Origin of the sequence: Marispirochaeta aestuarii (assembly GCF_002087085.1) — a bacterium.
GTDB lineage: Bacteria > Spirochaetota > Spirochaetia > JC444 > Marispirochaetaceae > Marispirochaeta > Marispirochaeta aestuarii.
Window position 1 is genome coordinate 57672 of the sequence record NZ_MWQY01000008.1, and the last position, 57671, is coordinate 115342.

Below are 57671 nucleotides of genomic sequence, written 5' to 3' on the forward strand. Positions count from 1 at the left end.
GTTCCTCTGCACATTCGTTGGGGAAGGGACCGTAACCGACGATGTCCCCCAGGCAGAGTATTCTGTCCCAGTCTCCCGCCGCATCTCCCAGTACCGCCTTAAGGGCCGGTAAATTTGCGTGAATGTCGGAGATAACCAGGTATCGCATGCTGTATATTACTATGGTGCGAAGGAAACAGAATGGCAAGAGATAAAGTTGACAGAATAGTAAATGGGCTCGCGGAGCATTTCGCCTCCGCCTGGCGGCTCCTCTCGGATACAACCATCTATCTGTCCTCCCTTCCATCGGGAAAGGTGTTCCAGCGTTATGAGAACACCCTTCGTAAATGGCGTCACAGCCTGGAAAACGGCCGCAGAAACCCGGAAGTGGTCAACGAGGTACGCTCGCAGATCATCGCCTTCCGGAAAACCCTGCGCAAAATGGGATACGACATCCGCCTGGGAGCCTACGAGATCAAATTCGAAGGTTTCCGGCACGACGATGCCATTGCAGAGGGTTTCCGGCGGATGGTTCTGTTCATCGCGAAGGACAGTCTCTATTATCTGACGGGGTCGGAAAACCATATCGAACTGGACAGGATTCTGGAGAGCCGCCTGAAAAATGCGCGAATCAGTGAATCCATGCGGCGGCACTATCTGTGGTACCGGTGGCGGCAGAATACACTGGTACTGTCCGGCGCGGATTCGGAAATGAAGGAGTCCTTTGAAAAGCTGCAGCAGCTTGTAAACGAAAATACCCTGTTTTTCATCAGGCAGCTGAAAAAACTGCCCTGATTCTCCGGGTACTCACCTTTATTTATGATTATCTTTGTTTTATATTTGTCTGAAGGAATCGACGATTCCCAATTTTCCCGCGTATGAACGGACGGTAGCAGCATGAGCATGAATTATTCCGTCTCCTCCACAGGAGAGACGCTGGCCCTTGTTCCGGAAGAGATAAACTCCCTGGTCGATAATATCAGGTCCGTAATCTTTATGGACAGAATAAAGCTCGAATACCTACTGGCAGCCAAGGTTGCCGGGGGCCACGTCATTCTCGCGGATTCCCACGGCGTAGGAAAAACCTCCCTGGCCCGGGCTCTGGCGGGATCGATAATCTGGAAGGCGGAAACCGTAGCCGCCGAAGAGATCGCCATGGACCCCTTCTCGCGGATCCAGTCCACCGTCGACCTTCTTCCCCAGGATATAATCGGCTACTCCCGGCTATCCGGTCCGGAAAACGAGGTTGTTTTCAACAAGGGACCCATTTTCGCCCATTTTGTGCTCTGTGACGAGATCAACCTGCTGACCCCCAAGACCCAGGGCTCTTTTTTCCAGGCCATGGAGGAGCAGATGGTCTCCATCGAAGGCAGAACCTATCCCCTGCCGGCGCCCTTCTTCATAATCGCCACCATGAACCTTAAAGGGGCCCATCTTTTTCCCCTCCCCGCACCGCAGCTTGACCGCTTCATGATCCAGTTGTCCCTGGGCTTCCCCAGTGAAGAGGACGAGGCCGCCATTATCCGTCAGCATGGCCGCACCGACGGCTGGGAACGTTTTAAACCCACCACGGCATCCACCGATCTTCTCCGCTGGCAGGCCATGGTGGACGAGGTGGCAATCCACGATGATGTCATCGACTATATAGTCGCCCTGGTCCGGGCCACCCGGAACCATCCGGAGGTCTCCATTCCCGCCTCTCCAAGAACCGGAGTAAAGCTCTCCCGTCTTGCCCGGGCCCTCTGTCTTATCCGGGGCCGGGACTATGCGACCCTGGATACCATCAAGGAGATCTTTATTCCCGCGGTGGCTCACCGCATCAGCCTTCACGATCCGGAGCGTCCCAGGGATGGTGTTCTGAAGGAGATACTGAACTCCGTACCCGTCGATCCGCGGCGAAGGAGACTGTAAGGATCTGTCCACCATGAAGAGGGCCTGGACCAGAGTGTACCGCTGCTTTCCTTTAACGATACTGGGCTTTCCCGCAGCCGCAGGACTGCTTGGAGTTCTGGGCAGGGCCTTTGCCGCAGCCAATGCCTATGCTTATTTCTTTTCCCTCACAGGCTTGAGTCTCATGGGGCTCCTGATGCTCCTCTCCTTTCTGCAGGCCAGAAAAATCGGAGAAGACGAGATTGTCTGGCACAGCAGACACCGGGTTTTCGCGGGAAAGGAACCGGCACCCCACGGACTCGAGCTGAAAAGCAGCCGCCTTCTGCCTTTTTTCCGGGTCCGTTTCCGCCTTGCAGGAGCTTTGAAGGTGGAGGGGAGGTACCTGGGATATCACTGTCAGAGCGGCCGTTTCAAACCTGCAGAGGATTTCATCGTCCCCATGCCCCTGGGACTCCCCCACTGCGGCAGTTTTCACGCCGAACTCGCCTTAAGCGTGGAGGACATCTTCGGGCTGACCCGCTTCTGCATCGGCACACCCGTAAGCAGGCTTATACCGGTACTCCCCGGGGTTCTCCACAGGCCGGTGCGTTACCGGATCGCCGAACGGGGAGCCGAGGAAAAGAGCCGGGTAAAGGAGAGCGAGGTGGAGCGCTATTACATGAGGGAGTATGTTCCCGGAGACCGCTTCCGGGACATTAACTGGAAGGCCTCCGGCAGGGGAGACAAACTCTTTACCCGGATATCCCCGGTGGCCCAGGACGAGAGTACCACGGTAACCCTGTGGGTCAGGTTTTACGCCAGGGACCGCCGCCCCTCACCGGCCCTCCTTGCCCTGGCGGAGTACCAGAAATCCTGGGTACTTACCTTCCTGCTTCGCATAAAAGAGGAACACCCGGACTTCATGTTCCAGGTATTCATGAACCGGGATGAATTTCTGCTGGAGAACGATGAAGACCTGGAAGCCTTCGCAACAGCCCTGGGGGGTAAATGGTTCAGTGCAGCCTCCGACGATCTTCCGCCTTTGCCTCAGGAGGGACGGGTCTACCTCTTCAGCAGCTCCGCGGATGAAAGCGCGGAACATATCAGGCAGCTTTATCCCCGGGTGGAGTTCAGCCTGCATCTTTCGCGGATCGCCCGCAGGGACGAAGAGAAAACAGGAATCAGGATTCCTCTTTTTCCAGCATACCGGGGGGAGGATCTGCCTTCGCCCGCTTTTCTGCCCGGTATGTTCAGGAAACGGGGCCGCCTTGTTCAGCGCATGCCCGGTACGGACGAAGAGGCCGTCCTTATTCCCCTGATCGGGAGCAGGGGGGAGCCCATACCATGACGATTCTCTTTATTCTCCGCTCCCTGCTATACCTCTTCGCCCTGGCAATACCCTTTGCCCACAGCGGGGTGGTTATAGATTACGATCTCTACGGTCTGGGACTCTATTTCCTGCTTATTCCGGGGCAGGCCGTCCTGGCCTTTTTCTTTTCTCCCCCGGCCAGACGACTGAAACACAGTCTTCTGGCGGCGGGACTTTTTCAGCTTGTTCTCAGCCTCCTTTTTGCAGGGGGTGTTTCGGGGATACTTCAGTATCTTCTCCTGGGGTCCTGGAGTTTTCTGTCCACCTGGCTGCTCTTCCGCTTTCGCTGGAGAATCGCTGCTGTACCGGAACTGATTTTTCTGGCAGCCGTGTATCTGCGGCTGGTCAATTTTACCCGGGGTCTCTCATCCTCCGCCGGAGTGCCTGACAGTCTGCCCCAGCTTCTGCTTTTTACCGGAATCGCCGCCCTCCTTATGCAGCTTCTGATTATCATGCTCATTCTGCGGCGCCGTTGGGAGGAACCCCGGGGAACCTGGGAATATACAAGCGTTCTGGCGGTAGCTGTACCACTTTTACTGGCCGCGGCCCTCCTGGTCCCCGGGGATTTCGTTCAGCATACAGTGGTCTTCAACCAGCTTTTTGAACCCCCGGAGCCGGAATACCGTCCCCTGGACGAGGAGGCGGAGGGACTTCCCGGGGGCAACCTTCAGGGACGTTCTCCCCTGGAGGGACGCCGCGGCAGAAACGGACAGCCCGGCCTCTACGGCCTGCCGGCGGACCGCTGGGGCGAAGGAAGACGACGGGGCGAGCGGGACGGGGAAGGAGAAGGCAGTGGCACGGGAGGCCGGCAATATGCCGTAATGGTGGTCGCATCACCCCAGGACCCCACCTACCTTGCGGACGGATACTACGACAGCTTCGATCCGGTACGGGGATTCGGTAAAGCCCTTGAAATGCCCCTGAACGAGATCGTCGGAAGGCGCCTTCTGGAAACCTGGTTCAATCCTCTGATACCCCGGGATCGCTCCCGCCTGAACACGGAGATCTTCACCCTCTCCACCAGGCCGGAACGGACCCTGGCCTACCTGCCCCTGCGGGCGGAACCGACCATATTCGACCCCTCGGTGCATCCCTTCACCTATTCATACCCCCACGTGGCGGCAATCTCCGTCAGCGATCCCTATGACTGGGTCACGTCCCGGGACTATAGCAGCCGGGAGAGGGAACAGTTGTCCGGGGAGCTGGAGATAGACATGGACCCCGCAGCGGAGGAACGCTTCCGGTCCTACCTCGAGCCTGTCCTGGCCGAAGCGGAGGGACCGGGGGAGAAGATCCTGGCTATTCTGAAGAGTTTTGAGGAGCTCCAGTACGAAATCGGTTTTGACGAGGATGTCTCCGTGGCGGCCATGGAGCATTTTCTCTTTACCAGCAAGAGCGGCGACTGTACCGAGTTCTCCAATACCGCCGCCATTCTGGGACGCCTCGCGGGAATCCCCTCCCGCGTGGTTACCGGCTACCTGGCTTCGGAGGGGCTGCAGACCATGTCACACCTTCAGGGACTCATGCTGCTGCGGGAGAGCATTCCCAGCCTGAAGGATCATCCGCTGGAAGAGCTCTACCTGGTCACCACCGCCCACCGTCACTCCTGGCCCCAGTTCTATCTGCCTGACTACGGATGGATCGACTTCGAGTCGACCCAGTATGCCATACCACCGCTTCCCGGGGGAGACCCGAACTCCCAGGACGTTGTGATTCCCCTTATCGAAAACCGGACTGTCGCCGGAAGAGATTTTCAGATCCCCTGGAATCTCCTCCGACAAGTGATGCTGAGCCTGTTTATTCTGCTCTTCGCGGCACTGTATGCCTACCGCTACGGACGGGAGATTCTTCTCAGGCACCTGGCATCCCGGCCGGGACGAAAGGGACTCCTTTCCGCGGAAAAACTGCTGCTGTCGCTGCTTGCCAACGAGGGCCTGCGCCTCAAGAAGAGATCCGAGACTCCCCGGGAATATGCAGAGGTGGTCCCTGAGCTGGGCCCCTTTGTCGGGATATACGAAAAACTCCGTTTCAAGCCGGGTATCAGCACGGAGGAGGAAAAGAAACTCCGAAAGGAGCTCCTGGATGAACTGCACAAAGCAGTCTCCTTACGACGGCGCCGTGGATTGAAGGGGGCTCTCTACAGGCTGCTGAATCTGAAAGGAGTCGTCTTCCCATGAGAAAGCTTGCACGTGCGGTATTCTGCCTGCTTCTTGCCATGTCGTCCATGATATCCTGCAGCAGGGAAGCCCACTGGGTAATGTTCCGGGGAGAACAGAGCAAGGGATATACATCCGAAAAGGTCTACCCTCCCCTGGCGGTAAAATGGAAGCTGAAGCTACAGGAAAGTCCCGGAGAGAAGCGCAGCTTCAATCCCCCCATTGTGGTGGACGATACCATTTATTTCGGATCCAACGACGGAAACTTCTACGCCCTGGATGTGGAATCCGGCTACATGCGCTGGGTTTTCAAGACCCTGAGCCCCATCAACTCCCTGCCCTACGCGGATGATGAGAAGGTCTACTTCGGCTCCTCCGACGGCTACCTCTACGCCGTGGACAGGGAAAGCGGAGAAAAGGTCTGGGACTTCAATACACGCTCACCGGTAAACTCCACGGTTATCGGCTACGAAGACGGAATCGTCTTCACCTCCGATGTGGGGGCCAGCTACTTTTTCAGCGCCGAGGGGGAACTGCAGCACCAGATCCCGAATCCCGTATGGCTCTCCCACAGCTTCCAGATCCAGGACCACATCATGTACTTCGCGCCGGGACCGGAAACAAACCCGCACAGCTTCGGAGCCTACGACATCCGGGCCAGGGACTACCTCTGGTTCATCGACACCTGGGACGATGCTCCCACCTGGTACTCCTTTCCGGCTAAAAAAGGGAAGATCCTCCACTACGCCACCAGCAGGCTCTACGTTGACGGCTGGCTCCTCTCCTATTACGGGATTAACGCCCGAAACGGAGAGATAGAGTGGCTCCGGGAAGAGCCCGCGGTGCTGCCGGTCTGGCAGGACATCGATCACTACACCCTCTTTGAAGACTCCCTGGAACTCCTGGATTATCTTGCCCCGGCCCTCTGGAGAGACCTGGTTATCTATTCCTCCGGCGACAATGTACTACGTGCTTTCAAGGGAAAAACGGGGACCAGCGCCTGGCGGCGGGAGTTTCTTCAGCCCGCCTCCTCATCTCCCATCGTCGCCGGCGACCGGGTGTATGTGGGCCTCCGGGGCTCCCTGGACGAGGAGACCCTGGAAAAGCCCTACCCGTCCCTGCTGGTCTGCCTCTCCGCAAGAACCGGCAAGGTGCTGTGGGAGTTCGAAACCGACGGGGATATCCTGTCGGCCCCGGTAATCGCCGGGGGCTGGATTATCTTCGGGACCGACAACAGCTATTTTTACGTACTGGAAGAGGTATTCTAGGGACGGCCGGTGTCGAAGGAGAACTGGATGCCCGTCCGGATCCTTGTGGAGGTATTGATCCAGTCCGGCGGTCCGATCAGGAGGTCCTGCTGGGCTTCGATTATCCACTGCATGAACTCATGGGTCCTGATCCGTATGCCGCCCTTGATAAAGGGCCCCACGTAGGTCCGGTTTTCGTCGGCAAAGAGAAACTGGGGTGTTACGCCGGCCCCCAGAAGATAGGAGACCTTTTCGTTCCCGGGAAAGAGAAAGTTGAGCCCCAGGTCCAGGGGAATATAGAACCTGGCGTCGTTCGAACCGGAACCCTCCTCGGGCCACAATCCGAAACCGGCCCCCAGACTGAGTTCGAGATCGCTGTGCAGCGGGACAATGTAGGCACCGCCGATATCGAGAAAGCCATCCTCATAGTTGAAGAAATCGCCCCCAAGGGTGGCAACAAAGGACGGGGCCGCCCAGGCCGACGCTGCCAGCAGCATCAGGATCAAGGCAAGATGTACACGCTTCATGAGTTGTCCTCCGAATGCATTTAAAATTGTGTTCTGACCTAGTTTCGGTCAGTTTTTCCGCAGCATATAGCTTCATTCCATAAAAATATCGCATGAGAGGCGGGAATACAGCAAAAGCGGCACCGAAGCGATGCCGCGTTCCTTCATTTCCTGGTTTTATATCAGAACCCGTAGGCAGCGCCGAAACTCAGATACATTATCGGAGCCCAGGTTATGTCTGCGTAATCATTGCCCCCTGTGGGCTGGCTCAGGAAACCGATATCGAGAAAGGGGATGACGGGGCTGTTCGCAAGGTGATACTGCCCCTCGATACTCAGGTTGACCGCAAGACCGTCAACATCATCCCCGTAATCACTGTCCGACGAGAGTGAACGGTATCCGATGTTCAGTCCCGGCTTGATGGATATCTCGGGACTTATAAAGAACCGCGGTTTTATGCCCATCCCGATTTCGGCGAAACTCCCGTCTACACCTTCAACTTCAGCCGGGCCATAATTTACATACGCCCCTACGGCGAATTTCGGTGTGACATACATGTCCGCAAAGGCCCGCAGCAGAAAGCTGCCGTCTTTGTCAAGGTCCGCTCCATCAGCATCAATAGTTCCCGATAGCCAGAAACCCGCCGACGCACCGACTTCGTAATTTGCGTCTTGAGGAGCTGCGGTTACGACTGAAGCGATTAATCCAAGGAGAAGAGCAACGAGAACACCTGTTGGAAATTTACATCTACTCATCCAAGTGCCTCCTAAGGACAGCGTTCCTGCCCTGTATTCAGTATAGCCGAGTTTCAGGGGACATGCAATTTTTTAGAAGTACCTGTGGTTCAGTTCTTTCCCGGGGTCTCCCCCTTGACCCGGCAACCGGGGGTGGCTACTCTGAATTAAACGCCCGGGCCTGTCAGACGCACCAGCGGCGAAGTATTCAGGGTCCCGCCCGTTATTCCAGTCGAGGAAGCGCCGATATGAAAAAAAGATTCCTTTCAATCCTGATTCTGATTTCTCTTTCCCCTTTTCTGTTTTCCCTGGATTATCCCGGTACGGCTATGGGGGATGATTTCCTGAGTCTCCGGGTCAACCCCGCTGCCATGGCCTTCGGCAACGCCGGCGGAATAGCCCTGATTCACCCTTTCCTTATCGATGAAGACGAAGGGGAGCGGCCGGACCTTTTTAACGAGTACTCCCTGCAGCTGGCCTTCACAAACCTGGGATATTACTTTGACAGGCAGGATACCGATTACACCCATAACCTGCTGGCTGCGTTTCCGCTGCTTCCCAATTTCTACCTTGGATGGCGGGGAGACTGGCAGAATGCGGACCTGGACGGTATGGACAGCACCCTGGGTGTTCTGGCGCGTCCGTCGGACTACCTCTCCCTGGCGGCAACGGGGGAGAAGCTTTTTACCGGAGAGGCCTCCGGTACTGTGGGATTCGGCCTGCGCCCCCTCTTTCTGACCGGTGACAATCCCTCCCTGCTGACTGTGGGACTCGATATTCCCTGGGACCGGGAGCTCCGGCGTCCGGTACTTCAGGCAAGCAGCGAACCCATCGATGCGCTGCCGGGCTTTGCCTTCAACCTGGCGTACAACATGGAGGACAAGCGTCTGACCGCAGGGCTCTCCTACAGCCTGGGGACCCTGCGGAGCGGGTTCCTGATGGACGACCGGACCAGGGGAGCCGCTTACGTGCATCTTGGAGTGCGGAAATACTCCTCCCCGGCCGTTCCCATGACGGATCCCTACGTGCGCTTTAATCCCGGTCCGGTTATCGCCGAGGAGTCGACCCCGGGATTCTTCTTTTTCGATCCCCCGGCCCCCAGTCTGTTCGAAGTTCTAGAAGCGCTTAAGGATCTTCAGGAGGACCCTGCTGTCAGTGGAATCGTGATCGAAAATCAGAACTTCCAGACCAGCTGGGCGGGATACCTCGAACTGATCAGCGCCCTGAACCGATTCAGGGAGGCCGGAAAAAAGGTGGTGTATTACTACGAGAACATAAGCCTCTGGAACTACATCCTGGCTTCCTCCACGGGGGACGCCATTTACCTGAATCGACTGGGGCGGGTCGATCTTACCGGGCTTGGAGGAACCCGGCTCTACTTTGGAGGACTTCTGAACTCCTTCGGTATCCGGGTGCATAATATCCGGTCCCACCCCTACAAGAACGGGGCGAATTTTGTTTCAGAACCGGGAATAACCCCGGAGGAACGGGAAATGCTCGAGGTATTCTACCGGGACATACTTGATGAAGTTATCAAACTGGTCCGTTCCGGACGGGGCGAAATACTCTCCGGAGACCTGGAAGAACTCATAGCCGCAGGCCCCTACCTTATCAGCGACGAGGCTCTGGAAGCAGGCCTCGTGGACGGGCTTATCTATCAGGATGAGCTTACTGACAAACTGAAGGAGTTCCATCAGCACCCGGTTATCAGCAACGGAGATTTCCGTGAACCCTTCCGCCGGGACTGGAGTGATCCCTTCGCGAACCAGATAGCCCTGATCTACGCCGTGGGAAACATAACTTCCGGAAAAGGGGTGCCGGGCTCAAGCATAGGCGCGGAAAGCCTGGGTGCCTCGATCCGTGCAGCCAGGGAGAACCCCTTCGTAAAGGCCATTCTCCTGCGCGTCGATTCCGGGGGAGGATCCTCCCTTGCATCCGACGTGATCGCCAGGGAAGTCCAGCTCTGCAGGGAGGCGAAAAAACCCTTTATTGTCTCCATGGGCGGGGCGGCCGCTTCGGGGGGCTACTATATTTCGGCTTACGCCGACAGAATTGTGGCTTCCCCTTTGAGTATTACCGGATCCATCGGGGTATTCATCGCAATGCCGGAGTTCGCCGGGCTTCTGGAAAAGTACGATGTAGGCAGCGCGGAGCTTGGGACATCGGAGAACGCCAGTTTCGGGAATCCCTTCAGGCGGCTCGACGCCGGGGAGCGGGAAAAACTCTCCGGGCTGGTTTCCCATACCTACGGACTTTTTATCGATACCGTGGCCCGGGGACGAGACATGGAAAAAGAGGCTGTTGATGCGGTTGCCCAGGGGCGGGTATGGACCGGACGCCAGGCTCTGGAACATGGACTGGTGGACAAGCTGGGAGGTTTTCAGGATGCCATAGATGCGGCGGCGGAAGCTGCGGGTATTCGGGGACAGTACATGCTGGTGGATTATTCCAACCGGGACATTCCCCTATCACTGCGCATGGCGGAGAGCTTCAAGTCTCCCCTGGAAGGACTGTTTCTGCCGGAACTGCTGCTGAAGGAGAAGGGGCCCCTTTATATGATGCCCTTCAATCCGGCGGACTGATCCCGGAGCGGCGGATCTTCCCGGCGGTAGATCTCCAGTACGAGATTCAGGTGCCTTCGCATACGGGTGGAGGCCTCTTCAGGCTTTCCCGTGACGATGGCATCGTAGATTTCCTTGTGCTGCTGGTACAGTTCCGCCGGGTTCTCCGCCCGTTCCAGCACCAGGCGGCGGCGGCCCTTGATGGAAACTTCAAGAAAGGTGGTTACAAACTCGGCGCTTTTCTGCAGAACAAAATGGTCGGCTATCTCGAAGATTCGCTCGTGAAACTCCATATCCGCCTTGGCGCTTAAAGCCGGATTCTCCTCCGATACGGCCCGCTTCATCCGCTCAATGGGCTCCATAAGATAAGAGGCTTTTACGGGGGTCATCTTGATGGCCGCCAGTTCAGCGGCCTTGAGTTCAAGAAGAAAGCGAAGGTCCAGGAGTTCAAAGGTAAGTCCCTGACGCTCCACGAAAAGGGGAGCCAGGGTAGAGAGAAAGGGAATAATATTCAGCCCCGTTATATAGGACCCCCCGCCCCGCCGGGTTTCGATCAGACCGAGAATCTCCATGACCCGCAGGGCCTCCCGCACCGAAGCCCGGGAAACACCGAACTTTTCAGCAAAGTCCCGTTCAGGAGGCAGCCGGTCTCCAGGGGCCAGATCCTGGTCGCGGACGGAGTTGATAATATCCGAAATAATCTCTTTATAAACCTTTTTCACACCTTTACGTCTACCTTGGATGGGTCTGTTTGAATATACGGAAAGATACGGCCTACCCAGAGTATTTTTCACAAAATCCCGCTGCGTTTCAAGCGCTATTTTCTGGTGCGGAAAAAACCGTAATTGCCATTAACCCCCGGTCCCGGTATAGTTAATTCATGAACACCTACACCATCGTACGTATGGAGCATCTGAACCACCATGGAAATCTCTTCGGCGGCCAGATGCTTAAATGGGTCGACGAAAATGCCTGGCTTGTGGCAGCCAAGGAGTATCCCGGCTGCATGCTGGTGACCCGGGCCATGGACGATATCTCCTTCAGGCATCCGGTTCCCGTGGGGTCTATCCTGCGCTTCGATGCCCGGGAAACCCATCATGGACAGACATCCCTGAGCTACAGCGTGGATGTATGGTCAGACGAACCGGGGGCTACAGAGGAAAAACTGGTTTTCTCCACCTCCGTGACCTTCGCCTGCGTCGACTGCGAAGGGAAGAAGGCTCCCATTCCTCCCAGGGGGGGTACAAAACCCGGAGCCTGCGGGGATTAAGTTCCGATACTGCCCCGCTGATCGTCCAGGGCGATCATCTCTTCCGTCAGCTTTCGTATTTTGGATCGCAGAACAAAGACGCAGTCCGTCTCCTTTCCCCTTCCCTGAACAATGTCTTCCGCCAGGGCCCTGCAGTTGGGGGCCCCGCAGGAGCCGCAGTCCAGGGCAGGGAGGTCCTCCGTGAGGGCTTCCAGGCGTTCGAGCTTTTCCAGGGCCCGGGCAGGATCGGCATCCAGGGCCATCACCCTGTTTTCCCTGGTCATGACCCTGGTCTCCAGCAAAAATTCCCGCTTTTCCGTCCGGGAGGCTTCACTGCTTTCCCTGCCCGCCTGTTCCGCCCTTGCCGCCAGCCGGGACCTGGCCATGAAGGGATTTTCCACCTGAAGTGCCCCGCCCACACAGCCTCCGGGACAGGCCATGGCCTCGATAAAGCTGATTCCTTCGCTGTTTCCCGAATCGATCTTCTCCAGCAGAAGAGAGACATTCCGTATTCCATCCACGGCGATCCCCTCCCCCGGAGCAACCGAGCGGCTTTCTCCGCCGCTTCGTCCCCAGAGGATCCCCGTCTTTCCCGCAGTGGAATCGACACGCCCCCTGCCCACGGCCTTTACAACAGCCGCGAAGAGATCCCGCACCGGCACGGCTGCAGCGACACTCGAGGCTGAGGCGAAGAGAGGATGTCTGGAATCGGTGATCTTGGCGGGACAGGGGGTTATGAACACCGGAGAAGCCGATTCACCGTAATGCCTCTTTATCAGCCGGGCGGCAACCTCCATGGGTGAGGGCAGAGGGACCAGACTGGACAGAAGCGCAGGAAAACGAACCTCCACCAGGCGCACCACGGCCGGACAGGACGAGGAGATTAGAGGACGGGGAGCATCTTCACCTTCCAGGATTCGGGCTGTAGCTTCCGTCACTATCTCCGCCCCCAGGGCCACCTCTTCCACACCGGCAAAGCCCAGGGACTTGAGGGCCCCCAGCAGGTCCTCCACGGGAATGGCGGATTTAAACTGTCCGTAAAAACTGGGGGCCACCATGGCCACAGGAGTCTCCAGGGCAAGGGCCGCCTCCAGGGCATCGGAGCGAACGCTCTTGGCATGATGGGGACACACCCGGATACATTCGCCGCAGTCGATACAACGCTCGGTTATGATAAAGGCCTTACCGCCCCTGACCCGGATAGCCTCGGTGGGACAGCGGGTAACACAGAGTGTACAGCCCTTGCAGCGCTCCTCCAGGAGCATCACTGAATGCCGTGTCATTGCGGTGCATCTCCGTTCAGAAAGACGGTAAAGGAGACGGTCGTTCCGGAACCCGGGGAGGATTCCAGGGTAAAGATGTCGGCGGAACGCTTCATGTTGGGAAGCCCCATACCGGCGCCGAAACCGAGCTCCCGGATATACTCATTGGCGGTGGAGTATCCCTCCTGCATGGCAAGATCCACATCCGCAATCCCCGGTCCCTGGTCCTTCAGGACCGCGCTGATTCTCTTCGGGCTTATATCGATCTCCGCAGTCCCGCCCCCGGCGTGTACCGCCATGTTGATCTCTCCCTCGTAGAGAGCCACGGAAAATCGACGTATCGCTTTCTGGGAGACCCCGAGCTGCAGCAGAAGCCGTTTCACCTTGGTAGAGACCTCTCCCGCGGCATGGAGAATATCGGGAGTAACAGTATAGAGCTTTTTCATTGCTTGAATCCACCGGGGTTTTTCACGCCGGAAGTATATCACGGGGTCGGGACAATTGAAACAAATATCACTTTTCTGCGAGTATTGCGGATAAGGAGGCCAGACGATGATTTCCGCCAGGGATGTTCTTTCTTTGCGAACAGGTATATTTGCCCATCGAGGCAATTCCGCCGCCTACCCCGAGAATACCCTGCCGGCCTTCCGCAGCGCCTTTCAGCTGGGCTGCCCCATGGTGGAGACGGACCTTCACCTGACGGCGGACGGAGAACTCGTCCTGTGGCATGATGAACGGACAGGAAGAAACACCGACCGGGACCTCGTTATCGAGGAATCGAGCCTGGCGGAGCTGCGGAGCCTTGATGCCGGCTTTACCCGTCCCGCCTTCAGGGGGATGGGAATCTACATGATGACCTTGAACGAACTCCTGGAGGAGTTTCCCGAGGGGGTCTTCAACATCGACCTGAAAAGCCCGGATCCCATGATCGCGGTCCGCTATGCCCAGGTTCTGGCGGCTCACCGTGCCTGGGAACGGGTTGTAACCGGGAGCTTTCACGGTAATGTTCTGCGCCGCTTCCGTCGTCTGGCTCCTGCCTGCCTGACCTCCATGAGCCCGGGGGAAGTCCGGGCGGCGGTAATCATCAACCGGCGGGGACTCAGGTGGCTGCGGCCCCTGGCGGCGATTCTTATCAAAGGCCGGATCTTCCAGGTACCCGAGGTTCACGGGAATATACGGGTGGTAAACAGGGGCCTGATTTCCTCCTGGGCAAAGTCCGGAGTCCCGGTACAGGTCTGGACCGTCAACGAACCGGAGGAGGCAAAACGTCTGTTCCGGTCAGGGGTCCGGGGAGTCTTTACGGACGCCCCGGAGACGATGCTTCAGGCCCTCAGGGGCTTTGACCCCGACGGGGAAAGTCCCCCGTATCGAGACTAGAGATTCCCGATGCTGGCGGCCATGACCGCTTTGATGGTGTGCATCCTGTTTTCCGCCTGATCAAAAACCACGGAATTCCGGCCTTCAAAGACCTCGTCGCTGACCTCCATGGCATCCAGGCCGAACTCCTGGTGAACGGCTCTTCCGGTTTCGGTGTTCAGGTCGTGAAACGAGGGCAGGCAGTGAAGAAAGAGCACATCCGGGTTGCCCGTCATTTCCAGCATCTCGGAGGTTACCTGGTAGTCCTTTAAGAGGGCGATACGCCGGGCAAACTGCTCCTCCTCACCCATGGAGACCCAGACATCGGTATAAATAGCATCCGCTCCGGCAACACCCCTGGGAATGTCTTCACTGAGCTCGATGACAGCGCCGCTTTGGGCAGCCACCTCCTGCATCTCCTCAAGCAGAGCTGGATCAGGGAAAAGCTCCCTGGGAGCAACGGCGGTAAAATCGATCCCCATCTTGGCGCAGCCGATGAGCAGGGAGTTTCCCATGTTGTTGCGGGCGTCCCCCACATAGGCGAGCTTCATATGGGAAAGGGGTTTCGGGACCATCTCCTCCAGGGTCATCAGGTCAGCCAGTACCTGGGTCGGGTGGTAGAGGTCGGTCAATCCGTTCCAGACGGGAACCCCGGCATGGGCAGCCAGTTCCTCCACGGTTTCCTGATGAAAACCCCGGAACTCAATGCCGTCGTACATCCTTCCCAGCACCCGGGCGGTATCTTTAATGGACTCTTTTTTACCCATCTGGCTGTTGGTCAGAAAGGTTACCCTGGCACCCTCGTCGAAGGCGGCGACCTCGAAGGCACAGCGGGTACGGGTGGAGGTCTTTTCAAAAAGAAGGACGATATTCCGCCCCTCCAGCAGGTTTCCCCGGATACCGGCGCGTTTTTTCCGCTTGAGGTCCAGAGAAAGATCAAGAAGATAGCGGATCTCCGCTGGGGAAAAATCCTTTAAGGTGATCAGACTGCGACCCTTTAGATTTACCGGCATACAGACCTCCGTCAATTCAGATTTCGAAAAAAGGAAAAAACCAGTATAATCAGAGAGCAACACCCAGGGCAAGAGTTTTTCTCTCCCAGGTCACGCCCTGAATCCTCCGCCTTTCCTGCGGAACTGCGCCGGCGTCATTCCGGTCTGTTCACGGAAACGGAAAAAAAACCGCTGCACCGACCCAAAGCCGGACTCCCCGGCAACGGCCTCCATTGTCTTGTCGGTACTTCGCAGGATTCGGCCGGCAACCCGAATCTTCTGGACAGTCAGTGCCTGATGCAGGGTCTGTCCGGTTTCCCGTTTAAAACGGGTTTCCAGACTCCTTCTTCCCGAGGCAAGTTCATCAACCAGATCGGCGACCTTCTTACGGTGCCCATCACTGCCGCGGATAATGCGAAGGGCGGAGACCACCAGGGGATCGCTGCTGGCATACGAGGAGGTGGATTCCCTTTCAATGATATCCCCGGGCGGGACCTCAACTGTATTCACCCCCGGGTCTGCCCTCTCCCCGGAATCCATGAGCTGATCAAGCTGTGCAGCAGCCAGGGCACCAATTCTTTCCAGGTTCAACGCTATGGAGGAGAGGGAGGGATTTGCCAGTTCACAGGGGATGTCCTCGTTATCGACACCCAGAATGGCTATCTGCCCAGGTACATCGAATCCTTCAGCGGCGCATACGCTGCTTACCCTGAGTCCGACCTTGTCGTTACAGGCAAAGAGTCCCACCGGGCCGGGAAGCCCTTCCAGAAAGGAAGCGAGCTCTTTACTGAAGTTTTCCAGGAGCCACCAGCGAAGGGGCCGCAAAAAAACCGGCAGATCCGGCTGCCCGGTCTCATGCATGAAACCCGACAGACGCTGCCGTGACCACTCTCCCGGCGAGGTTCCGCAGTAGGCAAAACTGGAAAAACCCTTCTCCATAAAATGCCGCCCCGCCAGCCTGCCGGTCTGATAGTCATCGTTGGAAACCCTGCGGACCCGGGGCATCACGAAGGCATTGGCAACATCCACCACCGGGCATGTGAGTCCCGACAGGCCGGATACCTGTTCCGCAAATTCCAGGCGGGTAATAACACCGTCGCCGTCCCATGCAGGAAGATCCTCCAGGGGAGAGAACATCCAGCCCTGCCCGTAGAGCCGCCAATCCGGTTTATTCCTGGCATATTTTACAATGCCCCGGGCAACGCCGTGATCATAATAGTCGGAAAGCCCCATCCCCAGGGCGATGCGTTTCATTTCATGAGTATAACAGGAAATCCGGTTTCTTGCGTTATTCGGTATGAGCTATGCGCATTTTGCGCATTGCCGGGAGGAGCCGGGGGATTCATAATTGCAGAATGAATACCAGAAAGCTGCACCACAGCCTTGGAAAAACCGGGATCCGCGTACCCGAACTGATCTTCGGTACCAGCGCCCTGGGAAACCTCTATCGTGAACTCGACGGCGAGTCCAAAGAGCAGATCGTTGAAGGCTGGTTCAAGGCGATCCCCTCCCCGGTCTGCATCGACAGCGCCGGAAAATACGGCGCCGGTCTGGCCCTGGAAGAGATCGGCAAAGCTCTCCGACGCCTGGGAAAACAGGCCCGGGATATCGTCATAAGCAACAAGCTCGGCTGGAAGCGGATTCCCCTCCGGGAGACGGAACCGACCTTTGAGCCCGGGGTCTGGAAGAACCTGCACCATGACGCGGTGCAATCCATCGGCTACGAAGGAATCCTGGAGTGCTGGGAGCAGGGGAACACCCTGCTGGGAGAGGGCTGCAGGGCAGAGCTGCTTTCGGTCCATGACCCTGACGAGTACCTGGCGGCCGCAGCATCAGAGACGGACAGGGCAGAACGATTTCGGGATATCCGGGAAGCCTACCGTGCCCTGGAAGATCTTAAACGCTCCGGTGATGCCGCCGCCATCGGAATCGGATCCAAGGACTGGAGGGTAATCCGGGAGGTCCTGGAAAAGGTTGAGGTCGACTGGATCATGCTGGCCGACAGTCTGACGATATATACCCATCCCGGGGAGCTTCTCAGCTTTATTGCGGAACTGGATAAGAACGGGGTCTATGTAATCAACTCCGCCCTCTTTAATTCCGGCTTTCTGGTGGGGGGAGCCTACTTTGACTACAGACCGGTTGATCCATCGGGATCTCCGGAGCTGTTTCGGTGGCGGGAGAAATTCAACCGGGTGTGCCGGCAGTATGCGGTAAGCCCCGCGGAGGCCTGCATCGAGTTCGGGCTGGCTCCAAAGGCGGTCAGGTCAGTCGCTCTGAATACGACACGACCTGAACGTATTGCAGAGAATGTGGCCAGCCTGGAGAGTCGGGCACCCCGGGAGTTCTGGGATACCCTTCTTGAACAGGGCCTGATCTCCGTAACGCCGGAGCAGCTCAGATGAGCAGGGTCATCGATTCCCACCACCATCTCTGGAACTTTTCCGAAGCGGAGTATGACTGGATACGCCGGGACATGAGCGTACTGAGACAGGATTTTACCCCCGAAATGCTCTATTCGGAGCTTGCCGCCTCGGGTATCGACGGATGCGTGGCGGTGCAGGCCCGGCAGAGCCTGGAAGAGACCGACCGGCTGCTGGCCCTGGCGAAGGACTCCCCCTTCATAAAGGGCGTTATCGGCTGGTTCCCCTTACAGAACGACAGCGTGGAAAAGGAGATAGCATCCAGAGTCGAAGGCGGACCCGACAGACACCTGGTGGGTGTTCGACACGTGGTAGAGGATGAGCCGGACCCCCGCTTCATCCTGGGGGAGAGTTTCAACCGCGGTGTAGGTCTTTTGGAGAATTACGGGCTGGTGTACGATATCCTCGTAAACGAGGGGCAGCTTCCGGAGGTCCTTGAGTTCGTGGACCGCCATCCCCGGCAAATCTTCGTTCTGGACCACCTTGCCAAACCGCGCATCGCCGCGGGAGAGCTCCACCCCTGGAAAAAAAACCTGAAGGCCCTTGCCGGGAGGGAGAACGTGTATTGTAAAATCTCCGGGCTGGTCACCGAGGCCGACTGGCACAGCTGGACCCCCGATGACCTCAAGCCCTACCTGGATACAGCCTTTGAAGCCTTTGGTGCCCGACGGCTCATGTTCGGCAGCGACTGGCCGGTCTGCCTGCTGGCCTCCAGCTACCGGAAATGGTACCGGACACTGGCCGTTTACTGCGCCGGGCTGAGTTCCGACGAGAAGGAAGCTGTATTCTCCGGGAACGCGGAGAAAATATACAGACTGGGGCTTTCATGAGAAGCATCCGGAATGCAGAAAGCCCGGGGACCGCAGCGGGCCCGGGGCGTATTTTTCTTGAGGCCACAGAAAAGCCGGGATATACTGCTTTCGATGTATAGACTGATTCTTGTGGATGACGAGGCAATAATTCGCGACGGCATCTCCTCCTGCCTGCCCTGGGAAACGAACGGTTTTATACTGGCGGGGATGTTCGAACACGGTGTTCAGGCCCTGGATTACCTGAAAAACAACCATGTGGACGTGGTAATCTCGGATATAAACATGCCGCGAATGGACGGTCTGGAGCTGAGCGGCCACATCTCCCGAACCTTTCCCGAAACCGAGGTGATTATACTTACCGGTTTCGATGATTTCGAATACGCCCAGGAAGCGGTAAAATACCATGTCCGGGACTTTCTGCTGAAGCCGATAACCGCCGCAGAGCTGGGAACGGCCCTGGAAAAGGTAAAAAAGGAGCTGGACGAAAAAAAAGCCGCCAGAGCTCTGCAGGAACAGATGAAGGAGAAACTCGAGCAGAGCTTTCCCCTGCTGCGGGAGCGTTTTCTCTACCGTCTTGCCTCGGGAAAGCTCGAAACGGAGATCATACAGAGGAGGAAGGAGTACTTCCAGTGGGAGGATCTTGGCTGCTTTTATCAGGTTCTGATGCTGGAGATCCCCGTATTCTGGAGTGAACTGGAGCGGATCGCCCTCTCCGAATCCGTCAGATCGGATATAGCCGAATATGATGAAGTTTTTACCGACCAGGAGGAGAACCTCGTCCTGCTTCTTCAGGAAAAGGATGAAGAAGCCATGACCTTCAAGACCCGAGAAATTGCCCAGGGTGCGTACAGGGAGGTATCACGGCTTCGGAAGGACCAGATCGCCGCAGGATGCGGTCGTATTGTCAGCTCCCTAGCGGATCTTCCGGGGGCCTTCGAAGGCGCCCGGAACGCCCTGGATTACTCCAGGGTACTCGGTCTTTCCCAGATAGTATTCATTGACGAGGTACGGAACAGAAAAACCATCTCCCCCGAAGGCTTCACCCTGTATTCCGGCAGAATCCTCGATCAGCTCAAGGCCGGGTGCGAGCGGCAGACACGGGAAGCGATGGATGAACTCTTCCACTATCTGGAAAACCACTATCTGACCATGAACGAGGCGGCATACTATTTTATCCGGCTCCACTCCATTCTGCTCTATTTTCTGCAGGAGATGGATCTTTCCCCGGAGGATCAGTCCCTCCTCTCCTATCAGCCGGACTGCTTCCATTCCCTGCGGGATGCCCAGGGCTTCTTCAATCGCATGATCGAGGAGATAGAACGCTGTATCCGAAAGCGGCGTCACGAGATGATGCTTTCCCGGGTGGAGAAGGCGAAGAAGATAATCGCCGAGGAGTATACCGATCCGGCTTTTTCCCTGAGCAGGATGTGTGATCAGCTCTACCTTTCCACCAGCCAGTTCAGCGTGCTCTTCAAGGAGGGGACGGGACAGACCTTTGTGGAATACCTGACCTCCTTCAGGATCAATGCCGCCAAACAGCTTCTCAAAACCACCGACCTGAAAAGTTACGAGATCGCCGAGCGAACAGGATATACCGACCCCCGGTATTTTTCCCTCCTGTTCAAGAAAAACACGAACATGACCCCCATGGAATACCGGAAGAGTCTTGAACAATGAGACGATTTATCAGCTTCGGTACCCTGGGTTCCCGCATATATATCACCTTTACGGTAATGATCTTCGCCACCATCTTTATCATGCAGCTGGTTGCCTTCCGCTTTACCCTGACCACAGTTCGTAACTCGACCCTGGAAACAAATCAGGCCATGCTGGGGCAGCTCACCCGGCAGATAGACTCTTACATCCAGGGGATGGAAAAGATCGCTTCGGCGGTTCTGGAGAATCCTGAACTTCAGCGTCTGCTGGAGGGAGATGGGATCGAAGGAGACCGCAGCGCAGTGGAGACAATGCTGGCTCATTATATACAGGCCCGGGACGACATCTCTGAAATACTCATTTTTCCCCCCGGGGGTTCCGTTATATCCAGCGATCCGGATATGGAGATAAACCCCTGGACTGACTATACCCTCCGCCCCTGGTATGTAAAGGCCCTTGCCGCCGAAGGAAAAACCGTTGTATCCGGTTCCTACGTCCAGAATCTGGTCAGGGGACAGTACTCCTGGGTGGTTTCCCTGAGCCGGCAGATCAATACCAGACACAGGGCAAGCACCCCCGGAATACTCCTTGTAGACCTCAAGTTCAACAGGATACAGGAGCTGTGCCAGTCCATGGTTATCGGCAAGAAAGGATACAACTTCGTTATAGACGAGCAGGGAAATTACGTCTTCCACCCGACCCAGCAGCTGGTCTACAGCGACCTGAAAAACGAACCCATCGACCGGATAATAAACCTGGTCGAAGACAGTGAACGCATAACCTACAGTGACGGGGAACGCTACTTCATGGTGGACACATCTCCCCTTACCGGCTGGCACATGGTGAGCGTCCTCAGATCCGACGACATCATCACCGAATGGCGGAACGTTCAGGCCGGTTACGCCATAATAGGACTTGTACTCTTTCTTATCGTAGGAATCGCCACCAACACCGTCACCCTGGGAATTACCAAGCCTATCAGGCAGCTGCAGGAAACCATGAAGAGCGTCGATACAGGAGATTTTCAGCTGGTCGGCCGTATCAGGGCAACGGATGAAATCCAGGAGCTTGCCCGGGAGTACGACATAATGGTAACAAGAATCCGGGAACTGATGCAGGAGAACATTCAGGAGCAGGAGCTCAAACGGAAGAGCGACCTGAAGGCCCTGCAGGCCCAGATAAATCCCCACTTTCTCTACAATACCCTGGATTCAATCATCTGGATGGGAGAAATGCAGCAGAATTCAGCGGTGGTTCTCATGACCTCCGCCCTGGCACGACTCTTCCGCATCAGCATCAGCAAGGGACGGGAGCTGATCTCCATAAAGGACGAAATAGACCATGTACAATCCTATCTGACCATCGAGGAGATGCGCTATCGGAACAAATTCGACTACGTGATCGATGTGGACCCCGGCCTCTACGAGTTCGAGATACTGAAGATAACCCTTCAGCCCCTGGTGGAAAACGCCATATACCACGGCATCAAGGAGATTGATGAAAAGGGCCGCATAAGCATCCGGGGCAGAAAGGAGGACGAGACAATCGTGTTTACCGTCCAGGATAACGGCAGAGGTATGGCACCGGAGCAGCTCCGGCTTCTGAACTCGGCCCTGCAGCACCCCTTCATGGAGCAGGGGCGTCATGCCCGGGGCGGCATGGGGGTGGGAATCCGGAATGTACACGCCCGGCTCAGGCTCTACTTCGGTGAGGATTTCGGTATCTCCTGCAGAAGCCGCCGCGGAGAGGGAACCACGATAACAATTGTTTTCCCGGCGAGAAAAGGAGAGTCCACGGTATGAAAAAATGGTTCGTTCCCCTCCTCAGCCTGATGGCGGCGCTTGTTCTGTTCATGACCTTTTCCCTCTTCTTCGACCAGAACATCCCGGAATTGCCGAAACTGGAAAAGCCCGTTCAGATAATCATGAAATCCCGGGAACGGAAACCCATGGACTTCTGGGAGGTCGCCACCCGGGGAATAGTCGAAGCCGCCCGGGAGTACGGCCTGGAATACGAAATAAGCGGACCCCACTTCGAAAAGGAGATAGACCTCCAGATCGAGATCGTCAATAAAATCATCGAACAGCGCCCTCCGCTTATCCTGCTGGCAGCCACTGATTACAAGCGCCTGGTCCCCTCCGTTGAGCGGGCCAGCGAGCTCGGTATACCCGTAATCACCTTCGACTCCGCTGTGGATTCCACCATCCCCGTCTCCTTTGTCGCCACCGACAACATCGAAGCGGGGGAAAAGGCCGGCAGGGAGATGAAAAGACTCATAGCTCCGCGGACCAGAAAGGAGATCGCCATCGTCAGCCATATCAAGGAGACCGCTACGGCCATTGACCGGGAAGCGGGGGTAAGAAATGCCCTGGAGGGGGAAACCATAATCGGAACCTGGTTTATCGATGTGGAGCAGGAAAAAGCCTACAGGACAACCCTGGAACTTCTGAAAAACAGCAAGCTGGGAGGCATCGTCGCCCTGAACGAAGCCGCGGCTCTGGGCGTCGGGGATGCGATCGCGGAGAAGGGAGCGCAGGACGAGGTACTGGTGGTGGGCTTTGACAATGCCACGCAGGAGCTTGCCTATCTTGAAGCGGGAGTCATTGACGCCCTGGTGGTCCAGAGACCCTACAATATGGGCTACATGTCGGTAAAAAGCGCGGCGGAATTCCTTCTTGGAAATCCGATTCCTTCCTTTATAGATACCGGATCCATCCTGATAACCAGGGAAAACATGTTCAGCAGGGAATACCAGGAGCTCCTCTTTCCCGTTCAGAACGCGGGGCATCCGGAATAACCGGAATATATTCAACATAGTCCGTAAAATTCTCGATTTCGCGATCCCGGAAACGCTGTGACAATTGTCATACGATTCCAAGGAGCGCGAGTTTTGAAAAAAGAACCAATCCTGTCAATGAAAAATATCGACAAGCGATTTGCAGGAGTCCATGCCCTCAAGGGGGTGGATTTTGACCTCTACGCGGGAGAGGTACACGCTCTTGTGGGTGAAAACGGAGCCGGAAAATCCACCATGATGAAGGTGCTTACGGGTATTCATCCGAAGGATTCCGGTGAGATTTTCTACATGGGGCAGCTCTTCAATCCTTCCGACCCGAAACACGCCCTGGAAATGGGAATCGGGATAATCCATCAGGAACTGAACATGATGGACCATCTTACGGTTGCCCAGAACATCTTTATAGGACGGGAATCCACAAAGGGCCGGGGATTGTTCCTGAGCGAGAAAGACCAGAACCGGCGCACCGAGGAGCTCTTCCGGCACCTGAACATGAAGATTGACCCCACCGAACGCCTGGGAAACCTGACCGTAGGCAAGCAGCAGATGGTGGAAATCGTCAGGGCAGTATCCCACGACCTGAAGGTCCTGATTCTCGACGAACCGACAGCGGCCCTCACCAACGCGGAAATCGACGAGCTCTTCAGCATTATGCGGGATCTGGCCTCCCGGGGGGTGGGAATGATCTACATTTCCCACCGCATGGACGAAATCGCCCGCATAACCGACCGGGTAACAGTACTCCGGGACGGTGAATACGTGGGCACCCGAAATACCACGGAGACCAGCAAGGAAGAGATCATCAACATGATGGTCGGACGGGTCATCTACGAGGAGCCGAAGCAGAAGAGCAACGTGCCGCAGGATGCCGAGGTTGTGCTCAGGGTACGGGACCTGAACTCCGGCAGGATGGTCAGGAACGTCAGCTTTGAGCTGCGCAGGGGAGAGATCCTCGGTTTCGCCGGACTCATGGGAGCAGGCAGGACTGAAACAGCCCGGGCCATCTTCGGTGCAGACAGCATCGACAGCGGTATTATCGAAGTCAAGGGGCGGCCGGTAACAATACGCTCCCCCATGGACGCGGTCTCCCACGGCATAGGCTACCTTTCGGAGGATCGTAAACGTTACGGCCTCGCCCTAGGTTTGAGCGTGAGCGAAAACGCCATACTCCCCACCTATGAATCCTTTGTCAAGAACCTTTTCGTACAGAGCGGCCGGATAGACAGAGTGGTTGGAGAGTACGTGGACAAATTGAACATAAAAACCCCCTCGTTGGAACAGCTGCTCAAGAACCTCTCCGGAGGGAATCAGCAGAAGGTGGTCATCGCGAAATGGCTTATACGAAACAGCGATATCCTCATCTTCGACGAACCGACCCGGGGTATCGATGTCGGGGCCAAGAGCGAAATCTACACCCTTATGAACGAACTGGTTAAGAGCGGGAAGTCCATCATCATGATCTCTTCGGAACTCCCGGAGATTCTGCGCATGAGCGACCGCATCCTGATCATGTGCGAAGGAAGAAAAACCGGCGAGCTCGATATAAGCGAAGCGAACCAGGAAGAGATTATGAAATACGCAACCATGCGTAACTGAAACAGGAGTCTTGTGCAATGAAAAAACTAGTCAGTGAAAAGAGTCTGCAAAAACTTATGGCCCCTGCAGCGCTGGTAATCCTTTATCTGTTTTTCGGATTCTTCGGGCGGAACTTCTTCTCCTATGCCACATTGGTAAATATCTTCGATGCCTCCTATTATATCGGGTTCATAGCCATAGGAGTAACCTTCGTAATAATAACAGGCGGCATAGACCTCTCCGTGGGAACCGTGATGATGTGCGCATCCATCATCGGCGGTACCGCCTACGTCACATGGGGCTGGCCCATGTGGGCTTCCCTTCTGCTGATCCTGCTGATCGGAACCCTCTTCGGCGTTTTCAACGGTATTATGGTCTCCCGGCTGAAGCTTCCCCCCTTTATTGCAACCCTCGGGACAATGATGATCTCCATGGGTATCGGTTCCATCGTATCCAACGTCAGAAGCGCGACCTTTCCTACCCGTGCCGGCGAAGACGGCTGGTTCAAGAACATATTCAAGATAATTACCGAGGACTATCAGTCGATTCCCACCGGAGCCGGGGTCCTTCTGCTCGTCGCATTGATTGCCTACATCATCCTGACAAAAACCAGAATGGGCCGCTACATCTTCGCCATCGGCAGCAACAAGGAAGCCGCCCGGCTTTCCGGGATAAACGTAAAGAAATGGGAGATGATGGCCTATGTTACCAGCGGGGTCTGTGCAGGCATAGGAGGGATCGCCTTCCCTGCGGTCTATACCACCGTCATGCCCGCCCAGGGCCAGGGATTCGAGCTCTACGCCATCGCCGCTGCGGTAATCGGCGGCACCTCCCTCTCCGGCGGGATCGGGTCGATCTTCGGAACCCTTATCGGTGTGTACATCATAAGCGTGCTCCGTTCCGGACTTCCGTCAATGGACCTGCAGGCCCATTACCAGACCTTCTTTACCGGGGTCGTTGTAATCGGCGCCGTTCTGCTGGATATCTACCGCAATAAAAAGGCCTCGGAAATCCGCATCCTCTCCGCAGCGGACAGGTATCGGGCAGACATGAACGAAAAAATAAAAGCCCTGAAGCAGCGTCTTTCCGCAGTCGCCGGGGACGAAGCGGAGGGAATCAAAAAAGAGATTTCCCGGCTGAAACATGAACGGAACCATGAATTCAGAAAAATGAAACGTGAACAGAAACATACCCAGACGCAGATAAAACGGGAAGAGCGTCTGGCTGAGGAAGAACTGAAGCGCCGGCTGGAAGAAGAGGCCGGAGAATAAGGTTGATACCCTGAACGTGTATTCAGGAAAAAATAACAGGAGGAATTTCATGAATCTATCCAAGAGAGCATGTATCGCAATCCTTGCACTGATCATGCTGACAGTCTTTTCCCTGGGCTCATTTGCCGCAGGACAGAAAGACAGCGGAACCCCCTACATCGCCGTTGTATCCAAGGGTGAACAGCACGACTTCTGGCAGCAGGTAAAGCTTGGAGCCACCGCCGCTGCTGCAGAATTGGGAGTAAGCATGACCTTTGAAGGTCCCGCTTCGGAAAGCGACGTGCAGGACCAGGTGGAGATGCTCAATGTCGCCCTGGCCAAGGCCCCCGCGGCCATAGCCCTGGCGGCCCTCGATACCAACTCGGTAATCGACCAGCTCATCGAGGCCAGAAACCGGAAGATTCCGGTAATCGGTTTCGACTCCGGCGTTCCCGAAGCCCCGGAAGGATCGATCTACGCCAACGCCTCAACCGACAACTACAATGCCGCCGGTGTGGCTGCGGAAAAGATGTTCGAGGTGATCGGTGACAAAATCAAAGGGGCAAGCGCCGCCAATCCCGTTAAAATTGTAGTCATGAACCAGGATGCCTCCGGCGAATCCCTGCTGAGCCGCGGACGCGGATTCCGGGACCGGATGGTGGAACTCGTTGTGTCCAAGGCCGGAATGGCAAAAAGCGATATCAAGGTTATGGGAAACCCCGCCTACATCGCCTCTGACAGCCCCACCTCGGGCAACAAGGTCATGATCGAGATGGTCGTGCCCGCATCCGCCTCGGCCAGCGACTCAATGGCCGCCTCCACCGCTGTTCTGAACAAGGTGAAGGAGCAGAACATTCTCGGAATCTTCTGTTCCAACGAAGCGACCGTTAAGGGCCTTCTGGCAGCCACCAACGACGGTTCCGCCCTTCCCCAGCAGTATCCGAACCTGGCGGTTGTGGGATACGACGCCGGCGCTGGACAGAAAAACGCCGTACGGAACGGCTACTTCCTCGGTTCCATAACCCAGGATCCCTACCAGATCGGGTATAAGGCAGTGGAACTGGCCGTCAAAGCATACAAGGGCGAGCCCGTATCCGATGTTGATACCGGCGCAAAATTCTACAATGCCGACAACATGGATGATGCCGACATCAAGGGTCTCCTGTACGATTGATCCGAAAGTACACGTGTAAAATGTTCATAAGCTAAAGATACAAGCAGGTTGCCGGATAATCCGGCAGCCTGTTTTTAGTATACGGAGGAAGAAAATGCAGCGTCATGGTCAGATTATTAAACTGAAGCCCGGCGTTCTGGAAAGTTATGCCAAGTATCACAGTGAAGTCTGGCCCGGAGTTCTCGCGACAATCCGGGAGTGCAATATACGCAACTACTCCATCTTTCACAAGGATGGTTTCCTGTTCGCCTATTTTGAATACGTGGGAAACGACTTTGATAAGGACATGCAGAAGATGGCGGATGATCCGCTGACCCGGGAGTGGTGGAAGATCATGGGGCCCATGCAGGAGCCCCTGAAGACCAGGAAAGAAGGAGAATGGTGGGCCGAGATGGACGAGGTCTTCCACCTCGAATAGGGTCCCCCGGGCAGGACTGTTCTATTCGGGGTAGAGCCTGCAGAAGCGGCGGAAATCATCGTCCCACCCGGTCCGTGTCCCGGGCTCGTAGCGTTCCGGTTTGACCGCCGAAGCCACCAGACGGCGTCCTGCGGCCAGATCGGAAATCAGGCCCTGCCCCGCTGCCTGAAGGATGATATTCCCCAGGGCGGTGGCCTCCGCAGGGCCTGCTACAACCGGACGTCCTGTCGCCTGGGCAGCCATACGGCAGAGAAGGCGATTCCTGACTCCCCCGCCGACAATGTGTATCACCGGATACTTCTTCCCCGTGAGTCCTTCGATTCCTTCCATGGTCCTGCGATACACCAGGGCAAGACTTTTGAAGATGCAGCAGGCTATCTGGCCCTCCTTCCGGGGAACCTCCTGCCGGGTCTCCGCCGCGGCAGCGCGTATTTCCTCCGGCATGTTTTCAGGCGCGGTAAAGCGCTGATCCATGGGATTTATCAGCGTCCCGAAGGACAATTCCGACTCCGCCATCTCGACCAGCCGGCTGTAATCGAAGACCCTCCCCTCCCGGTCCCAGATACGCTTGCATTCCTGGATGAGCCAGAGCCCCATAATATTGCTCAGGAGGCTGATTTTCCCTCCGGCACCGATCTCATTGGTAATCCTGAGTTCCGCCGCCCGGGTACTGAGGACCGGTTCATCGGTCTCGACCCCCATAAGACTCCAGGTACCCGAGGAGAGGTAGATAAAATCCTCTTTTTCCGCGGGAACAGCGGCTATCGCCGACTGGGTGTCGTGGGAGCACGTCGCGAATACCCTGGTACCCGACAGACCGGTAAAGGCCTCCACGTCGGCGCTGACGGGCCCCAGCTCTTCCCCGGGCTTAATTATGGGAGTAAAAAGTCCCTCCGGGTACCCGAGTTTCCTGATCAAGGGCCGGTTCCAGTCACGTTTCCGGGGATCCACCAGGGCGCTGGTGGAAGCGATGGAGAGTTCGCTCCGCAGTTTACCCGTCAGAAAATAATTCAGCAGATCCGGAGTCATGGCAAGCGCCCGGGCGGATTCGAAGAGTTCCCGGTTCTCCTCCCGCTCCGCAAAGAGCTGAAAAACCGTATTGATGCTCATCATCTGGATCCCCCCGGCGGCGTAGAGCTCGTTTTCCGGAACGAGGGCAAAGAGCTTTTCCGGTATCCCCTCGGTTCGGACGTCCCTGTAGTGACGGGGGTTCGACAGGAGCCTGCCGTCTTTCCCGATAAGCCCGTAGTCCACTCCCCAGGTATCCACTGCAAGGGAGAGAATTCCCCCGCCGAAATCCCGCCGGTGGATTATAAGAGCCTCCAGGATCTCCCGGTAGAGGGCCAGGATGTCCCAGTGGAACCGTCCGTTCAGCCTGACCGGACGGTTCTCGAAACGGTGAAGGGTTTCGACCTCCAGGGAATCCCCCTCCAGACGTCCTGCAATGCAACGTCCGGAGGAGGCTCCGAAGTCGAAGGCGAGAATGTCGCCTTTCGGTCTCATAATCAGACTCCATAGAGGGATCCGAAGTTGCCGCAGGCCCGATAGTCGGCGCCTTCCTTTTCCATACCGAAGGCGTTCCAGGAGCTCGGCCGGAATATCCTCTCTTCGTCCACATTATGCATGCAGACCGGAATCCGCAGCATGGATGCCAGGGTAATCAGATCGGCCCCGATATGGCCGTAGCTGATGGCTCCGTGGTTGGCGCCCCAGTTGGCCATTACCTGATAGACATCCCGGAAGGCACCCTGCCCGGTAAGACGGGGGGCAAACCAGGTGGTGGGCCAGGTCGGATTGGTGCGGTCGTCCAGGGTCCGGTGGACATCATCGCTCAAGCGTACGGTCTCGCCTTCGGCAATCTGGAGTACCGGGCCCAGCCCCTTGACGATGTTGATTCTGAACATGGTTACCGGCATCCCCCCCCGGGTAAGGAAGTCGGTGGAATATCCGCCTCCCCGGAAATACCCGGCATCGGCGGGACAGAACTCCGTGGCCGCAAGACAGGCCTGAACCTCATCTTCATCTATCTCCCAGAAGGGTTTGATCGCCGGCTTGCCGTCCTTCAGCTGCTCCCCCGTTCCGTCAAGGCAGGTTGAGCCGGAGTTTATCAGGTGGATAAGACCGCCGGCGGCGGCGCCGCTCATCTTCTGTCCGGTAACCCGCTCAATTGCCTCGGGACTCCAGTAGGTACGCACGTCGGAAAAGATCTGTGCCGTATTTGTCAGCAGATGCCCAAAGAGCATGGCTGCACCGTTGAGGCTGTCGTTCTCGGTGGCGACAATATAGGGCTGACGGGGACCGTTCCAGTCGAAGGAGGTGTTCAGTATCGTCTCCATGAAGTCACCGTTGGGAAAGTGATCGGTCCACTGGCGCTGTCCCTGGAAGCCGGCCACCAGCGCGTTATGACCCATGGCTTCCTCGCCGAAACCGAGTTCCGCCAGCCTGGGATTTCCGTTCATCAGGTCCTTTGCAATCAGGCACATCTTGACGACAAACTCCCAGTCCTGCTCCTTCTGCTCAGGGCTGCGCTGCTGGTCCGCAGGATTTGGATCCTGCCCTGTTTTGCAGAACTTCTTGGTCCAGGCCAGGGCCTTTTCGAACTCTTCCTTGTCGTAAATCTCCTCGTCGATCCGCCGGATAAACTCTGACATGTCGATGTATTCGTTTCGCATTCCCAGGTAGTCCTGGAAGAAACTGTCATTCACGATGGAACCGGCGATACCCATGGATACCGATCCCATGGAGAGGTAGCTTGTGCCGCGCATCATCGACACAGCAAGTCCTGCCCTGGCAAAGCTGAGGATCTTTGCCCGGACATCCGAAGGAACGGAGGTATCGTCAGCATCCTGAACCTCCCGACCGTAGATACCGAAAGCAGGCAGACCCTTCTGGGAATAGCCTGCCAGTACCGCCGCAAGATACACCGCCCCCGGACGCTCAGTCCCGTTGAAGCCCCAGACAGCCTTGGGAATAAAGGGGTCCATATCCATGGTCTCCGTGCCATAGCACCAGCAGGGGGTCACCGTCAGCGAGACGCCTACCCCCTGGTCGGCGAACTTCCGGGCGCACATGGCCGATTCGGCCACCCCGCCGATGGTCCTGTCGGCGATAACGCATTCCACGGGATCGCCGTTGGGATAACGCAGGTTTTCACTGATCAGTCTGGCCGCTGATTTGGCCATGTTCATGGTCTGCTCTTCCAGGGATTCCCGGACACCCCGCTGCCTGCCGTCTATGGTGGGCCTGATTCCTACTTTGGGAAATGCGTTAAATAGTCGTTTTTCTGCCATTTTTATCTCCTTGCTTCCTTCGGATTGATAGCTTTTATGGGCATGTAATCGATTACATGCATAAATAGTATGACAGAGCTTTCCCGATAACGCAACTACAAATTACGGGGAGATGCTTTGATGGGTAATAATGCCCGTTGGAAGACGCCGGATACGGGGGGGACCCTCGTATTGCCGGCGAATACGTCTGAGAAGGAGCTCCGCGGCGGTCTGCCCCATCTCCCGCATGGGCTGAGACAGGGTAAAGGCGGAAAAACCCAGCAGGGGCACAAGATCCATGCTGTCAAAACCGGCGGTCTGGATTCCCCGCACCGTACCTGTACCGCTCTGCAGAAGATAGCGGGTTGCCCCGACGTGCATGAAGTAGTTGGCAATAAAGAGATGCCTGGGAGGATCGGACAGGGCCATCATTCTTCCGGCCAGCTCGTAACCGGAATCAACGTGGAAATCGCCGAAACAGACCAGCTCCGGATCAATTTTAATATGATGGTCCTCATGAGCCCTCCGGAACCCCTCCCAGCGCTCCTGGGCGGTGGTCAGATCCTGGCGTCCCCCGATAAAGCCAATACGCCTCACCCCGGCCTCGAAAAAGCGCAGAGCTGCAGAATAACTGCCGCCGATGTTATCCACCAGCACCGCATCGCAGTCGAAGCCGCCGACCATCCGGTCAACGACTACTGCGGGAATGTCCCGTTCGCTCAGTGCGGCATAGTGTGCTCCGGTGTTGCCCGCGGGGATTATGATAACCCCGTCGACCCGCTGATCGCTTAAGAGGTCTATCCGCTTCTCCTCGATCTCCGCCTTTTCCGCGGTATTGCAGATGATCAGGCTATAGCCCTCCGCCTGCAGTCTCTCTTCCACCCCTTCGGCTATGTACATGAAAAAATCGTTGGCAATCTCCGGAGTCAGAAATCCCACAGCATGGCTGCGACTGGTTTTCAGGGACCGGGCAATTGTGTTGCGGCGGTACCCGGATGCGGCGATTACCTCGCTTACGGACTTGAAGGTCTCCGGCGCAATCCGGCGGTCATGGTTGAGAACGCGGGAAACGGTAGCGGTGGAGACCCCGGCAAGACGGGCAACATCCTTGATGGTAACTGCCATGGAAATATTCTGCTGTAAACGATTGCATTTGTCCAGTAAGACGCCAGCCTGCCTTGCATCCCCGGCCCCACCCCGGGTATGCTGACGATAAATATGGACACCGAAGAAAAACTCTACTTTACCTATCAGCACATACATCATACCGTAGCCGGCCTTGCGGACCAGGTCCGTGCTTCGGGATTCAAACCTGACCTGATTGTCGCCATCGGTACCGGGGGTTTTATACCCGCCCGTATCCTGAAGACCTATATGGACCTGCCCATCCTGACGGTAGGGTTGCGGCTCTACGGCCCGGACAACAAGCCGGCGGAGAGCCCCCAGAAGATCCAGTGGATCGACGAGGTTGAAAAAAAGCTCACCGGGCGCAATATCCTCCTCGTGGACGAGATCGACGATTCCCGGGTCACCCTGGAATACTGTCTTAAGGAACTGCTTTCCCACGATCCACAGGAGATAGCCGTGGCGGTACTTCACAACAAGCTCAAGGAAAAACGGGGAGAGTATCCGGCGGAGGTCACAAAGATCTTCTTCGGCGAGGAACTCGAGGACCTCTGGGTGGTGTACCCCTGGGACGCCGAAGATATAGACGCCCACGACCGGGCGGCCAAATAAAGGAGGTTTTATGCCGATTGTATTGCCCATTGCAGACAGCAGGGAGACGTACACTATTAATCCGGGAAAAATCATTGCTGTTGGACTCAACTATGTGGACCACGTAAAAGAGAGCAACATCTACGACACAAAGGAGCTGGACATTCCCAAGGAACCGGTCATCTTCGCAAAAACCCCGAACGTACTCATCGGACCGGGAGAGGAGATTGTAATCCCCGCTTTCCTGAAGGAGTACAACTTCCCTGAACTCAGGGTCGATTATGAAGCCGAACTGGCGGTGATAATCGGGAAGGGGGGTAAAAACATTCCCGAAGAGTCCGCCCTGGACCACGTTTTCGGCTTCTGCTGCTTCAACGACGTCTCCGCCAGGAACATCCAGAAAACCGACACCTCCGGCTGGTTCCGGGGAAAATCCCTGGACACCTTCGGCCCCATTGGCCCGGTGGTCGTGCCGCGGGAAAAGATCGCGGACATACAGAACCTCACTGTACAGTGCCGCCTGAACGGCAGGGTCGTACAGAAGGCATCGACTTCGCAGATGATCTTTCCCGTGGCCCGCCTGATACACTACATCAGCCGTAACATGAGCCTCAATGCGGGAGACATTATCGCCACGGGTACCCCCTCCGGCGTGGGACCCATCAGGCAGGGAGATACGGTGGAGATCGACATAGAAGGTATCGGCATCCTGAAAAATCCGGTTGTGGAGGAATAGTCCTCCCCCGCCAGGCTTGATCAAAGAGGCCCCGCCCTGTTAGACTGAATCAAGAAACTTGTTGGATAAGGAGGTGTTCCATGAAGAGGAACCGTTTCCGCCCCAACACAGCTAAGGCCGGCTGAGTGCCGGCATAAATATATAACGCCGGTGGCCTGCAAAGCGGGGGACCGGCATTTTTTTTATGGTCACCCTCAGGTATAGTCCCCTGTCCTGGTGTCCCTGTCGACGGCGTACTTTTTCGGGGCGTACAAAAAGCTGAAGGAGACCGCTCCCTCCCTGGTTGCCGTGGAATGGTGGGTCCGGTGGGCATTGATTATCCGCTTCATATAGGAGTTCTTCGGCCGGTACCGCAGCCGCTTGATTCGCCGATGGAACATGATGTCATGAAACAATACATATCCCGCACCGTACAGAGCGACACCGAATCCCGAAGCCGCCATAAGGTAGATCCCCTGCTTTAAACCATTATAGATCAGCAGAAACGAAATAAAGGCAAAAACCAGAGCATAAACGTCATTCTTCTGCAGCCTGTGCCGTGGGCGGTGGTGATCCTCATGGAGAAACCAGCCGAATCCATGCATAACGTATTTGTGCATGAACCAGGCCACGAATTCGAAAAATATCGCGGACGCAAGAAAAACCACGGCGTAGCCGAGCCATCGCAGTATCACAACATTACCTCCTTAATCCCCCGTCCCGCCGAGCCCCCAGAAGGCACTCAGGGTGGGAGACTGTATCGCAGCCTTTCTGACGCACATTCCGACGGAATAGGGCTTCAGGGGCGGTCGTACCTTCAGAATCCTGATCTTCCGCGCCACGGGGCTCTTCTCCACCACCAGACGGGGAACCACTCCGACCCCGCAGTTGAGAGATACCAGGGCCAGGATGGCCTCGTTTCCCGCCACCTCGGCGTAAACCTTCGGGGATTCCCCCCTCTCCCGAAACCAGCGGAGGACCCGCTTCCGCATGAGTCCCCGTTCGGGAAGAATCATGGGAATCTCCGACCAGGGTATGAACTCCTTCTCCAGGGTTTCAGTATACTGCCACTCCTGCCGGGGGGCGACAAAAACCAGGGGCGTAGTGGTCAGTTCCTGAAACAAAAGTCCCGGCATGGGGGTATCCGGTCTGGCTATAACCGCCAGATCCACATCCCCGGAACTGACGGTCTCCACAGCATCGGAGGCCGCCCCGGTATGCAGCTTGATGCTTATTCCCGGATAGGCCTCCCTGAAGCGGGACAGGATTGAGGGAAGAACGGAGTAACAGGCGGTAACGGAACAGTAAAGACGGATCTCCCCCGTCAGTTCCGCGGAATGAATGCTCCTCTTGAGCTCTTCCAGGCCTTCGATCGATCCCCTGGCATATTCGCGAAAGCGGCGGCCGGCATCCGTCAGCCGTACTCCTTTGCGATCCCTGACAAAGAGGGCCTCGCCGATCTCCTCTTCTATGCGCTGAATCCCCCTGCTCAAGGCCGAGGGGCTTATGTTGCATACCTGGCTGGCCCGGCCAAAGTGGAGGGTATCGGCGGCGGCCAGAAAAAAGCGCATCTCATATATATCCATAGTGAAAATCCTTATAACAAAATACCACGAGTTCAGGAGTCCCTTAAAAAAAGTTTTTTCCTTTACCTGCTTTTCTCCTGTGATATACTCTTATCCGGTAAGCACAATGGCTCTGGATATACGAAGAGTAATCGATTCTATCGAAAGATACGAACCCGTAGACCTGACCGCCTACAAGGTTCCAGCCTCATCCATTGCGGGAATCGGCAAGATCCTCGAATTATACCTGCGAAAGATCAAGCTGCAGAACTATTACTTTCAGTTCTTCTACGCCCTTCGGGAACTCATAGAAAACGCGAAGAAAGCAAACCTCAAAAGGGTGTATTTCAAACAGAACAATCTGGATCTGAACAATCCCGAACATTATGAGCAGGGAATGCAGAGCTTCAAGGGGGAAGTCTATTCCAGAATCGGTGAATACGAGAATCTCCTGAAGGAATCTGGACTCTATGTCCGGACTACCTTTGCAGTGGACGATACCCACTTTTACATTACCATAACCAACAACGTGCATATATCCCCGGCGGAGGAGGAGCGGATAAACGAACGACTTAACCGTTCCCAGGGCTTTTCCAGCGTCGAGGAGGCCTTCCAGACGGTCCTGGATTCCAGCGAAGGGGCAGGCCTAGGTATTGTCATGCTGGTGCTGATGCTGCGCAAAATCGGGCTTGACCGGAATGCCTTTTCAATTCAGGGTTTCAACGGCGCAACCGTGGCCAGGGTCAGTATTCCCCGGCACGACCTGGTGGTCCGGCATCTTTCCGATCTTACCGGGCGTATTCGTGAAGAGCTTCAGCAGATTCCCCAGTTTCCCGAACATATTCTTACCCTGCAGCGCCTTATTGAAGATCCTGAGGTAGCTTTCAACAGGATTGAACATACCATCAGTATGGACCCTGGCCTTGCGGCAGAACTTTTGCGAATGGTCAACTCCGCGGCCTTCGGTATTCATCGGAGGGTCAAAACCATATCGGAAGCAATTTCCCTGATGGGACTGAAGGGAATCCGCGACCTTATTACCGCTTACGGAACGGTAAAGATCATGGTGGAACGCTATGGCGAAATGGAAGAACTCTGGAACCACTGCTACAGGGTTGCAGTCTACGCCTCATCCATTGCACGCCGGTATTCCCTCCGGAAAATCTACGAGATAGTCTACTCATCAAGCCTGCTCCACGACCTGGGCAGGGTACTTGTGGATTTCCTGAGTCCCGAGTTCTTCAACAAACTGAGGAGATTCAGCACGGAGAAGAAAATACCCCCTGAAGAGTTCGAACGCTTTGCCATCGGTACCCATCATGCAGAGGTCGGCGCCCTGATGGCTGAAGGCTGGGAGTACCCCGAAGCAATCACCGAGACCATCCGGCACCATCATACTCCCGATGCATGCCCAAAAAAATACACGGATCTGGTTCAGACGGTTTATCTGGCGAACTTTCTCGACGATCTGGACCGGGGAAGGGCCTCCGCGGACCAGCTGTCTCCGGAGGTTATGAATCGATTCTCCCTGCACAGTACGGATTCACAGCAGGAACTGCTGCAGAAACTCAAGGAGGAGTTCGAAGGGCTGTCAAAAGTGCAGGACTGATCATACAGCATTGTCAGTCTGCCCTCTTACGGGTAGACTGACCTCATGGTACGTCTGGAGCTTGATCCCGGTATATGCGGTTTGAAAACACGAATAGAGGCTTCTTCTGAAGACGGACGCCTGGTACGCCTGGGCATAGAGTCCCAATGCCCGAGTATCCAGGCTCTGGGAGAATCCCTGGGAGAAGTCGACGCGTATCAGGTCTGTTTCGCCGGTTTTCGGGAATCCCCCGTCTACAGAGCCGCAGGAGAACACTTCAAACACGCAGCCTGCCCGGTTCCTTCGGCAATCATCAAAGCCGTGGAGGCAGCGGCGGGCCTGGCCCTGCCGAAGGACGTGCGTTTTACATTCGAGCACAACTGAAGCGAACAAACAGTCAGGCATTATGCCGGGTGGAACAGGTGGAATACGTAACAACTTTTCAGGTACTGCTTCTGGTTACCGGCGCATTCTTCGCCGGCTTTGTGGATTCCATCGCCGGGGGCGGCGGCATCATTACCCTGCCCCTCTTTCTTTCTGTCGGGATACCTCCCCACCTTGCTCTGGGAACCAACAAGCTCCAGGCCAGCTTCGGCAGCCTTACCGCCTCGCTCCGCTACCGTCACAGCGGCCTGATCTCCTTCCGCAAACTGAAGACGGGCATTGTCTTTACCCTTGCAGGTGCCGCCGCGGGAACGGCCGCCATACAGAGTATTCCGGCAGACTTTCTGAACATGGTTCTGCCGGTCCTGCTGCTGGGGGTTTTCCTCTATACCCTGTTCAGCCCCCGGATGGGGGAGCTGGATGTGGAAGCCCGAATACCTGTCTTCAGGTTTTACCTGCTCTTCGGCCTGGCCATCGGATTCTACGACGGCTTCTTTGGTCCCGGCACCGGGTCCTTCTGGACCATAGCCCTGGCCACCCTGCTGGGTATGAACCTGAAGCGGGCCACCGCGACCACCAAGGTAATGAATTTTACCAGCAATATCGTGAGCCTCACGGTCTTTATCCTGGGGGGCAAGGTGTTGTTCCTGCTGGGTATCCTGATGGGCATTGGACAGCTGAGCGGGGCATGGCTGGGCACCCACCTGGTGGTTAAGAACGGCACCCGTTTTGTCAGGACCATCTTTCTTATCGTTGTCGCCGCGACTATCGCTAACCTCGTGGTACGGCGCTTCCTTTAATCCGCTTCGATGTCCTCAGTGGAGAAGCTGTAGCGCCGGGAGGCTATAGTCCCCACAGGAATATCTCCGCCTCCCAGGTCCCGCACAATTCCTGCGGCGTGGTAATGACTGGTCCCGATAAAATCCTTGTAGCGCTGCCGTGCACCGGAAACCGCGGTGCCCGCAAGGTAGACCCCGGGAACCGCACTCTCCATGGTCTGAGGGTCATAGAGAGGGACCCCCTCCTCGTCCAGAGGAATTTCAAGATCTGTAAAAAGAGACAGATCCGCATGGTAGCCCGTGGCAAGAAGCACAAAGTCGGCGGGAACAAACAGGGTGCTGCCGTCGCTTCTGGAGAGTTCGACCCCCTCTTCAGTTATACGGGAAGGGAGGGTTTCCGGGTAGAAGGGAATTACCCCCTTCGCGGTCAGAATGGAAAGTTCGAGATACAGGCGCGAGTTTACCCGTTTTCTGTCAAAGCCGCTGCGGCGGTAACTCAAGGATACCGAGACCCCCGAGCGGAAACAGCGGAGGGCGGCCTCGAGGGCGGAGTTTTTGCCTCCCACAACAAGGAGCCGGTTACCGAAGTAGAGATGGGGATCCTCCAGCACGTGGGATACGTGGGGCAGGTCCTCCCCGGGGATTCCCAGTCGGTTGAACTCTCCCATATCTCCCGTTGCAAGGATCACATTTTCACAGTTTACCTTCAGTGAGTCCCGCAGAGTCTCGGCTCGAAGGGTAAAACTGCCCTTTTTTCCCCTGATTTCCGTTACCCTGTGGTAACTGAGGATCTTCAGGTCCAGGGTCTCCACTACGCCGCGGAGGTAGGCCAGATAGTCTTCCCGGGCAGGCTGCTCCTGGTGGGGCGAACTGAAGGGGATCCCCGCAATGGCCACCCTCTCGGGGGAACTGAAAAACCGGGCATGCCGCGGCCAGCGGTAGATAGTCGAGGCTATCGGGCCTTTTTCCAGCTGCAGATAATCGATACCCGCCCGTTTCAGACCCGCGGCCACCTCAATGCCCACAGGCCCGGCGCCGACCAGAACAACCCTGGTGGAAAGTTCTCTGCTTTTATTCTGATTCATTTTCTCCATCCAGTCTGAAACGTCGTACCTGATGTGTAATCCCTTCAATATGCCGGATATTTTCCCCGCTCACCGCATCCATTCCGCGGATGGCCTCCTCCATCTGCTCCGTTCCGTCGCCGACTTCGGTAAGTGCATCGTGGAGGGCCCGGCTGATCTCCGCAAGGGCTTCCATGTGCTTCTTTACCGTACCCGCATCATCAGCTATTTCTCCGGCGGAGCTGCTGACCGAAGAGGTTATCTGGTTGATCTCCGTCAGGGTCGCGACAATCTCGTCACCTCCGATGCGCTGCTGCTCCAGGGAAGAGAGCATCTCCCGCTCCAGGGAATGAAGCCGCTCAACCAGCTCCTGAACGCTGGTGAAGGCCGATTTGGTCTCTTCGACGGCGGAGACAACCGATTGGATGGTCGCCACGGTTGTCTTCAGCTGCCCTTGGATCTCCCGGGAATGGTTGGCCGAGTTCTCCGCCAGGCTGCGAATCTCCGCCGCGACCACGGCGAAACCGGCCCCATGCTCCCCGGCGTGGGCGGCTTCAATGGCGGCATTCATGGCCAGAAGATTGGTCTGTTCCGCAATGGACGAGATGAGGGTATTCGCCTCGTTCAGCTTCTCAGCCTGCTGTACCACCTTCCCGACCTGGGCGACCGCGATCTCGATCTTCTCCCTGCCTCCGGCGGCGAATCCGACCAGGGAAGAAAAATCTGCTTCCAGCTCCTCGAAACTCCGGTTTATCTCCACTATTGTTCCGATCATCTGACGTACGGCCGCTGAGGACTCCTCGACTCCGGCGGCCTGTTCCTGTATGGACCCGTCCAGATGCCTGATATTATCCAGAATATGAAGGACAGAGTCCGTGGCTTCCTTGAGGGTATCGGCATGAACGATGGTCCTCTCATTCAGGGAGCTCACGAGTCCCCGGACATTCTCCATGATTCGGGAACTTTCTCCCGCAGCTACCGAAAGCTCTCCCCCGGAGGAGGAGAGTTCCTGAACCAGCTGCCTGATTTTTCCGATCATGCTGTTCAGTTTATGGATAAAGGCGTTTGTTCCGGCGGAAATCCTGCCCACATCGTCAAAATTCACCAGGGGGATCAGGCGGGTAAGGTCGCCCTCGGCGGCATTCAACTCCTCCAGACGTTCCCGGATCCTCCTCAGCTGAAAACGGTCGACCCGGCGGGAAAGGGAAAACATACGCAGGGCTATTCCGGTAAAAAGCAGGCTCATCCCGCAGAAGCTGAGTACCGGGGATGGAAAAGCAGCGGGAATCTGATCCGCAGTCCGGTAAAACTCGGAGACGATAAACAGAAAAGCCCCAAGGGCAAAGGCGGAGGAGACGAGGATCAGGTAATCCTTCATTACAAGAAAGCGGTCAATCTCGCCCTGGGCTATCTCGGTCATCCTGAGCCGCTCTTTTGCGGGAAACAGCACATTGTTCACCGTCAGGGCAGTCCAGATTCCCGTGACAAGCCCCATGGAAACCGCGCTGAACAGCGCAACAGGATAGGGATAGCCGCCGGGAGACTGCCATTTGAAAACGAAAGCGTACATCAAGGTAACACCGACCAGCCAGAAAACAGCATGAATGCTGATCAGGAACCAGTTGATCCTGAGGGCTGCATGGCGGGCCGCGGGAGTCTGCACCCCGGTCTCCAGAAAACGCAGCAGCGGCTGCAGCATACGGCTTATTACCCCCGCCGCAATGATGCCGAATCCAAGCACCATAAGATAGGTCGTGGGACGAATCCCCAGAAGCAGCCTTCCCTGCAGATCGAGTACCTTGTAGGGGTTATAAAGCGCGACCAGCAATTCCCTGAGTATTCCACCGAGCAGCAGGGGAATAATCAGGTTATAGAAGAAAACTTTCGTCAAAATGGAGGACTTTTCTTTCATTCAAGTATCCTTTGATAAATCCGGGAGTTTCTCCGGCGGTCGTAGCGCTCCCGCCGCTCCGGAGGGATCTGATCCAGATCGGCGTCCACAAAACCCAGGCGCTGGAACCAGTCGGAGGTCTGGGTGGTCAGCACAAAAACCCGTTTGAGGCCTTCCCTGCGGGCCACCTCGACCAGGTAGGATACGATCTTGAATCCGATACCCAGGCGGTCGTAACGGGTATCCACGGCGATGCCGGCGATCTCCCCGGATCCGTCGGAGTAACGGTGCAGGGCGCCGCAGCCGTGGATGGAATCGTCCATCTCGTAGACGACGTAATCCCCGGCGGCGCGTTCCAGGTCCGCCCCGGTGCGGCGGATCAGGATCTCCCGTTCAACGAAGGGTTCCATAATGCGCAGCACATCGGTAATGTCCTCCTCCCGCATGGGCCGGAGGGAATCGTAATCGTTACCGTGAACCATGGTCCCGACACCAAGGTTGGAGAAGATCTCCTTCAGAATGACCCCCTCCACCCTGCCGTCCACAATATGGACACGGGGCACACCCCTCCGGCAGGTTTCACAGGCCAGCTTTACGTACTGCAGGCGGGGATCGCTGCTCGAAGCGTTGATATCGAGAAAGGCTTCGGCGGTATGGATATCCAGCCGCGAGATGCGCCCTTCCGGATTGAAGGTGATGCCCTCGGGAAAGGTAAAATCCCCCGCGTCCAGGCGCTCTTCCGGAAGCAGGAGAAAGAGTTTTTCCGCCTGCAGCTGGGAGGAAACGACCCTGGCCAGCTCGTTGGAAGAGATGTTGTAGGGGGTTCCCACGGCATTCCAGCCGATGCAGGGCAGAATGGGGATAAGCCCTTCGTCGAGGATCTTGTTCACCAGTTCAGTGTCGATACGCTCGACTACCCCGGTTGATCCGTAATCGACTCCTTTTATTACCCCCATGCTGCGGGCCCTGACCCAGTTTCCCACCACCGCGTTGGCTCCGTGGGCGGCCAGCAGGGTCATGACCTGGTTTGAGACGTCAAAGGCAGCCATTTTAATGAAGGGTATCGCCTCGGGGGAGGAAATCCTCACGCCCCCCACCGATTCGGTGGCGATACCGTAGCGCTGAAGCACCTCGTTGATGCGTCCTGTGGCACCTGGAATAATCACCGTCCGGATTCCCATCCCGTGCAGGAGGGCAAGGTCCTTGACCAGCACCGGGAAAAGCGGATGCTCGGCAACCTCGTATTCAACCTTGAAGACAAAGGTTGCACCTGCAAAGCGGTGGACATAGCTGAAAACCTCACGGATCAACTCAACATGTTCCTTGATATCGTTGTTTCTCATAGTCTTTTCGTTATGGCATTGTACCATACTCCCCATTGTTTGCGTATCAGCACTCCGGAGCCGGATATTTCCCTGTTCGTACCTTTCGGTACCTTTATTGCATTTCTCCTACCCTCCTGTAGGATACGGAGAAAGTATCCTGAAGTACAGGAAAACCAGTGATTCCCCGCTAACTGATTATCGGTACAATAATTACCACGCTGTATCACGATTTGATCAGGATAGGCACGGATATTGCTTGATAAGTGGACATCATGAATATTGCACTCTCCATAAAGGACAACCTGACAACCAGCGTCCGGGTTTTCACCCGTTTTCACCCCATCTATTCGGTGCGGGAACACTGCGTTATCGGTATAGAAGCCCTCTCACGGGGATATGCCGGAATTTCAGCGGAAGAGGTTCAGCCGGAGGAGCTCTTCCGACGGGCCAGGGATAACGGCCGCTTTACCCAGCTGGACCGCCACGCCCTCTGCACAGCGGTTCAGAGCTACGCCTCGCTGCCTGAAGGAAGCTCCGCGGCTCCCCTGCTGTTCCTGAATATTTCCACTGAAATGATCGAAAGGGGGCTCGATGACATCCGTCTTCTGAATGAGTCGATACTCAAAGCTGGGGTATCCCCCGACCAGGTTGTCCTGGAGATCATTGAATCCCGGGTCGAGAATATCGACGCTCTCTCGTACTTCGTTCACCATCACCGGGATAGAGGATTTCTGATTGCCCTGGATGATGTGGGGGCCGGACATTCCAATCTGGAACGGATATCCCTTCTGAAGCCGGACATCATCAAGATCGACCGCTCCCTGGTCAGCGGTATCTACCGGGGCTATCACAAGCAGGAGGTCTGCAAGGCGCTGATCCTGCTGTCCCACCGTATCGGTGCACTGACCATCGCCGAAGGTATCGAAGAGAAGGAGGAAGCCCTTACCTGTCTGGAGCTGGGTGTTGACATGCTGCAGGGATTCTATTTTTGCCGCCCCCTGAGCCTTGCAGAATACCAGGACTCTGAACACCTGGAAATAAAGGACCTTGCCGAAACCTACGCCCAGCGTTCCATTGAACGCAAGGAGCAGGAACGTCTGCTGGCGGAAACCCACCGGGCATTGGCGGGCCGCCTGACCGAACGACTTATGGCTGCGGACAGGCCTGATTTCACCAGGATTCTGAAAAGTTCTCTCAGGTCCACCCGCTTTGCCCGCTGCGCCTATCTTCTCGATTCCAGGGGACATCAGATAACCGGAACCATCGTACAGAAGGGATTCACCAAAAAAGAGCACCGGCTTTTCGCCCCGGCACCGGAAGGAACCGACCACTCCCTGAAGAGCTACGTACTGCGTCGGGGAGAACTTGATACCTGTTACATAACCGAACCCTACATATCCAAGGCCACGGGGGAGCTCTGTATTACCGCATCCCAGGGCTTCCGCGGTAAATCGGGGGAGGAGTTCATTCTCTGTATCGACATTGATTACGGCGGCAGCCGGGACCCGAGATAGACAGGAGAGTTGAGTCGTCCCGCCATTTTCCTGTAGACTGACGGTATTCATACAAGGCAGGAGATCAAAACATGGACCGGGAAATACAAAGCCGAATTCTGGCGATGCAGAAAAACGAGATAACCGAATACCATATCTATACCAGACTGGCGAAGATGCTGGAAAAAACCGAAAACGGACCGATTCTCAGGACCATAGGCGAGGAAGAGAAGAAGCACCATGACTTTCTGAGCAAATTCACCGGAAAAAGTGCCCGGCCGAAGGGTTTCAAGGTAGTTTTTTTTGTTCTGATCGCCCGCATTCTGGGGATTACCTTCGCCCTGAAACTGATGGAACGGGGAGAAGAGGAGGCCCAGGAGATCTACGACGCCATGAGCCGCCAGGTTCCCGAGGCAAAGCAGATCATTGAAGATGAAGACGCCCACGAGGAGAAACTCCTGCAGATGCTCAAGGAGGAGCGTCTCGAATATGTGGGCTCCATCGTGCTGGGACTCAACGATGCCCTGGTCGAGTTGACCGGAGCCCTGGCGGGACTCTCCTTTGCTCTGCAGAATACCCGGCTCATCGCCGTGGCCGGACTTATTACCGGAATCGCCGCCTCTTTTTCCATGGCAGCTTCGGAATACCTTTCCAACCGCACCGAAGGAAACAGCGAGGGAGCAGTAAAATCCGCTGTCTATACGGGAATTGCCTACATTCTGACGGTGGGGCTCCTGATTCTCCCCTATCTGCTCTTCAGCCACTACATGGTCTGCCTTGCCGCAACCCTGGGTATCGCGATTTTTATTATCTTCTTTTTCAACTACTATGTCGCCGTTGCAAAGGACCTGAAATTCTGGCCCCGTTTTACCGAGATGGCCCTCCTGAGTCTCGGAGTCGCGGCGATCTCCTTCGGAATCGGCGTTCTTGTGCGAAGTACCATCGGAATCGATATTTAAACGGAAGGCTGTGAAGATATATGGGACACCTTGAAGCTGTACTCTTTGATATGGACGGCGTACTGACCGACTCGGAGGAGCTGATCGCCGAGGCCGGGGTGCGTATGTTCGCGCAAAAAGGTTACGCAGTCACCCATGACGACTTTTACCCCTTCCGGGGTTACGGTGAAAACCGCTTCCTCGGCGGGGTGGCACAGAAGTACGGAATTCCCTTCGATCAGGAGCAGGACAAGGCCCGTACCTACGATATCTACTGCTCCCTCGTCAAGGGCAATCTGGCTCCCCTGCCCGGAAGCATAGACTTTGTCCACCGATGCCGCAGCCTGGGGTTCAAAACTGCCCTGGTTACCAGCACCGATTACATCAAGATGAAGGCCAATATCGACGAGATCGGTCTGGCCGACGGATCCTTCGACGTAATGATAAACGGCCTGGACGTTACACGGCGTAAACCCTATCCGGATATGTACCTGCTCGCGGCACGCCGTCTGGGGGTTCCGCCGGAGAACTGCCTTGTGGTCGAAGACGCAATAGCAGGAGTCGAGGCTGCCGTGGCGGCAGGCTGCCGCTGCCTTGCCCTTACAAGCAGCTTCAGCAGGGATGAACTCTCGGCGGCGGACTGGATTATAGGAAGCCTGGAAGAAGTTCCGGAGGAAGTTCTGCAGTGGTAGAGTGGGAGGACATGACTCCGGAAGAACGGGACCGTTTTATCTACCTCTCCCTGAGCGAAAACGCCCTCAAGGCGATCGTCATGATCATGCAGCGCAAGCATGGTCCCGATGTTTCGACGGAGACGATTATGCGATATGCCTTTAAAATAGCCCGGGACCGCATGACGCCGAAGCATCTGAAGAAGAAATCCGGAAAAGCTTAAGCACCGGCAAACGGAGGCTGTAATTCCCTGTCCCGCCAGGGACGGTGACGCAGGCTCAGACTGTCATCCTCACCACCGGTCTCTTCCAGCCCCGCAATCTCCGGGAGAATAAGGTCGGTCTCCTGAGCGGTGATTACCGGAAGGTCATAACAGGTGTTCCGGTGTTTTAGCTCACCCTTTCTTGTTCTGTATTCTTCAACAAAGCCGAGGTGTTCCTTCATGCGCCGCCGGTTGATGCTGTGGGCGATTTTCCCGGGGGAACACTGTTCGCGGAGGGAAGTAGCAGCCGATTCCGCGAGAACGGGATCTATCTCCGTACCAATAGAAGAGCGGCCCGCGGCAGCGGCGGCCAGGGCCGTGGTCCCCGTCCCCAGGAAGGGGTCGGCCACCAGGTCCCCCTGCACCGAATACATGCAGATCAGGCGGTATGCCAGTTCGAAGGGATAGGCCCCGCTCCTCTCCCGGGCAGCCCTCCCCTTCAGGAGCTGACGTTCCCCGGCAAGGTCCCAGAGATCGGAAAACCAGCGGTTCCGCTCCTCCCAGAAGTAGGCACTGCGCCGGCGAAGGGCCTTCTGATCCCCCGTAAATACCCGTTTTCCCCCTTTACGGAAGATAAGGATGTGCTCATGCTCCAGGGTCACATAGGCTCCCGCCGGAAGCATTCCGGAACCCATGAACTTGTTCGGTGCGTTGGTACTCTTGCGCCAGATAATACGGGGCAGTACGGAAAATCCCAGATTCGAGAAAGCCGTCACTATACGCTCGGCGTTCGGGTAGAGCATAAAGGTTCCGTCCACAGTCCTGAGGGCGTCTCCCACATTGATGCAGACAATCCCCCCGGGCATTACCAGAGGCGCCATGATCGCCCAGACCCGGTCAAGCACATCATGCATGGCACGAAAGGCCTTCCAGCCCTGATTCCCGGAGAGAAGCTCCCTGATACGTCCGTCCTGGAGGGAAAAGGTCTCATCCCACATGGAGATCATCGGGTAAGGCGGAGAGCTGAGCACGAGGGCAAGGCTGTCGGGATTCAGGGAACTCAGGACAGAAGCATCCTTCGGCAGAATCCTGTGCCGGGTAGTAAATTCCAGGGGAGCATCTTCCACAAGCGGATTGTACCATAGATTTTTTCAAGAAACAGCCTGTTTTTTCTTGTCCTTTATTGTCACGTATTGTACACTATTTATATGAAAAGGACAGAAGATTCCTTAATGACCCTCAGTGAAATGGCTGAGTATCTTCAGGTGGCGGAAAAAACGGTCATGCGCATGATCAACCGCAAAGAGATTCCCGCGATAAAAATCGGCAGCCAGTGGCGCTTTTCCCGATCCATGGTGGACGACTGGATTATCTCCAACATGCAGGTAGTCCCCCGCAATGATCTGGCAAAACTGATGGAGGACAGCCACGATCTGGTACCCCTCTCACGGCTGGTGGATACGGGATCCATTATCATGAACCTCAAACCTGGAACCAGGCGGGAGGTGCTGGCCCAGCTGATCCGCCCCCTCGAAGCGATGGAGAAGATCACCGATTCGGCGGCATACCTGGACATACTTCTGGCCAGGGAGGAGATGATGACCACCGCCATCGGTCCCATCGCTTTTCCCCATGCCAGGAATCCCCGGGAAAACGAAGGAGCAGAACCCCAGGTCATTGTCGGAATCTGCCGGGAAGGAACGCAATTCGGTTCCCTGGACGGGAGCCCTACCTACCTGTTCATGCTCCCCTTTACCGACAGCGAGATCATTCATCTGAGGCTGATGGCCAAGATGGCTGTCCTTTTCAAGGAAGAAAAGAACGTTCGCAGGGTGCTTGAAGCTAAAAGCGGCGAACACGTTGTGGGCGTACTGATCTCTCTGGAACAGCAGCACCGTAGTGAATAGAAAATAAGGAGGCGTCCGAAATGACCCTAAGCAGACACCTGAAGCCGGAATGCATATCGATTATCGACCCGCCGGAGAACAAGGATCAGTTACTCAGAAAAATAGCCGCCCTGAGCGGTAACACCGAAGAACTCTCCTCCATCGGGGAAGAGGAAATTTATCAGAAGCTTAAAAAACGTGAAGAACAGGGAAGCACAGCCTTCGGCTCCGGAATTGCGGTTCCCCACTGCAGTTTCAAGGGTCTCGAATCCTTCGTGCTGGGACTCCTGATTCTGAAAGGAAAAGGGACATCCTTCGATGCCCCGGATAAAAAACCGGTAAATCTCTGCTTTTTCATAATCGGCCCCGAGGAAGCGCGGAACGAACACATCCAGATCCTCTCCGGAATCACCCGTCTGCTGAATACCACGGAAGCGGCAAAACAGCTGCGCCAGGCGCGCTGGCCCGATGATGCCTATTCCATTCTGGTTGGTTCGATTGAGCTCGGCAGGGCGGCAAGCGCGCAGGTTCCCGCCTCCCAGATAAGCGTTGCAGTTCAGGACGAATCAGCCTTCATCGATATCCTGGAACTCTTTACCGCGGAACCGGACTGTCACATCGCCGTTTTTGAAGGTACCAGTGCGGGCAGATACCTCCATCACCTGCCCCTCTTTTCCTCGTTCTGGACGGATGAGCAGAATACCGAGGTAAAGCTGATTCAGGCAGTATTGAAGACCAGTGCCTGCAACAACATGATTCGCCGGATCAACACCATCCGGGACACCTCCAAACCCGATTCGGGGGTACTGATCAGCGTTAACGAGCTCTCCTACTGGTGCGGCAGTCTCTCCTACTAGGCAGGTGCATATGGACAATCTACAACTACCCATCCTGGTCGTAGCCGGGATAATAGCATACCTTTCGCTGTACGCCGGAAAGCTCGCAAACAGGATAAAACTCCCCTCTCTTATCGGTTTCATGTTCGTGGGCGTATTCCTTGGCCCCTCCCTGGCAGGACTCCTGAGCTCAGAAATACAGGACTCCATGCAGTTTATTACCAAAATTGCCCTGGGTTTCGTGGCCCTCTCCATCGGAATGGAACTCCATATCAGGGAACTCAGGCGCCAGGGACCGGGAATCATGCTGGTTATTCTGACCGAGTCCTTCGGAGCTTTTCTGGTGGTAGGCCTCGCGGTCTTTCTTTTGACCGGCGACCCTGCACTGGCTCTGATATTCGGCGGCATTGCTCCGGCTTCCGCACCGGCGGGAACCGTAGCCATTATACAGGAGTACCGCGCCCGCGGCCCTCTTACCAAAGCGCTCTACACAGTCGTCGGTTTTGATGACGGACTGGGAATCATAATCTTCGGCTTTGCCTTTGCCGTAGCCAAGGCCATAATATCCAGCCGTACAGGACTTGAAACCATGACCCTCTCGGCGGCGGTAATCAGCCCCTTGAGGGAGATCGGCCTCAGCATACTGGTTGGTCTGGTAATGGTCCTGGTCTATACCCTTCTGTCCAGGCCCCTTGATTCAGCACGGGACCGGTTTATTCTGACAATAGCCACGGTGCTGTTTACCACCGGGCTCTGCGAGTATTTTCACCTCTCCGAAATTCTTACCAACATGATTGTCGGTATGGCCTTTACCAATACCCAGCCCACAAAAACGACCCGGGAAATAGACGAAAGTCTCAGGGGCATCATGCCGCTGCTCTTTCTCTTTTTCTTCACCCTCGCCGGAGCAAATCTGCATGTAGGAGCCCTGCCCTCCCTGGGGCTGCTGGGTCTGGTTTACATAGCAGCACGCACCGCAGGGCTGATGGGAGGCGCCTGGTTCGGTACGACCATCGGAAGGATGGAGGAAAACCTGCGGAAATATCTGGGGATGGGCATCCTTTCTCAGGCAGGGGTCGCCATCGGTCTGTCCCTGGTGGTCAAGCAGGACCTGTCCGAGATGGGAGGCCCGGGAGTACAGCTGGGTGCCATGGTAATAACCTCGATTACCGCCACCTGTATTTTCTTCGAGATAATCGGCCCCATTTTGACCAAGATAGGCCTTACAAAGGCGGGGGAGATATCCCTGCCCGATTCCGGCGAACAGGTACCCTAAACCAGCTCCCGGTCAAAGTTGAAGGTCGTGGTGGAGGATTCTCCGGGTTCGGCGTTCAGGTAGTCAAAGCAGTCCGCGGTTCCTGGTACCCCAGGCACCTCCATGGCCTGGGCAGGGTAAAGAACGGTGAGCCCGGCCTCATCGGCTTCGCTTACCCGGAACTGTCCCCCCCGGCTGTCGCTTATGGGACCGGAGACTGGAATCCGGGCGCGGGTAATCAGAAGGGGCGGGCGGCCGTAGCGGTACACTTCTACAACAAGCGGAGAGGCATCCCGCAGGGCCTCAATGGCCGGCCTCTCCAGTTCAAGCCAGGCCTGAATCCTGCGGACACCCCGCTGGTAAAGTTCCTCCGCTGCCAGGGCGTTTGCCACCGGCAGGGGATACGCCGCCGTCAGGGTAAGACTTTCCGATGTCAGTTCCTCGAGCAGGGACAGCTGATAGAGGGAGCTAATCCGGAAACGGCGGCAGCCCGCTTCGAGGGCGGAACCAAGCTGCTGTTTCAGCATATCCAGGTCCTCCTCTGAACAGAAACCCGGCAGTACATACTCATGTTCCGGAAACCAGGGGGCCCCGTTCAGCGGCCGAGCGACAACGGCGGCCCGGACTCCTGCGGTAACAGCCTTCCCGCCCTTCTTAATAATCACCGGCTGGAGTTCCTGCTCCGTAAAATTCCCCGTTTTTCCGGAGGACCGCCGGAAATATCCCGACGGACCGTCCTCTTCAGGTTCCGGGGACAGATCCCCTTCAAACCAGGACCAGAAATCCCGTCGCAGCTGTTTTAACCTGGCGGCGGGAACAAAGGGGTTTCCCTCAACAGAAACCCGGCAGAGGGCAGCACCGACAGCGGGATTGCGGCTCCGGCGGAACTCCTCCTCAACCTTCTCCCTGTCCAGGGGATGCCTCAGGGCTTCATCGAATTCTTCAGAGCTCTCCCAGGTCCGTCCGTCCGCGAAGACCCGGATGCCCCGCCTGGAAAGGTGAATCTCCAGATCAAAGCGCCTGACCGGCTGATAAAGGGGGAGGCCTGCACCGTCGAAATTCACCCCTTTTACGCTGGACCCGACACGGTAGACCCGCCCGGAGGCGGGGACCTCCCGGTCATAGGGAATAAAGACCTCCCTGCCTTCCGTTGCGGTGGAAACCGGGTGTTTGCCGTCCCGCATGGCGGTTACGGTAAAGGAGGGTCCCTCGTCGCCGGAGGCAGGCTGTATTCGCAGCCGGTCCCCCAGGCGCAGCCTTCGGGAAACCTTCAGGGCAAAGCCGCCTTTTCCGGCACTTGCCACAGTCCCCACCAGCTGACCGGAAACCCCCAGGGAATCGTACTGGACCAGCTCCGCCATATCCTTCTCCGTGGCAAAACCGTGGGACCAGCGACGCCCATAGGATGACGAAAGAATCTTGCGGGCCTCTCCCAGGACCTGGCCGCGGGAGCCGGAAGGAGCGTCCAGCACCATTCTGTAGGCCTGCACAACCTTGAAGACATAGTCCGGCTGTTTTAAGCGCCCTTCAATCTTCAGGGATTTGACCCCCGCCTGCTGAAGATCATCAATCATGTCCAGGGTGTAGAGGTCCTGGGTAGAGAAAAAGAAGCCGCTTTTGGGGCTGCCCTCTTCGGTGCCGTGAAAACGGCGGCGGCAGGGCTGTTTGCAGCGCCCCCGGTTGCCGCTCCAGCCTCCCATCCAGGAGGAGAAAAGGCAGTTTCCGGAGAGGGAACAGCAGAGGGCCCCGTGGATAAAGACCTCTATATCCAGAGGCGACGCCGGGACCATCCTCTTGAGTTCCCGGAGGGTAATCTGCCGTTCAAGGATTACCCGGGATATTCCCATCCTTGCCGCTTCGAGTATGCCCGGGGAGTTGTGAATTCCCATCTGGGTCGATGCGTGAAGCTCCAGCTGAGGATACCGGGTCCGGAGAAATCTGGCCACGCCGATATCCTGAAGGATAACGGCATCGGGATCCAGCCTTGCAATCTTCTGCACGGTTTCGTCGAAGGCCTCCCACTCAGTCTCTTTGACCAGGGTGTTCAGGGTAAGGTAAAAACGTTTCCCCAGGGTCTTGGCCTTCTGCGAGAGGCGGGAAAGGTCGTCGTAGCTGAAGTTGGTGCCCATCTCACGGGCATTAAAGCGGCCGACGCCGCAGTAGACGGCATCAGCCCCGGCGGCATAGGCGGCGAGGGCCGTGCTCAGGGTACCCGCCGGGGCAAGCAGTTCAGGTAAGTTTGTGGAATTCTTCATACAGGATGAAGCATACTATCAGACAGTGCGTCCTCCGACCACCCAGTAGATCCACGCAGCCACGGCAAAAAAAGCCCAGAGCACAATTACCAGAATACCCAGAGAGTTCATCAGTCCGTTCAGGTATCCCATGAGGCTGACAATCAAGCCCAGCGTATCGGCTATCGCAAGGGCAAACATGGTATTGCGGACAGCCAGGGAGGATTCGCTGTTGCTTGAAAAGAGACAGATCAAGGCTATGCCTGCAAACAGGGCACCGGCCATCTGGACCATCAGACTCCCGTAACGGGAGACCTCGATCCCGAACCATGATGGGGACAGGGTGGGCAGAAAAATCATGAGAACCGCGAAGACGGCGGAAACCAGGGCTTTAATCCAGAAAAAACCATAAACTTTCATCGTATTTCTCCTTGTCCGTATCAGAATCTCAGGCAAATAGTGCCCTATAAATAATAGCACCTCCCGGGGGTGGATGTAAAAGGAAGTGGAGGAAATCTTTCATCTTTGCTTGAAATACGCTCCCCCAAATTCTATAATTCCTCCAATGAGAGCCTTCCACAGGTATGTGCACCGTTTCCTTTTCACCATAACCTCCGCGGCAGTGATACTTTTTCTAGCCTTTGGCCTGTTTCTGTTCTACGACAGATCGACACGGATAAATTCCGACACCCTCCGGGACGAACTGGGCTTTATCAATGTCCTTATCCGAAGCGTTCATGATCATGCCAGACTGGGAAATCGGGAATCCCTGGAAGCGATGAACAAGGCGGCGGAAGAGGCGCGCCGGGCACTGCCGCCGCGGTTCTTTGACAGCGGCACTGAGACCTTCCTCCACCAGCTTGCGGACTCCCCCAGCGAAGAGGAACTGCGGGCGGCGGTTACGGAACTCGGCGGTATTGCCCGCAGGATCAGCGCCTCCTACTACGAGAACCGCGAACAGAGCAGGCTAGTATTCATCGGCTTCGGCCTTTCCATGATGGTGCTTGTGGGAATACTCCTGGCCCTGGCCCTGCGCTTTCACCTGGAACACACCCGCTATGTAGGAAGAGGCGCGAAGCTTCTGGAATCCCTGGAGAGGATACTGAATTTTGAGTCCGAGAACATCGACTTCAGCCCCCGATGGCTGGAAGAAGAGGAACTCCTGAGACAGGTAGAGGGGATAGCCGCGGCCCACCGTTCCAACAGGGAGCTTGCCGAACACAGGGTCTACGGAACCCTGGAGGCTTTTATTCCCCGCATGCGGGAGATCCTCTCCCACAGCGTCCCCTGCGACCGCCTGGCCGTCGCCTTTGTGGACACCGCCGGACATGTCATCGCGGAATCCGCCTCCAGCGTACTGCCCGTAACCCATCTTGAGCCGGGCTTTATCGAAGAGCTGAAGGATACCAGCCTGGGATCGATTCTGACCAGCAGGAAAACCCGTATAATCAACGATCTTCCCCGGCACTACGAAGAGATACACCAGTCCGAATCTACTAAACTTATCCTGGAGGAAGGAATCAGGGCCAGCATCACGGTACCTATCGAGATCCAGGAGATTATGGCCGAAACCACCCGGGCCTTTGTTTCTCTAATGGAGCGCAAGGACAACGAGACCTCCCTGCATATTATCAGGATGTCCCGTTATTCCTACATCCTGGCCCGGGAGCTGGCGAAGAGCGATTCATCCATTACTCCCATGATGCTGCGGGAGATCCTCTGGTTCGCCCCCCTCCACGACATAGGCAAGATCGGGATACCCGACAGGGTCCTGCAGAAAAACGGTCCCCTCGACGGCAGAGAGAGGTCGCTTATCGAGGACCATGTCAATATAGGCCTTTCGGTCATTCACAGCATGAACTCAGGGGTAAACAGGATCATAGACCTGGAACTCCTGAATACCGCGGAAAACATCATAGCCAGCCATCATGAACGCTTCGACGGCACCGGGTATCCCAGGGGACTCGCAGGCAAGGATATTCCCGTCTCCGGACGTATCGTCGCCCTGGCGGACGTTTTTGATGCCCTCACCTCAAAACGGCCGTACAAGGAGGCCTTTTCCATCGATAAGTCCATGGGAATCATCGAGGCGGGCCTGGGCAGCCATTTCGATCCCGACGTATACGCGGCCTTCCTGAAGGCCCTGCCGGAAATCCGCCTTGTGTATGACAGATACAAGGAGATTTAATCCAGCACTTCGTACTGGCCCATCATTCCGGCATCTTCATGTTCCAGCAGATGACAATGGTACATGTAAATCCCCGGATATTCGCCGAACTCCATGAGAAGCCGGACCCGGTCCCCCGGCCAGAGCAGCACCGTATCCTTGAATCCCGACAGTTCCGGAGGCGGCGGATCTCCGTTTATATCGATAATCCTGAACTGAAGCCCATGTACATGAAAATTGTGAGGGGTGTTCATCATCATTCCGGCGGTGCTGACCTCCCACACCTCGGTACTCATGGCGGCAACCCGTTCATCCACCCGGGCCATGTCCATTCTCCGGCCGTTTATTGTAAGGCTCCCACCGGGTCCCATGGTGGACATTACGAAGGAGCGCCTCCCCGCAGCCCGGGGAATCTCCGCCGCCGGCAGTGACGCGAGCCGGGAAGGAAGCTCTCCATTATTCCGCAGTTCATCGCCGGGATTCACAAGCAGGGCAGTATAAACTGCCCCAAAGGAGGACTCCGCCTGCAGGACTGTATTCCGCCCCTGCTGCTCCCTGAGGTCGAGGATCACTTCCGCCCGCTCTCCGGGAGAAAGAACCAGGGTTTTCAAGGGCACAGGTCTGGAAAGAAGCCCTCCGTCGGAAGCAATCTGGATGAACTCGGGACCTTCGGGAAGACTCAGTCGCAGTATGGTGGAGTTGCTGCCGTTCAACAGCCTCAGGCGGAGCAGGCGGGTTTGGGCCCTGAAAACCGGTTCAATCCCTCCGTTTGTCAGCAGAACGTTGCCGCCGTACCCGTGTATTATATCCGGCATACGCGGTTCGTAGCGAAAGCCGCCGTCCCTGCTGAAACGCCGCTCCTGCAGTACCAGGGGGATATCATCGATCCCGTACTCATCCGGAAGACCTGCAGGGCCCGATGGATCAGTTACAATCATCATCCCCGCCAGTCCCCGGTAGACCTGTTCGGCCGTAGTCCCCATGCGATGAGGATGATACCAGAGGCTGGCCGCAGGCTGGTTTACGGTAAACTCGGCTATCCAGGTTTCCCCCGGTCCAATCGGCTGTCGGGGTCCGCCGTCCGCTTCAGCGGGAAGATAAGCACCGTGCCAGTGGACGGTGGTCGTTTCCCTCAGGCTGTTTCGTACGCGGATCGAAACCCTCTCCCCCTGTCTGAGATGAAGGGTGGGACCGAGATAATCGCCGTCATACCCCATGGTGGGAACAGGAATACCGGAGAAAAACTCCAGCTCCCCTTCAGATGCCGTAACAGTATATTCCCTGACTCCGTCGCTGCGAAGACGTCCCTCACGGAGGGGAGGAACAATCAGCGCCTCCCCCGGTTCAGCCTCCAGGGAAAAGAAGGTCAACAGGAACAGAATGAGCCATCGCCATTTCACACAAAACCTCCTGAAAGGCCTGAATCCGGTTCAGCCCCTTCAGGATAAATCTAATCACATTTGGCGTACCAGTCTAATATGAGGGCCCATGAATTGATCAGGCGGATCTTCCCCTCTGCAGACGCAATCTCCGGAGAAGACTGCGGAGGCTCAGGGCCGCTACATAGATTCCGCCGCTTACCAGGATGGTCATGGCACCGGTAGGGACATCCAGGGTGTAGCTGCTGTAGAGCCCTGCCGCATTGGAGACCGCGCAGATAATCCCTCCATACAGCATCATTCCCGACAGCCGCCGGGCAAAAAGACCCGCGGTGGCCGCAGGCAGGGTCAGCATGGCTATAACCATGACGATCCCCACGGTTGATACCATGAGCACCACAGTTACTGCGGTCAGGGTTACCAGAAGGATCATGAAGAACCCGGTGGGTACGTTTCTGGTTCTGGCATAGGGTTCGTCAAAACAGACCGCCTGAAGCTGGGGGTAAAAGAGCAGAACCATGACTACCACCAGCAGATTGAGGACCATAATGAGCAGCAGGTCCCCCTTCCCTATCAGCAGTATGTTTCCGAACAGGTAACTCATGGGGTCCATGTACCCCGGGGTCTTTGCAATGAAGAGGAGACCGATGGCCATGCCCACCGCCCAGATGGCTCCAATTATGGTATCCTCCCGCTCCGCTGCATAGAGGTTCACCAGGGCAATAATCCAGGCGGAGAGCAGGGCCGCCACGGTGGCCCCGAAAAGAGGAGAGACCCAGGAAATTTCATGAACCACCTTCAAATAGAGGGAGCCCCCCAGTCCGGCCAGGGCTGCATGGCTGACGGCGCCGGCGATATAACTGATTCTGCGGACAACTACAAAAGAGCCCACCATGCCGAAGGCCGCTGAGGAAAGGAGCCCTGCGATAAGGGCATAGCGGATAAAGGGCATGGAAGGATTGGTAAGGGCTTCAATAAATGCGCTCACCGCTGTGCCTCCTCGCCGGGGTGGGGAAGTTTAATATCGTGACGGACAGCCCTTACGGACTGGCCGTAGGAGGCATGCACCAGATCGGCCCCGGCATCTTCGGCGGGATGCTCCTCAAGTCCCCGGTTCACACAGAAGACCCGGTCAGTAATCCCGGAAACATAGCCCGTATCGTGGGTCACCAGCAGCACGGTCCGCTCCTTTGCCAGCTCCGAAACCAGCTGAATAAAACGCTCGCTCATAAAGGCGTCCACGTTGGCGGTGGGTTCGTCAAGAAGCAGAATGCGGGGGTCCCCCACAAGGGCCCGGGCGATCAGCACCCGCTGGCGCTGCCCCCCGGAGAGGGCGGAGAAGGAGTTTTTAGCCAGATCCTCCATGCCTACCCGTTCCATGGCCTCCCGGGCATGGCTGCGGTCTCCGGCGGAATAGAAGCCGAAGCGGGGCTTTATGCGCCCGCTTAAGACGACCTCCTCCACGGTTATGGGAAAACGCTCGTCGAAGCGGGCGTACTGGGGAACATACCCGATCAGGTGAAGGGCTTCCCTGGAGGGTTTTCCGAGGATTTCCAGGCTGCCGCTCCGGGGTTCAAGGATACCCAGGAGGATTTTCAGCAGGGTGCTTTTTCCCCCTCCGTTGGGACCCACAATGGTCACCATTTCGCCCGCCTGTACCTGGAAACTGACATCCTTGAGGACCGGCTTGTCATCGTAGGCAAAGGAGATGTTCCGGGCATGGATAACACAGCAGGGTTCGGGTTTGCTCACCGGGAGACCCCCTGTGCTACTTCCCTGGCCAGGGACCGCAGGGTTTCCATATAGTCCTCCGCCAGGGGAGCGACAGGTACGACAGCACCGTCAATGGCGTCGGCTACGGCCCGGGCGCTCTTTTCCGGAAATTCCGGCTGGACAAAGATCACCTTCACCTTCTCTTCCCGCGCCTCCATTACAACCTGTTCCAGAAGAGCGGGGCTCGGTTCCTTTCCTCCGGTTTCGATGGCTTCCTGGCGCAGTCCGTAACGGTCGGCAAAATAGCCGAAGGCAGGATGATAAACAAAGAGGAGGCTTCCCTTTGCGGGAGCGAGGATTTCCTCAAGCTCTTCGTGGAGACTGTCCAGATCGGCGGCGAACTTCCGGTACCCCTCACGATACGCGTCAGCTTTCCCGGGATCCAGTTCAATAAGCGCGTCCCTCATGACAGCCCCCTGCTCTTTGACAAGCAGCGGATCCATCCAGATATGGGGATCGGGTTCACCTTTCTCCTCCCCGTGTTCGTCCCCATGGTCATCATCATGGCCATGGGCCTCGAGGTAACGCTTGGTAATTCCCCGGTCGGTGGCCACTATCCGCAGGGACGTAAGGGTCGATGAGACCCTCTCCAGAAAGGCTTTCTCGAAGGAGACACCTATAGTAAAAAAGAGGTCGGCCTTTCCCAGGGAGACCATCTGCCGGGGAGAAGGTTCGTAGGTTGCAGGGCTCTTTCCCGGGGGCACCATGACCGAGACATCCACATTTTCGCCGCCTATACTCTCTGCAAAATACTTTTGGGGCAGGATTGAGACAAAAACATTGATCCTCCCCCTCTCTGAAGAAGGAGCGTCCTTCTGGCCGCCGGCGGACAGAAGGGTCACTGAAGAAATTACAAGCACAAGAACTCTGAATAAACGGTTCATCTGTTACTCCTTGCCGTTTCCGGATTTTAGGGAAGCCTGATAGTCGCAAAAAAGAATTGATTCTCCGCAGCCGTCACCGCACTGTCCAACCCGATGGTGCCTGGAGAACTCCTTCCAGTGTTCCCGCTGGGAGGGACTCAGAATACCCGAACCCTGACAGAGGGGACAGGTGCTGTCCAGGGCTTCGAGCAGAGCCCTGCGGATAAACTCGGAACGGTTAGGCAATGCATGCAGGAGTTCTGCAAGTCTCTCATCCGCCTTGAAGGTAACC

54 protein-coding genes (2 of these 54 cut by a window edge) are annotated in these 57671 nt (G+C 56.4%); 30 read left to right on the forward strand and 24 right to left on the reverse strand.

Going from position 1 to position 57671, the window contains the following annotated elements; translation table 11 throughout:
• Window positions 1-148 carry the 5' end (the start) of a metallophosphoesterase family protein gene (locus B4O97_RS08270; RefSeq protein WP_083049920.1) on the reverse strand. Its footprint begins 581 nt before the window's first position, so 148 of the gene's 729 nt are visible here — the first part of the coding sequence; the start codon lies at window positions 146-148; its stop codon lies off the left edge, out of view.
• Between the two features lie 32 nt (window positions 149-180).
• Between B4O97_RS08270 and B4O97_RS08275 the strand changes: the two genes are divergently transcribed.
• The 5 genes from B4O97_RS08275 to B4O97_RS08295 all read left to right on the forward strand — a co-directional run bounded on the left by B4O97_RS08275 (window position 181) and on the right by B4O97_RS08295 (window position 6641).
• A complete protein-coding gene (locus tag B4O97_RS08275; RefSeq protein ID WP_083049922.1) occupies window positions 181-774 on the forward strand; it encodes a hypothetical protein in 594 nt (197 codons plus the stop codon).
• A gap of 102 nt (window positions 775-876) precedes the next feature.
• Entirely contained in the window at window positions 877-1890 is a 1014-nt protein-coding gene (locus B4O97_RS08280) for an AAA family ATPase (protein WP_083049924.1), read from the forward strand.
• Between the two features lie 13 nt (window positions 1891-1903).
• The gene (locus tag B4O97_RS08285) at window positions 1904-3196 is read left to right on the forward strand and encodes a DUF58 domain-containing protein (RefSeq protein ID WP_083049925.1); all 1293 of its coding nucleotides are present in this window, start codon (window positions 1904-1906) and stop codon (window positions 3194-3196) included.
• Window positions 3193-5394 (forward strand): transglutaminase-like domain-containing protein, encoded by a 2202-nt coding sequence (locus B4O97_RS08290; RefSeq protein ID WP_083049927.1) that lies wholly within the window; start codon window positions 3193-3195, stop codon window positions 5392-5394. Before B4O97_RS08285 ends, B4O97_RS08290 begins: the two co-directional genes overlap by 4 nt.
• The gene (locus tag B4O97_RS08295) at window positions 5391-6641 is read left to right on the forward strand and encodes an outer membrane protein assembly factor BamB family protein (RefSeq protein ID WP_083049929.1); all 1251 of its coding nucleotides are present in this window, start codon (window positions 5391-5393) and stop codon (window positions 6639-6641) included. Before B4O97_RS08290 ends, B4O97_RS08295 begins: the two co-directional genes overlap by 4 nt.
• On the opposite strand, the gene B4O97_RS08300 is transcribed toward B4O97_RS08295, so the two are convergent.
• Window positions 6638-7147 (reverse strand): hypothetical protein, encoded by a 510-nt coding sequence (locus tag B4O97_RS08300; protein WP_083049931.1) that lies wholly within the window; start codon window positions 7145-7147, stop codon window positions 6638-6640. The genes B4O97_RS08295 and B4O97_RS08300 overlap by 4 nt on opposite strands.
• 161 nt (window positions 7148-7308) lie before the next feature.
• A complete protein-coding gene (locus B4O97_RS08305; protein WP_083049932.1) occupies window positions 7309-7881 on the reverse strand; it encodes an outer membrane beta-barrel protein in 573 nt (190 codons plus the stop codon).
• 227 nt (window positions 7882-8108) lie between these two features.
• Here B4O97_RS08305 and sppA point away from each other — a divergent pair, with 227 nt between their 5' ends.
• Window positions 8109-10442, forward strand: coding sequence for a signal peptide peptidase SppA (sppA, locus tag B4O97_RS08310; protein WP_158084211.1), 2334 nt, complete (start codon window positions 8109-8111; stop codon window positions 10440-10442).
• Here the strand turns inward: sppA and B4O97_RS08315 are convergent.
• Window positions 10412-11143: a FadR/GntR family transcriptional regulator gene (locus B4O97_RS08315; protein WP_143305610.1), complete on the reverse strand. Its 732-nt coding sequence runs from the start codon at window positions 11141-11143 to the stop codon at window positions 10412-10414. The two genes, sppA and B4O97_RS08315, sit on opposite strands and share 31 nt — an antisense overlap.
• 158 nt (window positions 11144-11301) lie before the next feature.
• Here B4O97_RS08315 and B4O97_RS08320 point away from each other — a divergent pair, with 158 nt between their 5' ends.
• Window positions 11302-11691 (forward strand): acyl-CoA thioesterase, encoded by a 390-nt coding sequence (locus B4O97_RS08320; RefSeq protein WP_083049938.1) that lies wholly within the window; start codon window positions 11302-11304, stop codon window positions 11689-11691.
• Here B4O97_RS08320 and B4O97_RS08325 read toward each other — a convergent pair.
• Window positions 11688-12953 (reverse strand): [Fe-Fe] hydrogenase large subunit C-terminal domain-containing protein, encoded by a 1266-nt coding sequence (locus B4O97_RS08325; RefSeq protein WP_083049940.1) that lies wholly within the window; start codon window positions 12951-12953, stop codon window positions 11688-11690. The genes B4O97_RS08320 and B4O97_RS08325 overlap by 4 nt on opposite strands.
• Entirely contained in the window at window positions 12950-13378 is a 429-nt protein-coding gene (locus B4O97_RS08330) for an ATP-binding protein (RefSeq protein ID WP_083049942.1), read from the reverse strand. The genes B4O97_RS08325 and B4O97_RS08330 overlap by 4 nt, the downstream gene beginning before the upstream one ends.
• Before the next feature lie 106 nt (window positions 13379-13484).
• Here B4O97_RS08330 and B4O97_RS08335 point away from each other — a divergent pair, with 106 nt between their 5' ends.
• Window positions 13485-14309, forward strand: coding sequence for a glycerophosphodiester phosphodiesterase (locus B4O97_RS08335; RefSeq protein ID WP_083049946.1), 825 nt, complete (start codon window positions 13485-13487; stop codon window positions 14307-14309).
• Here the strand turns inward: B4O97_RS08335 and argF are convergent.
• Window positions 14306-15301 carry an ornithine carbamoyltransferase gene (argF, locus tag B4O97_RS08340; RefSeq protein WP_083049948.1) on the reverse strand — a complete coding sequence of 332 codons (996 nt, stop codon included), beginning with the start codon at window positions 15299-15301 and terminating at the stop codon, window positions 14306-14308. The two genes, B4O97_RS08335 and argF, sit on opposite strands and share 4 nt — an antisense overlap.
• 90 nt (window positions 15302-15391) lie before the next feature.
• The gene (locus B4O97_RS08345) at window positions 15392-16534 is read right to left on the reverse strand and encodes an AraC family transcriptional regulator (RefSeq protein WP_083049950.1); all 1143 of its coding nucleotides are present in this window, start codon (window positions 16532-16534) and stop codon (window positions 15392-15394) included.
• Window positions 16535-16635: 101 nt separating this feature from the next.
• Between B4O97_RS08345 and B4O97_RS08350 the strand changes: the two genes are divergently transcribed.
• The 9 genes from B4O97_RS08350 (at window position 16636) to B4O97_RS08390 (ending at window position 27385) form a co-directional block, all read left to right on the forward strand.
• Window positions 16636-17685: an aldo/keto reductase gene (locus B4O97_RS08350; RefSeq protein ID WP_083049952.1), complete on the forward strand. Its 1050-nt coding sequence runs from the start codon at window positions 16636-16638 to the stop codon at window positions 17683-17685.
• On the forward strand, window positions 17682-18533 hold the full coding sequence (locus B4O97_RS08355; protein WP_083049954.1) for an amidohydrolase family protein: 852 nt from the start codon (window positions 17682-17684) through the stop codon (window positions 18531-18533). Before B4O97_RS08350 ends, B4O97_RS08355 begins: the two co-directional genes overlap by 4 nt.
• Window positions 18534-18626: 93 nt before the next feature.
• Window positions 18627-20192 (forward strand): response regulator, encoded by a 1566-nt coding sequence (locus B4O97_RS08360; protein ID WP_158084212.1) that lies wholly within the window; start codon window positions 18627-18629, stop codon window positions 20190-20192.
• A complete protein-coding gene (locus B4O97_RS08365; RefSeq protein WP_083049958.1) occupies window positions 20189-21973 on the forward strand; it encodes a cache domain-containing sensor histidine kinase in 1785 nt (594 codons plus the stop codon). Before B4O97_RS08360 ends, B4O97_RS08365 begins: the two co-directional genes overlap by 4 nt.
• Window positions 21970-22968, forward strand: a complete 999-nt coding sequence (locus tag B4O97_RS08370; protein WP_083049959.1) for a substrate-binding domain-containing protein — start codon at window positions 21970-21972, stop codon at window positions 22966-22968. Before B4O97_RS08365 ends, B4O97_RS08370 begins: the two co-directional genes overlap by 4 nt.
• A 117-nt stretch (window positions 22969-23085) precedes the next feature.
• Window positions 23086-24564, forward strand: a complete 1479-nt coding sequence (locus B4O97_RS08375) for a sugar ABC transporter ATP-binding protein (protein ID WP_083049961.1) — start codon at window positions 23086-23088, stop codon at window positions 24562-24564.
• 17 nt (window positions 24565-24581) lie between these two features.
• The gene (locus tag B4O97_RS08380; protein WP_096348860.1) at window positions 24582-25814 is read left to right on the forward strand and encodes an ABC transporter permease subunit; all 1233 of its coding nucleotides are present in this window, start codon (window positions 24582-24584) and stop codon (window positions 25812-25814) included.
• Between the two features lie 49 nt (window positions 25815-25863).
• A complete protein-coding gene (locus B4O97_RS08385) occupies window positions 25864-26967 on the forward strand; it encodes a substrate-binding domain-containing protein (RefSeq protein WP_083049964.1) in 1104 nt (367 codons plus the stop codon).
• 94 nt (window positions 26968-27061) lie between these two features.
• A complete protein-coding gene (locus B4O97_RS08390; protein WP_083049966.1) occupies window positions 27062-27385 on the forward strand; it encodes an L-rhamnose mutarotase in 324 nt (107 codons plus the stop codon).
• Between the two features lie 21 nt (window positions 27386-27406).
• Here B4O97_RS08390 and B4O97_RS08395 read toward each other — a convergent pair whose 3' ends face one another.
• The 3 genes from B4O97_RS08395 to B4O97_RS08405 all read right to left on the reverse strand — a co-directional run bounded on the left by B4O97_RS08395 (window position 27407) and on the right by B4O97_RS08405 (window position 31779).
• Complete coding sequence (locus tag B4O97_RS08395) at window positions 27407-28888, reverse strand: rhamnulokinase (RefSeq protein WP_083049967.1); 1482 nt, start codon at window positions 28886-28888, stop codon at window positions 27407-27409.
• A gap of 2 nt (window positions 28889-28890) precedes the next feature.
• A complete protein-coding gene (locus B4O97_RS08400; protein ID WP_083049969.1) occupies window positions 28891-30675 on the reverse strand; it encodes an L-fucose isomerase in 1785 nt (594 codons plus the stop codon).
• A gap of 102 nt (window positions 30676-30777) precedes the next feature.
• Complete coding sequence (locus B4O97_RS08405; RefSeq protein ID WP_158084213.1) at window positions 30778-31779, reverse strand: LacI family DNA-binding transcriptional regulator; 1002 nt, start codon at window positions 31777-31779, stop codon at window positions 30778-30780.
• Between the two features lie 93 nt (window positions 31780-31872).
• On the opposite strand from B4O97_RS08405, the gene B4O97_RS19320 reads away from it, so the two are divergent.
• Entirely contained in the window at window positions 31873-32391 is a 519-nt protein-coding gene (locus B4O97_RS19320) for a phosphoribosyltransferase (RefSeq protein ID WP_143305615.1), read from the forward strand.
• A gap of 10 nt (window positions 32392-32401) precedes the next feature.
• Window positions 32402-33106 carry a fumarylacetoacetate hydrolase family protein gene (locus B4O97_RS08410; RefSeq protein WP_083049972.1) on the forward strand — a complete coding sequence of 235 codons (705 nt, stop codon included), beginning with the start codon at window positions 32402-32404 and terminating at the stop codon, window positions 33104-33106.
• Window positions 33107-33300: 194 nt separating this feature from the next.
• Here B4O97_RS08410 and B4O97_RS08415 read toward each other — a convergent pair whose 3' ends face one another.
• On the reverse strand, window positions 33301-33780 hold the full coding sequence (locus tag B4O97_RS08415) for a sterol desaturase family protein (protein ID WP_198947036.1): 480 nt from the start codon (window positions 33778-33780) through the stop codon (window positions 33301-33303).
• A 12-nt stretch (window positions 33781-33792) separates the two neighbouring features.
• Window positions 33793-34671 carry an HTH-type transcriptional activator IlvY gene (gene ilvY / locus B4O97_RS08420; RefSeq protein WP_083050146.1) on the reverse strand — a complete coding sequence of 293 codons (879 nt, stop codon included), beginning with the start codon at window positions 34669-34671 and terminating at the stop codon, window positions 33793-33795.
• A 106-nt stretch (window positions 34672-34777) separates the two neighbouring features.
• Here ilvY and B4O97_RS08425 point away from each other — a divergent pair, with 106 nt between their 5' ends.
• From B4O97_RS08425 to B4O97_RS08430, 3 genes are read left to right on the forward strand one after another with little or no spacing between them, the layout of a single operon-like run.
• A complete protein-coding gene (locus B4O97_RS08425; protein WP_158084214.1) occupies window positions 34778-36259 on the forward strand; it encodes an HDOD domain-containing protein in 1482 nt (493 codons plus the stop codon).
• Between the two features lie 45 nt (window positions 36260-36304).
• Window positions 36305-36622, forward strand: a complete 318-nt coding sequence (locus tag B4O97_RS19615; RefSeq protein ID WP_198947037.1) for a DUF6951 family protein — start codon at window positions 36305-36307, stop codon at window positions 36620-36622.
• A gap of 38 nt (window positions 36623-36660) precedes the next feature.
• The gene (locus tag B4O97_RS08430; protein ID WP_198947038.1) at window positions 36661-37422 is read left to right on the forward strand and encodes a TSUP family transporter; all 762 of its coding nucleotides are present in this window, start codon (window positions 36661-36663) and stop codon (window positions 37420-37422) included.
• On the opposite strand, the gene B4O97_RS08435 is transcribed toward B4O97_RS08430, so the two are convergent.
• From B4O97_RS08435 to argA, 3 genes are read right to left on the reverse strand one after another with little or no spacing between them, the layout of a single operon-like run.
• The gene (locus B4O97_RS08435; protein ID WP_158084215.1) at window positions 37419-38486 is read right to left on the reverse strand and encodes an NAD(P)-binding domain-containing protein; all 1068 of its coding nucleotides are present in this window, start codon (window positions 38484-38486) and stop codon (window positions 37419-37421) included. The genes B4O97_RS08430 and B4O97_RS08435 overlap by 4 nt on opposite strands.
• On the reverse strand, window positions 38473-40377 hold the full coding sequence (locus tag B4O97_RS08440) for a methyl-accepting chemotaxis protein (RefSeq protein ID WP_083049984.1): 1905 nt from the start codon (window positions 40375-40377) through the stop codon (window positions 38473-38475). The genes B4O97_RS08435 and B4O97_RS08440 overlap by 14 nt, the downstream gene beginning before the upstream one ends.
• Window positions 40374-41699: an amino-acid N-acetyltransferase gene (gene argA / locus B4O97_RS08445; RefSeq protein ID WP_083049988.1), complete on the reverse strand. Its 1326-nt coding sequence runs from the start codon at window positions 41697-41699 to the stop codon at window positions 40374-40376. The genes B4O97_RS08440 and argA overlap by 4 nt, the downstream gene beginning before the upstream one ends.
• A gap of 254 nt (window positions 41700-41953) precedes the next feature.
• On the opposite strand from argA, the gene B4O97_RS08450 reads away from it, so the two are divergent.
• From B4O97_RS08450 to B4O97_RS08465, 4 genes are all read left to right on the forward strand, one after another.
• Complete coding sequence (locus B4O97_RS08450; RefSeq protein ID WP_083049990.1) at window positions 41954-43195, forward strand: EAL domain-containing protein; 1242 nt, start codon at window positions 41954-41956, stop codon at window positions 43193-43195.
• Between the two features lie 71 nt (window positions 43196-43266).
• Complete coding sequence (locus B4O97_RS08455) at window positions 43267-44133, forward strand: VIT1/CCC1 transporter family protein (protein ID WP_083049991.1); 867 nt, start codon at window positions 43267-43269, stop codon at window positions 44131-44133.
• A gap of 20 nt (window positions 44134-44153) precedes the next feature.
• Window positions 44154-44804, forward strand: coding sequence for an HAD family hydrolase (locus tag B4O97_RS08460; RefSeq protein WP_083049992.1), 651 nt, complete (start codon window positions 44154-44156; stop codon window positions 44802-44804).
• Window positions 44798-45007 carry a hypothetical protein gene (locus B4O97_RS08465; RefSeq protein WP_083049994.1) on the forward strand — a complete coding sequence of 70 codons (210 nt, stop codon included), beginning with the start codon at window positions 44798-44800 and terminating at the stop codon, window positions 45005-45007. Before B4O97_RS08460 ends, B4O97_RS08465 begins: the two co-directional genes overlap by 7 nt.
• Here the strand turns inward: B4O97_RS08465 and B4O97_RS08470 are convergent.
• On the reverse strand, window positions 45004-46113 hold the full coding sequence (locus B4O97_RS08470) for a DNA-methyltransferase (RefSeq protein ID WP_083049995.1): 1110 nt from the start codon (window positions 46111-46113) through the stop codon (window positions 45004-45006). The genes B4O97_RS08465 and B4O97_RS08470 overlap by 4 nt on opposite strands.
• Window positions 46114-46218: 105 nt before the next feature.
• Between B4O97_RS08470 and B4O97_RS08475 the strand changes: the two genes are divergently transcribed.
• Genes B4O97_RS08475 through B4O97_RS08485 form a run of 3 tightly spaced genes read left to right on the forward strand, consistent with a single transcriptional unit; the run spans window position 46219 to window position 48984 of the window.
• The gene (locus B4O97_RS08475) at window positions 46219-46893 is read left to right on the forward strand and encodes a PTS sugar transporter subunit IIA (protein ID WP_158084216.1); all 675 of its coding nucleotides are present in this window, start codon (window positions 46219-46221) and stop codon (window positions 46891-46893) included.
• Window positions 46894-46913: 20 nt separating this feature from the next.
• On the forward strand, window positions 46914-47729 hold the full coding sequence (locus tag B4O97_RS08480) for a PTS sugar transporter subunit IIA (RefSeq protein WP_083049998.1): 816 nt from the start codon (window positions 46914-46916) through the stop codon (window positions 47727-47729).
• 10 nt (window positions 47730-47739) lie between these two features.
• Window positions 47740-48984 (forward strand): cation:proton antiporter, encoded by a 1245-nt coding sequence (locus B4O97_RS08485; RefSeq protein ID WP_083050000.1) that lies wholly within the window; start codon window positions 47740-47742, stop codon window positions 48982-48984.
• Here B4O97_RS08485 and B4O97_RS08490 read toward each other — a convergent pair.
• Window positions 48981-51218, reverse strand: coding sequence for a peptidase U32 family protein (locus tag B4O97_RS08490; protein WP_083050001.1), 2238 nt, complete (start codon window positions 51216-51218; stop codon window positions 48981-48983). The genes B4O97_RS08485 and B4O97_RS08490 overlap by 4 nt on opposite strands.
• An 18-nt stretch (window positions 51219-51236) precedes the next feature.
• Window positions 51237-51617: a hypothetical protein gene (locus B4O97_RS08495; protein WP_083050003.1), complete on the reverse strand. Its 381-nt coding sequence runs from the start codon at window positions 51615-51617 to the stop codon at window positions 51237-51239.
• Window positions 51618-51783: 166 nt separating this feature from the next.
• On the opposite strand from B4O97_RS08495, the gene B4O97_RS08500 reads away from it, so the two are divergent.
• Entirely contained in the window at window positions 51784-53385 is a 1602-nt protein-coding gene (locus B4O97_RS08500) for an HD-GYP domain-containing protein (RefSeq protein WP_158084217.1), read from the forward strand.
• Here the strand turns inward: B4O97_RS08500 and B4O97_RS08505 are convergent.
• The 5 genes from B4O97_RS08505 to B4O97_RS08525 form a co-directional block, all read right to left on the reverse strand.
• A complete protein-coding gene (locus B4O97_RS08505) occupies window positions 53382-54764 on the reverse strand; it encodes a multicopper oxidase family protein (protein ID WP_083050007.1) in 1383 nt (460 codons plus the stop codon). The two genes, B4O97_RS08500 and B4O97_RS08505, sit on opposite strands and share 4 nt — an antisense overlap.
• A 97-nt stretch (window positions 54765-54861) precedes the next feature.
• Window positions 54862-55731, reverse strand: a complete 870-nt coding sequence (locus B4O97_RS08510; RefSeq protein ID WP_096348861.1) for a metal ABC transporter permease — start codon at window positions 55729-55731, stop codon at window positions 54862-54864.
• Window positions 55728-56495, reverse strand: a complete 768-nt coding sequence (locus B4O97_RS08515; RefSeq protein ID WP_083050009.1) for a metal ABC transporter ATP-binding protein — start codon at window positions 56493-56495, stop codon at window positions 55728-55730. Before B4O97_RS08515 ends, B4O97_RS08510 begins: the two co-directional genes overlap by 4 nt.
• Window positions 56492-57400 (reverse strand): metal ABC transporter solute-binding protein, Zn/Mn family, encoded by a 909-nt coding sequence (locus tag B4O97_RS08520; RefSeq protein ID WP_083050011.1) that lies wholly within the window; start codon window positions 57398-57400, stop codon window positions 56492-56494. Before B4O97_RS08520 ends, B4O97_RS08515 begins: the two co-directional genes overlap by 4 nt.
• A 3-nt stretch (window positions 57401-57403) precedes the next feature.
• A protein-coding gene (locus B4O97_RS08525; protein WP_083050012.1) for a hypothetical protein crosses the window boundary here: on the reverse strand, window positions 57404-57671 show its 3' portion. 17 nt of this gene lie beyond the right edge of the window; only the last 268 of its 285 coding nucleotides appear in the window; the start codon falls outside the window, past its right edge; it ends in the stop codon at window positions 57404-57406.

Coding starts and splice junctions, on each gene's coding strand:
- B4O97_RS08275 (WP_083049922.1), top strand. CDS start 181: ATGGCAAGAGATAAAGTTGACAGAATAGTAAATGGGCTCGCGGAGCAT.
- B4O97_RS08280 (WP_083049924.1), top strand. CDS start 877: ATGAGCATGAATTATTCCGTCTCCTCCACAGGAGAGACGCTGGCCCTT.
- B4O97_RS08285 (WP_083049925.1), top strand. CDS start 1,904: ATGAAGAGGGCCTGGACCAGAGTGTACCGCTGCTTTCCTTTAACGATA.
- B4O97_RS08290 (WP_083049927.1), top strand. CDS start 3,193: ATGACGATTCTCTTTATTCTCCGCTCCCTGCTATACCTCTTCGCCCTG.
- B4O97_RS08295 (WP_083049929.1), top strand. CDS start 5,391: ATGAGAAAGCTTGCACGTGCGGTATTCTGCCTGCTTCTTGCCATGTCG.
- B4O97_RS08300 (WP_083049931.1), bottom strand. CDS start 7,147: ATGAAGCGTGTACATCTTGCCTTGATCCTGATGCTGCTGGCAGCGTCG.
- B4O97_RS08305 (WP_083049932.1), bottom strand. CDS start 7,881: ATGAGTAGATGTAAATTTCCAACAGGTGTTCTCGTTGCTCTTCTCCTT.
- sppA (WP_158084211.1), top strand. CDS start 8,109: ATGAAAAAAAGATTCCTTTCAATCCTGATTCTGATTTCTCTTTCCCCT.
- B4O97_RS08320 (WP_083049938.1), top strand. CDS start 11,302: ATGAACACCTACACCATCGTACGTATGGAGCATCTGAACCACCATGGA.
- B4O97_RS08325 (WP_083049940.1), bottom strand. CDS start 12,953: ATGACACGGCATTCAGTGATGCTCCTGGAGGAGCGCTGCAAGGGCTGT.
- B4O97_RS08330 (WP_083049942.1), bottom strand. CDS start 13,378: ATGAAAAAGCTCTATACTGTTACTCCCGATATTCTCCATGCCGCGGGA.
- B4O97_RS08335 (WP_083049946.1), top strand. CDS start 13,485: ATGATTTCCGCCAGGGATGTTCTTTCTTTGCGAACAGGTATATTTGCC.
- argF (WP_083049948.1), bottom strand. CDS start 15,301: ATGCCGGTAAATCTAAAGGGTCGCAGTCTGATCACCTTAAAGGATTTT.
- B4O97_RS08345 (WP_083049950.1), bottom strand. CDS start 16,534: ATGAAACGCATCGCCCTGGGGATGGGGCTTTCCGACTATTATGATCAC.
- B4O97_RS08350 (WP_083049952.1), top strand. CDS start 16,636: ATGAATACCAGAAAGCTGCACCACAGCCTTGGAAAAACCGGGATCCGC.
- B4O97_RS08355 (WP_083049954.1), top strand. CDS start 17,682: ATGAGCAGGGTCATCGATTCCCACCACCATCTCTGGAACTTTTCCGAA.
- B4O97_RS08360 (WP_158084212.1), top strand. CDS start 18,627: ATGTATAGACTGATTCTTGTGGATGACGAGGCAATAATTCGCGACGGC.
- B4O97_RS08365 (WP_083049958.1), top strand. CDS start 20,189: ATGAGACGATTTATCAGCTTCGGTACCCTGGGTTCCCGCATATATATC.
- B4O97_RS08370 (WP_083049959.1), top strand. CDS start 21,970: ATGAAAAAATGGTTCGTTCCCCTCCTCAGCCTGATGGCGGCGCTTGTT.
- B4O97_RS08375 (WP_083049961.1), top strand. CDS start 23,086: ATGAAAAATATCGACAAGCGATTTGCAGGAGTCCATGCCCTCAAGGGG.
- B4O97_RS08380 (WP_096348860.1), top strand. CDS start 24,582: ATGAAAAAACTAGTCAGTGAAAAGAGTCTGCAAAAACTTATGGCCCCT.
- B4O97_RS08385 (WP_083049964.1), top strand. CDS start 25,864: ATGAATCTATCCAAGAGAGCATGTATCGCAATCCTTGCACTGATCATG.
- B4O97_RS08390 (WP_083049966.1), top strand. CDS start 27,062: ATGCAGCGTCATGGTCAGATTATTAAACTGAAGCCCGGCGTTCTGGAA.
- B4O97_RS08395 (WP_083049967.1), bottom strand. CDS start 28,888: ATGAGACCGAAAGGCGACATTCTCGCCTTCGACTTCGGAGCCTCCTCC.
- B4O97_RS08400 (WP_083049969.1), bottom strand. CDS start 30,675: ATGGCAGAAAAACGACTATTTAACGCATTTCCCAAAGTAGGAATCAGG.
- B4O97_RS08405 (WP_158084213.1), bottom strand. CDS start 31,779: ATGGCAGTTACCATCAAGGATGTTGCCCGTCTTGCCGGGGTCTCCACC.
- B4O97_RS19320 (WP_143305615.1), top strand. CDS start 31,873: ATGGACACCGAAGAAAAACTCTACTTTACCTATCAGCACATACATCAT.
- B4O97_RS08410 (WP_083049972.1), top strand. CDS start 32,402: ATGCCGATTGTATTGCCCATTGCAGACAGCAGGGAGACGTACACTATT.
- ilvY (WP_083050146.1), bottom strand. CDS start 34,671: ATGGATATATATGAGATGCGCTTTTTTCTGGCCGCCGCCGATACCCTC.
- B4O97_RS08425 (WP_158084214.1), top strand. CDS start 34,778: ATGGCTCTGGATATACGAAGAGTAATCGATTCTATCGAAAGATACGAA.
- B4O97_RS19615 (WP_198947037.1), top strand. CDS start 36,305: ATGGTACGTCTGGAGCTTGATCCCGGTATATGCGGTTTGAAAACACGA.
- B4O97_RS08435 (WP_158084215.1), bottom strand. CDS start 38,486: ATGAATCAGAATAAAAGCAGAGAACTTTCCACCAGGGTTGTTCTGGTC.
- B4O97_RS08440 (WP_083049984.1), bottom strand. CDS start 40,377: ATGAAAGAAAAGTCCTCCATTTTGACGAAAGTTTTCTTCTATAACCTG.
- argA (WP_083049988.1), bottom strand. CDS start 41,699: ATGAGAAACAACGATATCAAGGAACATGTTGAGTTGATCCGTGAGGTT.
- B4O97_RS08450 (WP_083049990.1), top strand. CDS start 41,954: ATGAATATTGCACTCTCCATAAAGGACAACCTGACAACCAGCGTCCGG.
- B4O97_RS08455 (WP_083049991.1), top strand. CDS start 43,267: ATGGACCGGGAAATACAAAGCCGAATTCTGGCGATGCAGAAAAACGAG.
- B4O97_RS08460 (WP_083049992.1), top strand. CDS start 44,154: ATGGGACACCTTGAAGCTGTACTCTTTGATATGGACGGCGTACTGACC.
- B4O97_RS08475 (WP_158084216.1), top strand. CDS start 46,219: ATGACCCTCAGTGAAATGGCTGAGTATCTTCAGGTGGCGGAAAAAACG.
- B4O97_RS08480 (WP_083049998.1), top strand. CDS start 46,914: ATGACCCTAAGCAGACACCTGAAGCCGGAATGCATATCGATTATCGAC.
- B4O97_RS08485 (WP_083050000.1), top strand. CDS start 47,740: ATGGACAATCTACAACTACCCATCCTGGTCGTAGCCGGGATAATAGCA.
- B4O97_RS08490 (WP_083050001.1), bottom strand. CDS start 51,218: ATGAAGAATTCCACAAACTTACCTGAACTGCTTGCCCCGGCGGGTACC.
- B4O97_RS08495 (WP_083050003.1), bottom strand. CDS start 51,617: ATGAAAGTTTATGGTTTTTTCTGGATTAAAGCCCTGGTTTCCGCCGTC.
- B4O97_RS08520 (WP_083050011.1), bottom strand. CDS start 57,400: ATGAACCGTTTATTCAGAGTTCTTGTGCTTGTAATTTCTTCAGTGACC.